This is a genomic window from Pelomonas sp. KK5, assembly GCF_001984095.1.
Classification (GTDB): Bacteria; Pseudomonadota; Gammaproteobacteria; order Burkholderiales; family Burkholderiaceae_C; genus KK5.
Genome location: NZ_LYVQ01000027.1, coordinates 1 through 41,860 on the forward strand (window position 1 = coordinate 1; position 41,860 = coordinate 41,860).

At 67.9% G+C, this 41,860-nt stretch carries 45 protein-coding genes; 17 read left to right on the forward strand and 28 right to left on the reverse strand.

Going from position 1 to position 41,860, the window contains the following annotated elements:
* The coding region (locus B0W88_RS06015) for a winged helix-turn-helix domain-containing protein (protein WP_198937784.1) at positions 1–475 on the reverse strand (475 nt) is incomplete at its 3' end.
* Between the two features lie 82 nt (positions 476–557).
* On the opposite strand from B0W88_RS06015, the gene B0W88_RS06020 reads away from it, so the two are divergent.
* Positions 558–2,435: a S41 family peptidase gene (locus tag B0W88_RS06020; protein ID WP_077033755.1), complete on the forward strand. Its 1,878-nt coding sequence runs from the start codon at positions 558–560 to the stop codon at positions 2,433–2,435.
* Between the two features lie 62 nt (positions 2,436–2,497).
* Positions 2,498–2,839, forward strand: a complete 342-nt coding sequence (locus tag B0W88_RS06025) for a YXWGXW repeat-containing protein (protein WP_077033756.1) — start codon at positions 2,498–2,500, stop codon at positions 2,837–2,839.
* Between the two features lie 3 nt (positions 2,840–2,842).
* Here B0W88_RS06025 and B0W88_RS06030 read toward each other — a convergent pair whose 3' ends face one another.
* The 17 genes from B0W88_RS06030 to B0W88_RS06110 all read right to left on the reverse strand — a co-directional run bounded on the left by B0W88_RS06030 (position 2,843) and on the right by B0W88_RS06110 (position 17,811).
* Positions 2,843–3,337 carry a spore coat U domain-containing protein gene (locus B0W88_RS06030; protein WP_077033757.1) on the reverse strand — a complete coding sequence of 165 codons (495 nt, stop codon included), beginning with the start codon at positions 3,335–3,337 and terminating at the stop codon, positions 2,843–2,845.
* A gap of 4 nt (positions 3,338–3,341) precedes the next feature.
* The gene (locus B0W88_RS06035) at positions 3,342–5,693 is read right to left on the reverse strand and encodes a fimbria/pilus outer membrane usher protein (protein ID WP_083748612.1); all 2,352 of its coding nucleotides are present in this window, start codon (positions 5,691–5,693) and stop codon (positions 3,342–3,344) included.
* Complete coding sequence (locus tag B0W88_RS06040) at positions 5,677–6,420, reverse strand: molecular chaperone (protein WP_158080806.1); 744 nt, start codon at positions 6,418–6,420, stop codon at positions 5,677–5,679. The genes B0W88_RS06035 and B0W88_RS06040 overlap by 17 nt, the downstream gene beginning before the upstream one ends.
* 32 nt (positions 6,421–6,452) lie before the next feature.
* Entirely contained in the window at positions 6,453–6,947 is a 495-nt protein-coding gene (locus tag B0W88_RS06045) for a spore coat U domain-containing protein (protein ID WP_077033760.1), read from the reverse strand.
* 31 nt (positions 6,948–6,978) lie between these two features.
* The gene (locus B0W88_RS06050; protein ID WP_077033761.1) at positions 6,979–7,824 is read right to left on the reverse strand and encodes a response regulator; all 846 of its coding nucleotides are present in this window, start codon (positions 7,822–7,824) and stop codon (positions 6,979–6,981) included.
* 116 nt (positions 7,825–7,940) lie between these two features.
* Positions 7,941–8,657: an ABC transporter ATP-binding protein gene (locus B0W88_RS06055; protein ID WP_077033762.1), complete on the reverse strand. Its 717-nt coding sequence runs from the start codon at positions 8,655–8,657 to the stop codon at positions 7,941–7,943.
* The gene (locus B0W88_RS06060) at positions 8,650–9,411 is read right to left on the reverse strand and encodes an ABC transporter ATP-binding protein (RefSeq protein ID WP_077033763.1); all 762 of its coding nucleotides are present in this window, start codon (positions 9,409–9,411) and stop codon (positions 8,650–8,652) included. The genes B0W88_RS06055 and B0W88_RS06060 overlap by 8 nt, the downstream gene beginning before the upstream one ends.
* Positions 9,408–10,349, reverse strand: coding sequence for a branched-chain amino acid ABC transporter permease (locus B0W88_RS06065; RefSeq protein WP_077033764.1), 942 nt, complete (start codon positions 10,347–10,349; stop codon positions 9,408–9,410). Before B0W88_RS06065 ends, B0W88_RS06060 begins: the two co-directional genes overlap by 4 nt.
* Complete coding sequence (locus B0W88_RS06070) at positions 10,346–11,218, reverse strand: branched-chain amino acid ABC transporter permease (RefSeq protein ID WP_077033765.1); 873 nt, start codon at positions 11,216–11,218, stop codon at positions 10,346–10,348. The genes B0W88_RS06065 and B0W88_RS06070 overlap by 4 nt, the downstream gene beginning before the upstream one ends.
* Before the next feature lie 34 nt (positions 11,219–11,252).
* Positions 11,253–12,236, reverse strand: a complete 984-nt coding sequence (locus B0W88_RS06075) for an aldo/keto reductase (protein WP_369973846.1) — start codon at positions 12,234–12,236, stop codon at positions 11,253–11,255.
* The gene (locus B0W88_RS06080) at positions 12,236–13,198 is read right to left on the reverse strand and encodes a Gfo/Idh/MocA family oxidoreductase (RefSeq protein ID WP_077033766.1); all 963 of its coding nucleotides are present in this window, start codon (positions 13,196–13,198) and stop codon (positions 12,236–12,238) included. Before B0W88_RS06080 ends, B0W88_RS06075 begins: the two co-directional genes overlap by 1 nt.
* 2 nt (positions 13,199–13,200) lie before the next feature.
* Positions 13,201–14,067: a class III extradiol dioxygenase subunit beta gene (locus B0W88_RS06085; RefSeq protein WP_077033767.1), complete on the reverse strand. Its 867-nt coding sequence runs from the start codon at positions 14,065–14,067 to the stop codon at positions 13,201–13,203.
* Between the two features lies 1 nt (position 14,068).
* The gene (gene ligA / locus B0W88_RS06090) at positions 14,069–14,497 is read right to left on the reverse strand and encodes a protocatechuate 4,5-dioxygenase subunit alpha (protein ID WP_077033768.1); all 429 of its coding nucleotides are present in this window, start codon (positions 14,495–14,497) and stop codon (positions 14,069–14,071) included.
* Positions 14,497–15,414 (reverse strand): amidohydrolase family protein, encoded by a 918-nt coding sequence (locus B0W88_RS06095; RefSeq protein ID WP_077033769.1) that lies wholly within the window; start codon positions 15,412–15,414, stop codon positions 14,497–14,499. The genes ligA and B0W88_RS06095 overlap by 1 nt, the downstream gene beginning before the upstream one ends.
* An 11-nt stretch (positions 15,415–15,425) precedes the next feature.
* Positions 15,426–16,109, reverse strand: a complete 684-nt coding sequence (gene ligK, locus B0W88_RS06100) for a 4-carboxy-4-hydroxy-2-oxoadipate aldolase/oxaloacetate decarboxylase (RefSeq protein ID WP_077033770.1) — start codon at positions 16,107–16,109, stop codon at positions 15,426–15,428.
* A gap of 5 nt (positions 16,110–16,114) precedes the next feature.
* Positions 16,115–17,134 (reverse strand): amidohydrolase family protein, encoded by a 1,020-nt coding sequence (locus tag B0W88_RS06105; RefSeq protein WP_077033771.1) that lies wholly within the window; start codon positions 17,132–17,134, stop codon positions 16,115–16,117.
* The gene (locus B0W88_RS06110) at positions 17,131–17,811 is read right to left on the reverse strand and encodes a substrate-binding domain-containing protein (protein ID WP_077033772.1); all 681 of its coding nucleotides are present in this window, start codon (positions 17,809–17,811) and stop codon (positions 17,131–17,133) included. The genes B0W88_RS06105 and B0W88_RS06110 overlap by 4 nt, the downstream gene beginning before the upstream one ends.
* Before the next feature lie 84 nt (positions 17,812–17,895).
* On the opposite strand from B0W88_RS06110, the gene B0W88_RS06115 reads away from it, so the two are divergent.
* Entirely contained in the window at positions 17,896–18,789 is an 894-nt protein-coding gene (locus B0W88_RS06115) for a LysR family transcriptional regulator (protein ID WP_077033773.1), read from the forward strand.
* On the opposite strand, the gene B0W88_RS06120 is transcribed toward B0W88_RS06115, so the two are convergent.
* Genes B0W88_RS06120 through B0W88_RS06130 form a run of 3 tightly spaced genes read right to left on the reverse strand, consistent with a single transcriptional unit; the run spans position 18,786 to position 22,149 of the window.
* On the reverse strand, positions 18,786–20,093 hold the full coding sequence (locus tag B0W88_RS06120; protein ID WP_077033774.1) for a cytochrome-c peroxidase: 1,308 nt from the start codon (positions 20,091–20,093) through the stop codon (positions 18,786–18,788). The two genes, B0W88_RS06115 and B0W88_RS06120, sit on opposite strands and share 4 nt — an antisense overlap.
* The gene (locus B0W88_RS06125) at positions 20,090–20,764 is read right to left on the reverse strand and encodes a PEP-CTERM sorting domain-containing protein (protein WP_077033775.1); all 675 of its coding nucleotides are present in this window, start codon (positions 20,762–20,764) and stop codon (positions 20,090–20,092) included. Before B0W88_RS06125 ends, B0W88_RS06120 begins: the two co-directional genes overlap by 4 nt.
* Positions 20,765–20,817: 53 nt before the next feature.
* Positions 20,818–22,149, reverse strand: coding sequence for a metallophosphoesterase (locus B0W88_RS06130; RefSeq protein WP_077033776.1), 1,332 nt, complete (start codon positions 22,147–22,149; stop codon positions 20,818–20,820).
* A 243-nt stretch (positions 22,150–22,392) separates the two neighbouring features.
* Here B0W88_RS06130 and B0W88_RS06135 point away from each other — a divergent pair, with 243 nt between their 5' ends.
* On the forward strand, positions 22,393–23,142 hold the full coding sequence (locus B0W88_RS06135; protein ID WP_077033777.1) for an SDR family oxidoreductase: 750 nt from the start codon (positions 22,393–22,395) through the stop codon (positions 23,140–23,142).
* Positions 23,143–23,204: 62 nt separating this feature from the next.
* The gene (locus B0W88_RS06140; protein WP_077033778.1) at positions 23,205–24,116 is read left to right on the forward strand and encodes an AraC family transcriptional regulator; all 912 of its coding nucleotides are present in this window, start codon (positions 23,205–23,207) and stop codon (positions 24,114–24,116) included.
* 418 nt (positions 24,117–24,534) lie between these two features.
* On the opposite strand, the gene B0W88_RS06145 is transcribed toward B0W88_RS06140, so the two are convergent.
* Positions 24,535–24,852, reverse strand: coding sequence for a hypothetical protein (locus B0W88_RS06145; RefSeq protein WP_077033779.1), 318 nt, complete (start codon positions 24,850–24,852; stop codon positions 24,535–24,537).
* A 128-nt stretch (positions 24,853–24,980) separates the two neighbouring features.
* On the opposite strand from B0W88_RS06145, the gene B0W88_RS06150 reads away from it, so the two are divergent.
* Entirely contained in the window at positions 24,981–25,223 is a 243-nt protein-coding gene (locus B0W88_RS06150; protein WP_077033780.1) for a glutaredoxin, read from the forward strand.
* A 5-nt stretch (positions 25,224–25,228) separates the two neighbouring features.
* Here B0W88_RS06150 and B0W88_RS06155 read toward each other — a convergent pair whose 3' ends face one another.
* Positions 25,229–25,612: a hypothetical protein gene (locus tag B0W88_RS06155; RefSeq protein ID WP_369973847.1), complete on the reverse strand. Its 384-nt coding sequence runs from the start codon at positions 25,610–25,612 to the stop codon at positions 25,229–25,231.
* Positions 25,613–25,719: 107 nt separating this feature from the next.
* Between B0W88_RS06155 and B0W88_RS06160 the strand changes: the two genes are divergently transcribed.
* From B0W88_RS06160 to B0W88_RS06205, 11 genes are all read left to right on the forward strand, one after another.
* The gene (locus tag B0W88_RS06160; protein ID WP_077033782.1) at positions 25,720–26,088 is read left to right on the forward strand and encodes a MerR family transcriptional regulator; all 369 of its coding nucleotides are present in this window, start codon (positions 25,720–25,722) and stop codon (positions 26,086–26,088) included.
* A 254-nt stretch (positions 26,089–26,342) separates the two neighbouring features.
* The gene (locus tag B0W88_RS06165) at positions 26,343–26,639 is read left to right on the forward strand and encodes a helix-turn-helix domain-containing protein (RefSeq protein WP_077033783.1); all 297 of its coding nucleotides are present in this window, start codon (positions 26,343–26,345) and stop codon (positions 26,637–26,639) included.
* Positions 26,636–28,018, forward strand: a complete 1,383-nt coding sequence (locus B0W88_RS06170; protein ID WP_077033784.1) for a HipA domain-containing protein — start codon at positions 26,636–26,638, stop codon at positions 28,016–28,018. Before B0W88_RS06165 ends, B0W88_RS06170 begins: the two co-directional genes overlap by 4 nt.
* 368 nt (positions 28,019–28,386) lie before the next feature.
* Positions 28,387–28,818 carry a hypothetical protein gene (locus B0W88_RS32890; protein WP_144006633.1) on the forward strand — a complete coding sequence of 144 codons (432 nt, stop codon included), beginning with the start codon at positions 28,387–28,389 and terminating at the stop codon, positions 28,816–28,818.
* A complete protein-coding gene (gene stbB / locus B0W88_RS33490; protein ID WP_077033785.1) occupies positions 28,815–29,561 on the forward strand; it encodes a StbB family protein in 747 nt (248 codons plus the stop codon). Before B0W88_RS32890 ends, stbB begins: the two co-directional genes overlap by 4 nt.
* A complete protein-coding gene (locus B0W88_RS06180) occupies positions 29,558–30,043 on the forward strand; it encodes a hypothetical protein (RefSeq protein WP_077033786.1) in 486 nt (161 codons plus the stop codon). Before stbB ends, B0W88_RS06180 begins: the two co-directional genes overlap by 4 nt.
* Positions 30,044–30,066: 23 nt before the next feature.
* Positions 30,067–30,288: an AlpA family transcriptional regulator gene (locus B0W88_RS06185; protein ID WP_077033787.1), complete on the forward strand. Its 222-nt coding sequence runs from the start codon at positions 30,067–30,069 to the stop codon at positions 30,286–30,288.
* Between the two features lie 457 nt (positions 30,289–30,745).
* Entirely contained in the window at positions 30,746–31,621 is an 876-nt protein-coding gene (locus B0W88_RS06190) for an RNA ligase family protein (protein WP_077033788.1), read from the forward strand.
* 21 nt (positions 31,622–31,642) lie between these two features.
* Complete coding sequence (locus tag B0W88_RS06195) at positions 31,643–32,809, forward strand: AAA family ATPase (RefSeq protein WP_077033789.1); 1,167 nt, start codon at positions 31,643–31,645, stop codon at positions 32,807–32,809.
* 315 nt (positions 32,810–33,124) lie between these two features.
* Entirely contained in the window at positions 33,125–33,835 is a 711-nt protein-coding gene (locus tag B0W88_RS06200; RefSeq protein WP_077033790.1) for a helix-turn-helix transcriptional regulator, read from the forward strand.
* Entirely contained in the window at positions 33,832–34,377 is a 546-nt protein-coding gene (locus tag B0W88_RS06205) for a DUF6036 family nucleotidyltransferase (RefSeq protein ID WP_077033791.1), read from the forward strand. Before B0W88_RS06200 ends, B0W88_RS06205 begins: the two co-directional genes overlap by 4 nt.
* A gap of 237 nt (positions 34,378–34,614) precedes the next feature.
* Here B0W88_RS06205 and B0W88_RS06210 read toward each other — a convergent pair whose 3' ends face one another.
* From B0W88_RS06210 to B0W88_RS06230, 5 genes are all read right to left on the reverse strand, one after another.
* Positions 34,615–36,042: a Fic family protein gene (locus B0W88_RS06210; protein ID WP_077033792.1), complete on the reverse strand. Its 1,428-nt coding sequence runs from the start codon at positions 36,040–36,042 to the stop codon at positions 34,615–34,617.
* A 384-nt stretch (positions 36,043–36,426) separates the two neighbouring features.
* Complete coding sequence (locus B0W88_RS35095; protein WP_304442572.1) at positions 36,427–38,025, reverse strand: methyl-accepting chemotaxis protein; 1,599 nt, start codon at positions 38,023–38,025, stop codon at positions 36,427–36,429.
* 22 nt (positions 38,026–38,047) lie between these two features.
* On the reverse strand, positions 38,048–38,554 hold the full coding sequence (locus B0W88_RS06220; RefSeq protein WP_077033794.1) for a spore coat U domain-containing protein: 507 nt from the start codon (positions 38,552–38,554) through the stop codon (positions 38,048–38,050).
* Between the two features lie 658 nt (positions 38,555–39,212).
* Positions 39,213–39,467: a hypothetical protein gene (locus tag B0W88_RS32900; RefSeq protein ID WP_077033795.1), complete on the reverse strand. Its 255-nt coding sequence runs from the start codon at positions 39,465–39,467 to the stop codon at positions 39,213–39,215.
* A 401-nt stretch (positions 39,468–39,868) separates the two neighbouring features.
* The coding region (locus B0W88_RS06230; protein WP_369973848.1) for a hypothetical protein at positions 39,869–41,860 on the reverse strand (1,992 nt) is incomplete at its 5' end.

Here is a 41,860-nt window from a genome sequence, read left to right on the forward strand (position 1 = left end):
GCACCGCGCGGGCCAGCGAGGTCTTGCCGACGCCGCCGCTGCCGATCACGCTGACCAGGCGCTCGCGGGCCAGCAGCTCGCCGACCGCCGCCTCGTCCAGCTCGCGGCCGATCAGCGCATGCAGGGAGGCGGCAACGCTGGGCGCCGGGGCCGGCGCCGCATCGTCGGCCAGGGCCTCGGCGCTGAGCTGGTAGCCCAGGCCCGCCACGGTGGCGATGGCGCCCGCGCCGAGCAGCTTGCGCAGCGCGGCGATCTGCACCGAGACGTTGTTCTCCTCCACCACCAGGCCCGGCCAGGCGGCATCGAGCAGCTGCTGCTTGGTGACCATCTGGCCACGCCGCTCGACCAGCGCCAGCAGCACCGCGAAGGCGCGGGCACCGACGGTGACCGCGGCGCCGCGCACGCGCAGGAGCCGTTCGTCGGGGCGGATTTCCCAATGGGCAAAGCGGATCGCGGCTCTGGATACGGCGGGCACTGCGGGGACCTCGGGTTGGATCGGGCCGAATGTACCGCTAACCTCCAGCCTCGACGCATCCCCACGACTGGGACAAATAACCATGACACCCGCCCCGCAGATCGGCCGCGCCGAACGCCTGCAGATCCTCGATGCCGTCGAGCTCGTGCTCGGCGAGCTCTATGCCCATTTGAGCCTCAAGCGGGCCCGCTACGGCGTCGATCCGCTGCAGCGCCTGCAGATCCTGCGCTCCGACGCGCGCGGCCGCCAGGACGCGGCGGCCTTCCATGCCGAGCTGTCGGCAATATTCACGCAGCTGCGCGACTACCACACCCGTTACATCTGGCATCGCGAGCGCACCGGCCAGGTCGCCGCCCTGCCCTTCCTGGCGGAGATGTACGGGCCGGACGATGCGCCGCGCTATCTCGTCACCAAGATCGGCCGGGCCTTGAGCGCCGGCAGCTTCCGGCCGGGCGTGGAGCTGCTGCGCTGGAACGGGGTGCCGATCGACCGCGCGGTGCTGCGCCATGCCGAGCAGGAGTGCGCCGGCCGGCCCGACGGGCTGCGCGCCGCCGCGATGTCCACGCTCACGCTGCGCTCGCTGCAGTTCGGGCCGCCGCCGGACGAGCAGTGGGTCGTGATCGGCTACCGCATCGCGGACGACGCGCCGGAACAGGAGATCCGCCTGGACTGGCGCATCATCGCCGCGCCGCAGGCCCGGCGGCTGCAGGGCGGCGCGCCCAACGGCACCGGCAACCCGCACCTGCGCGCCTTCAACCGCGCGGCCGGCGCGGTGCGCCACGCCAAGATGGCGCTGTTCGCGCCCGAGGCGCTGGAGGGTCAGGTCTTGCGCCAGGCCCGCTGGCAGGACCTCGGCGCGGGCGTGCGCACGCAGGCGCTGGACACCTCGCTGCCCGACCTGCTGCGGGTGCAGCTGCTGCAGGTCGACGACGGTCCGGCGAAATCGGCAACCGTGGGCTACCTGCGCATCTTCGGCTTCGACGTGGAGCCCGCCGTGCTGCTGGGCGAGCTGCTGCACCTGATCCCGCAGCTGCCGCGCGAGGGCCTGATCATCGACGTGCGCGGCAACCCCGGCGGCAACATCGCCGCGGCCGAGCGGGCGCTGCGCCTGTTCACGCCGCATCCCATCGTGCCGACCAGCTTCGCGCTGCGCGCCACGCCGCGCACCCGCGCGCTGGCCCAGCCGCAGCTGCAGGAGATCGGCGCGGCGCTGCGGCCCTGGCGCGAGTCGCTGGACACCGCGCTGCGCAACGGCGAGCTCTACACGCGCGCCCACCCGCTGACCGAGCTGCAGGCCTGCAACGCGATCGGCCAGCGCTACGGCGGCACCGTGCTGCTGGTGGCGGACACGTCCACCTACTCGGCCGGCGACCTGTTCACCGCCGGCTTCGTGGACAACGGCGTCGGCCCCTTCGTCTGCGTGGGCCAGGCCACCGGTGGCGGCGGCGCCAATGCCTGGGACTACGGCGAGATCCGCGAAGCGCTGGCCGAGGCCGGCGTGCAGCTGCCCGCGCTGCCGAGGGACGTGGGCATGTCCTTCGCGTTCCGCCGCGCGCTGCGCGCCGGGCCCAGCGAGGGCCTGCTGATCGAGGACCTGGGCATCCCCGCCGCCAGCCGCTACGCGATGAGCCGCGACGACCTGCTGCACGGCAACCGCGACCTGCTGCGCCACTGCATCGGCCGGCTGCGCGCGGCCGGGCCGGGCAGCGCGATGGAGCTGGACCTGGCGAGCGACGAACAGGGCGCGCCGGTCTTGGTCGTCGAGACCCGCGGGCTCGAGCTGGTGGACCTGTACGTGGACGAGCACCCCTTCGGCAGCTTCCCGGTGCAGCGGCGCGGCCAGCGGCTGGAGATCGCGCTGGGCGCGGACGCGCGGCGCGTCGAGGCGCAGGGCTTTGCCGGCGGGCGCCTGCGCCAGCAGCGCAAGGCAATGCTGGACGACCAGGTTTCCGCCCGGTAAAGCCTGTCGGCGGCGGCACGGCGGATGCCGTTCCTGGGGTGTATTCCCCTGGAGTCCGCATCATGTCCTACCGCCTTCCGCTGCTGGCCCTCGCGGCCATCTCCGCCGCCGTCTCGCTGAGCGGCTGCATCGTCGCCCCCGCCCGCGGGGCCTATGCCTACGACGGCGCCGTCGTCACCGTGGCGCCGCCGGCGCCGCAGGTCGAGTACTACGGCGCCCCGCCGACGCCCGGCTACATCTGGCTGGGCGGCTACTGGAACTGGGTCGGCGGCCGCCACGTCTGGGTCGGCGGCCACTGGGAGGCGCCGCGGGCGGGCTACCACTGGGTGCCGCACGCCTGGGTGCATGCCGGCAACGGCTGGCGCATGGAGCCGGGGCGCTGGGAGCGCCACCGTCACGATTGAGCGTCAGTAGTAGGTCAGCGTCACGTTGATCGTGTCGGCGTACACCCCCGGCACCGCCGCCAGCTGGCGGGCCGGGATGCGGCCGTAGACCCACACCGTCTGGGCCGGCGCGAGGCCCAGCACGTCCAGCAGCAGCGAGAGATTGGCCAGTTGCGTGGCGCCGCTGCCGTCGCCGAGGATGGTCGTGTAGGACGCATCGGTATAGAGGTTGTAGTCCAGCGTGTTGGCGCCGCTGCGCAGCTTGCGGGTGCCGTAGCTGCCGCTGCTGCCGGTGCTGATCGCCACGGTCATCGGGATCAGCAGCCCAGCCACGCCGCCGCAGCTGACGCTGACGCTGCCGGTGCTGTCCGTCGGGCTGAAGGACATCGGGTTGTAGCTGCCGAAGGCCACGTTGGCCGTGGTCAGCGTGCAGGTGCACAGCGGCAGCACGCACAGCGCCCGCGCCGGCAGCGCCGCGGACAGCAGCAGGAACAGCACGAGCAGCATCTTCTTGGTCATCGCATCACCGGCAGGTCAATGAGCCCAGGTCGGGCAGGTCGTCATGATCGCGCTCGGGCGGCAGCACGAGCTCGAATTCGCAGTGGGCGCTGCCGCCGGCCCAGGCGGCCGACACGGTGTTGCGCCCCTCGGCCAGGCCGGCCAGGTAGCTGCGGCCATCCAGCCCGACCGGGAAGCGGCGTGCGGCACCGGCCTGCAGCATCGCACCCGGCGGCAGCGGCTGGCCCGCCGCGTCGAGCACCCGCAGGCTGGCCGCGCGCCCGCGCGTGACCGGGAAGGCGATGGTGCTGGCGCTGCGGGCGGCCGGGGTCAGGCGGATCTCCAGCGCCTCGAGCTCCACGTCCATCGGCAGGTCGGCCGCCTCCACGCCGACGCGGTTGGACTCGTAGCCGCGCAGCTGCGTGACGAAGGCCCGGCCATTGCGGTCGGTACGGGCCACCACCTGGTTGTCCTGCAGCACCCGCACGCCCGGCTGGCCGCCGACGTCCACCAGCGCCATGCCGCCGTCGATGCGGCGGCCGGCGAACAGGCTGCCGTCCAGCAGCGCGAGGCCGCCGCTGGCGCTGGCGCGGGCCTCGGTGTTGCCGTTGCGCCGCGCGATGCCGGCGCCGAGCACCGCGTGGTCGCCCTGCCAGCTGCCCTGGGCGAGCTGGTGGCCGCCGCTTTCGGCGAGCAGTTGGTAGCCGTAGTCGGAGCCGAGGCCGGGATTGCGCTGCAGCTGCACCTGGACCGGATTCACGGAGGAGCCGGCCTGCCCGCCCGATTGGCGCTGCGTGCTGACGCCGCCGCTGTAGTGCTGGCCCAGCGAGAAGTTCCAGCTGAGCGCCACCATCGTGGAGCCGCCCGGCATCAGGTCGCGGAACAGGGCCAGGCCGACATAGCCGCTGCGCCCCAGGTCCACGCCGTAGTTCAGCTGCGCCAGCCGGCTCGGCGCGCTGCCGCCGCGCTGGTCCAGCCAGCTCATGCCCAGCGACTGGCCGCGCCAGGAGGTGCCCAGCGCCAGCGTCAGCACCTGGCGCGGCACGCTCACCGTGCCGAGCTGGCTGAAGCCCGGGCTGGCGCGCCGCCACTGCACGCTGCCGCTCCAGTCGCGGGCCTGGCGGTCCAGGCCGGCCACCAGCAGCCAGCCGCTGCCCTGCTCGTCCGAGCGGCTGGCCGCGGCCGACAGCAGGCCGGTGCCCAGCTCCGGCCACAGCATCCAGCCCGAGGCGCCCAGCGCCTGCTGGTGCGGGCTGGCTTCGCCGCGCAGCTCGGTGGTGAAGCGGTTGCTGATCCCGCGCCGCAGGGTGGCGCTGAGCAGGCCGGGGCCGTAGGCGTTGCTGCGCACGCCGTAGTCCTTGCGCTGAGCGCCGACTTCGAGGCTGTAGGCGCTGAGGCCCGGCTTGAGCAGCGCCGGGCTCACGTAGTAGGGCGTGACGACGACCTGCTCGCGCCCCAGCAGGTCCTTGACCACGGTGCGGATCTCGCCCTGCCCGGTCACGACCGGCAGCTCCGCGAGGTCGAAGGCGCCGGCCTGCACCCGGCTCTGCAGGCGCTGGCCGTTGTTGACGTAAACGTCCAGCGTGGACGGCAGCGAGGCCTCGCCGCGCACCGTCGGCAGCGGGAAGCTCAGGTAGCCGGGCTGCAGCGAGAAGTCGCTGCCCCATTGCAGGCCGCCGAAGCGCAGCGCGCGACCCCAGGCGCCGGGCTCGCTGATCGCATCGCCGAGGCGCAGCGTGCGCAGCTGGCCGGGGTCGTCGTTCTGCCAGCGGGTGTCCAGCCGCACGCCACGGCCCTCGCTGCGCGCCACGCCGGTGCTGCTGAAGGCTCCATGCGGGCTGAACAGGCCCAGTTCCCACAGCGCATCGGCCACGCTGGGGCTGCCCGGCACCGTCTGCCACTGGGCGTCGTAGTTCAGGTAAGGCGCCCAGATCGAGGGCTGGGTGACCCGCGCCGCGCCGGCCCCGAGCTCCAGGCGCTGGTCGTCGAAGGCCGAGGCCGGGGCGCGGATCTCGAGCGTCTGGCTGGCCTCGTCGATGTGCCAGTCGACCGCGCCGGTGGCCAGCAGCAGGTGGACCTCGCCGTCGATCATCCGGGGCGCGGCATTGGGCAGGCGCAGGTGCAACTCGCCCCAGACGGCCGTCGGGATCGCCAGCCCCTCGCTGAGCCGCACCGCGCGCACCATGCCGTCCTGCGGCACGCCGTTGATCGTCAGCGCCAGCAGCAGGGTCTCGCCCCACTGCGGCTTGGGCGGCGGGAAGCCCTGGGCCACCTGCGCCCGCACGCTGCCGCCCTGCAGGAGAAGCCCGGCGGCAAGGAGAGGAAGAGCGATCCGGAGCACCCGGCTGAAGCGCGCCGCTTCAGGGCTTCGGCGCATCGGCGTCGTTCAGCGCCACCATGCGGATGCCGTCCTCGGTCTGGACCTGCACCTGGGCGACCCGCGATTCCGCCGGCAGCTTGAACACGCGCTGCTCGCCCGGGAAGATCACCGAGGGCCCGCCCTTCTGCGCCACGGCGGCCAGCGCCTCGCCACCGGGGCCCTGCAGGCGCAGCTCGGCCACCTTCAGGTGCACGTTGCCGGCGTTGTTGACCTGGGCGAGCAGCGAGCCGTCCGGCGCGCGGGTGACCTGCCAGCGCTCGCTGCGCCTGACCTGGGCCGGCGCCACGTAGACCGGCACCCGCATCGTCACCAGCACGCGCACGCTGCCGGAAAGCTGCTGGAAGTCCGCCGCCTGCGGCATCGGCACCTCGCGCAGGATGATGCGGTAGGTGCCCTCCTGGGCCAGTTCCTGGCTGCGGCGCAGGCCCACGCGCAGAACCTGGGTGGCGCCGGGCTGCACGGTGAAGACCGGCGGGTTGATGATCAGGTCGGTGGTCGGGCCGTCGTGGTCCTGGCCGTTGACGCGGGTCCAGAGGATCGCCTCGGCCTGCATCAGCACCGGCTCCTGGCCGTTGTTGATGACCTGCACCGTGCTGCGGTCGTTGTTGCGGTCCAGCCGCACATTGACCGGCATCAGCGTGACGTCGGCGGCCTGGGCTGCGAGCGGCAGCGCCGCGGCGACGGAGAAAAGGACGGACAAGAGATATCGGATCGCTCGGTTCATCATGCTCGCCTCCCTGGCGGTTCGTTGTGAACTCAGTAGCTGACGGTGACGGTAACAGTGTCTGTGTACGTCCCCGGAACGACGTTGGCAAGAGAGGGCAGGCGGCCGTAGATGTTCAGCGTCTGCGCGCTGCCACTGCCGGTGCCGCTGTAGGTGGCGCTGCTGGCGGTGCCGTCGCCCCAGACGCTGGAGTGGCCGGTGTCCAGGTAGAGCTGGTAGGCCAGCGAGCGGGCACCGCTCTTCATCGCCCGGGCGCTGAAGTTGGAAGCGCCGCCGGCATTGCTGCCCGCGTTCAGCGCCACGGTGTAGGGCGTGGTGTTGGTGCACTGCACGCTCAGCGTGGAGGTGGCGTCCAGCGGGGTGGCCGTGGCCAGCGGGTCGATGCTGCCGCCGAAGTTCAGCGTGGTGCCGCTGACGGTGCAGGAGCTGACGACGGTGGCGGTGACCTGGAAGGTGTTGCCGGCCGTGCCCGCCCAGGACAGGCAAGGCGTCAGCAGGGCGGCGATCAGGATGCGCTTGGCGTTCATGGTGTATTTCTCCCCGGGATGAAGTGTCGTGTCAAAGGGCACCGAAGGCGCTGGCCTCGGCAAGGGTCAGCAGGCCGCCAGGCGAGACGGCATCGTTCGGAAACAGGGCCATGCCGATCTCCACGGCCAGGCGGATGTGCGCGTCGCCGTGCTGGATCGGCTCGGCGGCCAGTGCGCCCAGGCGGCGGGCATAGGCGGTGGCCAGGCCGGCGTCTTCCAGCCGGGTCAGCACCACGCAGAACTGCGAGGGCGAGGGCCGCGCGACGATGTCGGCCTCGGAGCAGGCCAGGCGCAGCCGCTCGGTGACCTGCAGCTCCACCTGCTCGGCCAGAGCGGCAGGCAGCGTCGCCAGGCCTTCGATGCGCAGCACGTAGACCGCCAGGTGGCAGCCGTCCTGGGTGGCCTGGCGGGAGGCCTGGTCCAGGCGCTCGTGCAGGACGGCGTCGCAGCACAGGCCGGTCAGGCCGGCGCGCAGCAGCAGCGCCGGCGGCTCATCGCCGGCGGCCGTGCCGCGGCCCATGGCCTCGGCCGTGGCAAGGTGGTCGAACAGGGTTTCCAGGCCGGTGCCCTTGTCGTAGAAGGCGTCGGCACCGGCCCGCAGGCAGATCGGGCGCCAGGCATCGGCATCCTGGCTGGTGAGCACCGCGATGTGGCCGTCGAAGCCGCCGCGGCGCAGCGCGGCAAGCAGCTTGATGCCCGAGCCTTCGGCCAGGGCCAGGTCCGTCAGCACGACGTCCGGGCGGGTCCACTGGATCATCGCCAGCGCCTGGGTTTCGCCCATCGCCTCGCCGACCACCCGCATGCCGGGCATCTGGTTGAGGCGGCGGACCAGCAGGCGGCGGATCGCGGGCGAATCCTCGACAAGAAAAACATTCATCTCTTTTGCTCCCTGACTTGTTGGATCTCAGTGTTCCAAAAGCAGGGAGCGCCCGGCAGCGGGCGTTGCCGGCAGCGCCGGTGCAGCGATGCTGCAATCCGGCGTAGGGAAGTTGCCTACACGCCCGTCGCGTGGCCGACGCCCAGCCAGGCATCCAGCGGGGCCGGGTCGGCCCGCAGCGCGGCGCTGCCGGCGCGCAGCACGATGCCGCCGCGGTCCAGCACCAGCGCCTGGTCCGTCACCGCCAGGATCATCTGCGGATGCTGCTCGACGACGATGGCCGACAGGCCCTCCTCGCGGGTGACGCGGCGGATCGCGTTCAGCAGGTCCTCGACGATGATGGGTGCCAGGCCTTCCAGCGGCTCGTCCAGCAGCAGCAGGCGCGGGTTGAGCATCAGCGCGCGGCCGAAGGCCAGCATCTGCTGCTCGCCGCCGGAGAGCTGGTTGCCGAGGTTGCGGCGGCGCTCTTCCAGACGGGGAAAGAGTTCATACACGCGCTGCTCGGTCCAGGGGCCGGGGCGGGCGACGGCCGTGAGGTTCTCGGCCACCGTCAGCGACTTGAAGATGTTGCGCTCCTGCGGCACCCAGCCGATGCCGGCGGCGGCGCGCTTGTGAGCGGGCAGCGGGGTCAGGTCCTGCCCGGCCAGCCGGATCGTGCCGGCGTGCCGGCGGGTGACGCCGACCAGCGTGTCGATCAGCGTGGTCTTGCCGCTGCCGTTGCGGCCCAGCAGGGCGAGGGACCGGCCGGCTTCGAGGGAGAAGCTGACGTCGCTGAGGACGACGGCCTCGCCGTGGCCGCAGGTGAGGCCCTGCACATCGAGCAGTTCAGCCATGGCGGATCTCCGTGCTGCCGAGGTAGACCTCGCGGACTTTCGGGTCGGCGGCGATCTCGGCCGGCGCGCCTTCGGTGAGCATCGCGCCGTTGACCAGGACCGTGATGCGGTCGGCAAAGGAGAAGACCAGGTCCATGTCATGCTCGATCAGCACCACCGCAACCTCGGCCGGCAGCGCGGCGACGGTGGCCAGGATGTCGCCTCGCTCGGCGGCCGGAACGCCCGCGGCCGGCTCGTCCAGCAGCAGCACGCGGGGCTGCATGGCCACGGCCAGCGCGATCTCCAGCAGGCGGCGCTTGCCGTAGGGCAGCTGGGCGGTGGGCTGGTCGGCGTGGGTGTCGAGGCGGAAGCGCTCGAGCAGGTCCTTGCATTCGGCCTGCACCGCTGAATCCGCGCCGAGAGGCCGCCACCAGCGGTGCGCCCGCCCCTGGCGACTGGTCACCGCCAGCGCCAGGCTCTGGCGCGGCGTCAGCGAGGCAAAGAGCTGGTTGATCTGGAAGGTGCGCACGAGGCCGAGGCCGGCGCGCTTGTGCGAGGCCAGCGTGGTGATATCGCTGCCCATCAGCTCCACGCGGCCGCTGGTGGGCGCGAGCACGCCGGTGAGCTGGTTGATCAGCGTGGTCTTGCCGGCGCCGTTGGGGCCGATCAGTGCATGCCGCGCGCCGGGGGCGATGGCGAGCGAGACGTCCTGCGTCGCCGTCAGGCCGCCGAACTTCTTGACCAGATGGAAGGTCTGGAGAACCGGCGCGCTCATCGGCCCTTCCTCCACCACGTCCACGGCCGCAGCAGCCGCTCGCGGCCCACCATCACGATCACCACCAGCACCAGGCCGATCCAGAAGGTCCAGTACTGCACGGTGATGGCGGAGATCAGGTCATGCAGCACCTTGAAGGCTACCGCGCCGATCAGGCCGCCCCACAGCCAGGCCGGGCCGCCGATGATCAGCGCCAGCATCACGTCGGCGCTGCGGTGGAAGTCGAACACGTCGAGCGAGGCGAAGCCGGTCGTCTGCGCCAGCAGCGCGCCCGCGGCGCCGGCCAGCGCGGCGCCCAGCGTGTAGACCGCCGCCAGCCGGCCCTGCACCGACATGCCCAGCGCGGCCAGTCGCACGCGGTTGTCGCGCAGCGCCTGCAGCGAGACACCGATCGGCGAATGCACGATGCGCCGCAGCGCGACGAAGGCGACGAACAGCACGGCCAGCGAATAGAAGCTCGCCACGCGGGCGCCGAGGTCGAACTCGAAGGCCCCCAGCAGCGGGCCCATCACCACGCCCTGCAGCCCGTCGGTGCCGCCGGTGAGTCCGTCGAACTTGTTGGCCAGCTCGTACAGCACCAGGGCTACGCCCATCGTGACCATCAGCCGCGTCAGGTCCGTGCCGCGCACGATCATCGGGCTGGTCAGCAGGCCCAGCAGGCCGGCCCCCACCGTGCCGACGACCAGGCCCACCAGCGGATCGGGCATCACATGCTTGGCGAACAGCGCCGCGCCGTAGGCGCCCACGCCGAAGAAGGCCGCATGCCCCAGCGAGACGATGCCCGCATAGCCCAGCACCAGGTCCAGCGACAGCGCGAACAGCGCCAGGATCGCGATCTCGTTGATCAGCGCCGCATGCGAAGCGAACACCACCGGCGCCGCCCACAGCAGCACCCAGGCGGCGATCTCCCAGGCCCTCCAGCGGTGGGCGTGGTTCATTTGCCGCCCTCCCGGGTGAACAGCCCCTGTGGCCGCCACAGCAGGATCGCGATCATCAGCACGTAGACGATGAAGCTGCCCAGCTTGGGCGCGTAGTACTTGCCCATCACGTCGGCGATGCCGAGCACCAGCGCGGCGATCAGCGGGCCGGTGATCGACTGCGTGCCGCCGACCGCGCAGACGATCAGGAAATAGACCATGAACTTCAGCGGGAAGTTCGGATCGAGCCCGAGGATGTCGGCGCCCAGGGCCCCACCCAGGCCGGCAAGACCTGACCCCACGGCGAAGGTGACAAGGAACACCCGGTCGACCGGGATGCCCAGGCCCACCGCCGCCCGCGGGTCATCGACCGCCGCCCGCAGCCGGCTGCCGAAGCGCGTGCGCGCCAGCAGCGCCTGCAGGCCCACCGCCAGCGCCACGCAGACGCCGATGATGAAGATCCGGTACGCCCCCATGCCCAGCATCCACTTGCCGCTGCCGAACTCGAAGCGCTGGCGCAGGAAGTCGGGCAGCTGGATGTTCTGCTGCGAGGAGCCGATCAGGTAGTCCACCGCCGCCACTGCCATGAAGGTCAGGCCGATCGAGAACAGCACTTGGTCGAGGTGGGGCCTGCGATACATGTGGCGGTAGAGCAGGCGCTCCATCACTGCACCGAGCGCGGCGGTGACAACGAAGGCCGCCGGCAGGCAGGCCAGGAAGGGCCAGCCGGCGCGCTGCATCAGCAGCACCAGCGTGTAGCCGCCGGCCATCGCGAAGGCGCCGTGCGCGAGGTTGATGAAGTTCATCAGGCCCATCGTCACGGCCAGGCCGAGCGCGAGGATGAACAGCAGCATGCCGTAGGCGATGCCGTCGAAGAGCAGCGTGGGCACCCGGGTCTCCTCTCGCCTTTTGCTTTCTTTCTTGTCAGTCTGAATCGATCTCCGCCACGGTCGCGGGCGCGTAGCGGTGGCCGAGTATCGGTGCCAGCGCGGCTTCCGCGCGGCGGCGCTGCTCGGGTGAAAGCCGGATGGCGCTGGCGGCCACATTGCTCTCCAGATGGCCGACCTGCGTGGTGCCCGGGATGGCCAGGACCTGCTCGCCGTAGCCCAGCACCCAGGCCAGGCCGAGTTGGGCGGTCGTGCAGCCCACCTCGCCGGCCAGTTCGCGCAGCGCCACCAAGCAGCCCTTGTTGTGGGCCCAGACCTCGGGCTGGAAGCGCGGCATCGCGCGGCGCAGATCCTTGGGCTCGAAGCCCGACGGCTCGCCCAGCTCGCCGCCGAGGAAGCCGCGCGCCACCGGGCTGAAGGCGACGAAGGCCGTGCCCAGCTCGGCGCAGGTGGGCAGCATCTGCGCCTCCACGTCGCGGCTCCACAGCGAATACTCGGATTGCACCGCGGCGATCGGGTGCACCGCATGTGCGCGGCGCAGCGTGGCGCTCGACACTTCCGAGAGGCCGATCGCCCGCACCTTGCCCTCGCGCACCAGCTCGGCCAGCGCGCCGACGCTGTCCTCGATCGGCACCTTGTGCTTGTCCCAGCGGTGCAGGTAGAACAGGTCGATCACCTCGGTGCGCAGCCGGCGCAGCGAGTCCTCGCAGCTCTTCTTCAAGGTCTCGGGCCGGCCGTCGATCACGCGCACGCCGTCCACGCCCTGGATGCCGCACTTGCTGGCCAGCATGAAGCGATCACGATGAGGAGCCAGCACCTCGCCGACCAGTGTCTCGTTGGCGCCGAAACCGTAGAGCGCCGCGGTGTCGAAGAAGTCGACGCCGATCTCCAGCGCCCGCTCCAGCAGCGCCTTCGCCGCCTCGCGCGGCGGCGGCGTGCCGTAGGCATGGCTCAGGTTCATGCAGCCCAGGCCGATGGGCTGCACCTCGAACGGGCCGATGCGGCGCTTCATCGCGCTCATCAGGACTTGAGCTGCTGTTCCAGCTTGTGCAGCACCTGGTAGCAGGGCAACACCTGCGCCACGCTGGCGTTCGGCTCGCGGCCCTCGCGGATCGCGGCGATGAACTCGCGGTCCTGCAGCTCGATGCCGTTCATCGACACGTCGACCTTGGACACGTCGATCTTCTCCTCCTTGCCGTTGACCAGGTCGTCGTAGCGGGCGATGTAGGTGCCCGTGTCGCCGATGTAGCGGAAGAAGGTGCCCAGCGGGCCGTCATTGTTGAAGGACAGGCTCAGCGTGCAGATGGCGCCGTTCTGCGCCTGCAGCTGGATGCTCATGTCCATCGCGATGCCCAGCGTCGGATGGATCGGGCCCTGGATGGCGTTGGCCTTCACGATCGGGCTGCCGGCCTGGTAGGCGAACAGGTCCACCGTGTGGGCGGCGTGGTGCCACAGCAGGTGGTCGGTCCAGCTGCGCGCCTGGCCCAGCGCGTTCATGTTCGTGCGGCGGAAGAAGTAGGTCTGAACATCCATCTGCTGGATGTTGAACTCGCCGGCGGTGATCTTCTTGTGCACCCACTGGTGGCTGGGGTTGAAGCGGCGGGTGTGGCCGCACATCGCCACCAGGCCGCTAGCCTGCTGCGCGGCGACGACCTGCTCGCCGTCGGCCAGCAGGTCGCACAGCGGGATCTCCACCTGCACGTGCTTGCCGGCCTTCAGGCAGGCCAGCGTCTGGGACGCGTGCATCTGCGTGGGCGTGGCGAGGATCACAGCGTCCACGTCGGCGCGGGCCAGCGTCTCGTCCAGCTCGGTGGTCACGTGGCCGATGCCGTACTTGGCCGCCACCTCCTGGGTCTTGTCCAGCTCGCGGCCGACGACCGAGGTCACCGTGACGCCGTCGATCAGCTTCAGCGCATCCAGGTGCTTGATGCCGAAGGCGCCGGCGCCGGCGAGGGCGACGCGGATGGGTTTGTTGGTGCTCATGGTCAGTTGTTTTCCAGGATCAGATGGCCGACCGCCGTGTTGGAGGCTGGCACGTGATAGAAGCGGTGGCGCAAAGTCGGGGCGGGGCCGCCGGCGACATCGGACATCGCGCCGCGCGCGATCAGCCACATCACCAGCTCGATGCCCTCGGAGCCGGCCTCGCGGACGTAGTCGATATGGGGCTTCTCGGACAGGCCGGCCGGGTCGGCGATCAGCTGGTCCAGGAAGCGGTTATCCCACTCGCGGTTGATCAGCCCGGCGCGCGGGCCCTGCAGCTGGTGGCTCATGCCGCCGGTGCCCCAGATCTGCACGTTGAGGTCACCGTCGAAGCTCTCGACCGCGCGGCGAATCGCCTGGCCGATCTGGAAGCAGCGCCGGCCCGAGGGCACCGGGTAGTGCACGACGTTGACCGCGAAGGGGATCACCGCGAAGGGCCAGGCGCTGTCGGCCGGCTCTTTCTCCCCGCACATCAGCGAGAGCGGCACGGTGAGGCCGTGGTCCACGTCCATCTTGTTGACGATGGTGAGGTCGAAGTCCTCCTGGATCACCGACTGCGAGATGTGCGCCGCCAGTTCCGGGTGGCCCTGCACGACCGGCACCGGGCGCGCGCCCCAGCCCTCGTCGGCCGGCTTGAAGCTGGCCGCGGTGCCGATGGCGAAGGTCGGGATCAGATCCAGGCTGAAGGCGGTGGCGTGGTCGTTGTAGACCAGGAAGACGACGTCGGGCTTGTTCTCGCGCAGCCAGGCCTTGGAGGGCTCGTAGCCGGCGAACAGCGGGCGCCAGTAGTCGTCGCCGTCGCGCTTCATGTCGAGCGCGGCGCCGATGGCGGGCACGTGGGAGGTGTAGACGGAGGCGGTGATGCGGGCCACTTCAGATGTCCTTCTTGCTGCTGTCTTGCTTCGGCTGGGCATCGCCGTGCTCGCCGAGGCGGCGGTTGCCCTCCGCCGAGCGGCCGCCGGCCAGCATCATCGCGCGGTACTGTTCCTCGCTCATGCCGGTCATGCTGCCGGCCATCTGCTGGAAGCTGCGGCCGTCGGTGGCGCCGAGCTTGGCGAGGAAGTAGATGTTGCCGCCCAGGCGGATGCACTCGTTCAGGTCGCGGGCCATCACCGCGGCCTTCTGCGCCTCGGTCATCGGCCACTCGGCCAGGTAGGCCACCTCGTCGGCCTTGAAGCGCTCGCGGTTCTCGGCCTTCATCAAGGACATGCAGAACTGGTTGAGCCAATAGCCTTTGCGTGCCATGTCCGCGTCGAAGATGGTCGTGCCGGGGATGTCGAGGTACGGTTTGTTCAATGACATCAGCGTTGCTCCTCGGGCCAGTACAGCCGCATCGGGTTGTCGACGAGGAGTTTGCGCTGAAGTTCGGCGTTAGGCGCGATGTGCGGGATGAAGTCCACCAGCAGGCCGTCGTCGGGCATGTGGTCCTTCAGGTTCGGGTGCGGCCAGTCGGTGCCCCACAGCACGCGGTCGGGGAACTCCTCGACGATGCGCCTGGCGAAGGGCACGACGTCGCGGTAGGCGGCCTGCTCGCCGTTCAAGGCCGGCGGACCACTGTGGGACAGGCGCTCCGGGCAGCTCACCTTGCTCCAGACGTTCGGATGCTCGCGCATGAACTTCAGGAACAACGCGAACTCGGGGCCGTCGATGGGCTTGCTCACATCCGGGCGGCCCATGTGGTCCACGACCACCGTCGTCGGCAGCGTGGTGAAGAAGTCCCACAGCTCCGGCAGGTCGACCGCTTCGAAATAGATCACCACATGCCAGCCCAGGCGCTGGATGCGGCCGGCGATCTCCATCAGCTCGTCCTTGGGTGTGAAGTCCACCAGGCGCTTGACGAAGTTGAAGCGCACGCCGCGCACGCCGGCGGCATGCAGCGCTTCGAGCTCTTCATCGGTGATCGAACGGCGCACGGTGGCGACGCCGCGGGCGCGGCCTTCGCTCGCGATGCAGGCATCGACCAGCGCGCGGTTGTCGGCGCCGTGGCAGGTGGCCTGCACGATCACGTTGCGCGCGAAGCCGAGATGGTCGCGCAGCGCGAACAGCTGGGCCTTGCTGGCGTCGCAAGGCGTGTACTTGCGCTCGGGGGCGAAGGGGAACTCGTCGCCGGGACCGAAGACGTGGCAGTGCGCGTCCACGCTGCCGGGCGGCAGCTGGAAGCGGGGCTTGCTCGGGCCGGCGTACCAGTCGAGCCAGCCGGGGGTCTTGTCGAAGCTCATGGCGCTCCCGATCAGTCGATATAGCGCAAGCCGGCCTTGGCCAGCGGCTCGCGCATCTTGTACATGTCCAGGCCCAGCACACCGGACGCGAGCTGCTCGCGCTTGGCGCCCTCGTTGGCCTCGCGGGCCTGCGCGGCGGCCAGCACCTCGGCGACCTTCTCGCGCGGCACGCAGACGATGCCGTCGTCATCGGCCACCACCGCGTCACCGGGCCGCACCCACATGCCGGCGCAGACCACCGGCACGTTGACCGATCCGGGCGTGGCCTTGACCGTGCCCTTGGCGCTGATCGCCTTGCTCCAGACCGGGAAGCCCATCTCCTGCAGCGTCTTCACGTCGCGCACGCCGGCATCGATGATCAGGCCGCGCGCGCCGCGCGCCTGGAAGCTGGTGGCCAGCAGGTCGCCGAAGTAGCCGTCGGTGCACTCGGCGGTGACGGCGGCGACGACGATGTCGCCCGGCTGGATCTGCTCGGCCGCGACGTGCAGCATCCAGTTGTCGCCCGGTTGCAGCAGCACGGTCACCGCCGTGCCGCTGACCTGCGCGCCGCGGTAGATCGGCCGCATATAGGGCTGCAACAGGCCGACGCGGCCTTGCGCCTCATGGACGGTGGCGCTGCCCAGGGCAGCGAGGGCATCGGTGGCCGCGCGGTCCGCGCGGGTGATGTTGCGGTAGCAGACGCCGAGTTCGTACATGGTGTTCAGAGCCCCTTGGCCTTCAGTTGGGTGTCGAGACGCGCGAAGACGCGGCGGGCGTTGCCCTCGAAGATCGCCAGGCGGTTTTCGTTGCTGAGCGCGGCGGCCTCGATATAGCGCTTGGTGTCGTCGTAGTAGTGGCCGGTCTCCGGGTCGATGCCGCGCACGGCGCCGATCATCTCGGAGGCGAACAGCACGTTCTTGACCGGGATCACCTTCGTCAGCAGGTCGATGCCCGGCTGGTGGTAGACGCAGGTGTCGAAGAAGATGTTGTTCAGCAGGTGATCGCTCAGCAGCGGCTTCTTCATCTCCTGCGCCAGGCCGCGGAAGCGGCCCCAGTGGTAGGGCACCGCGCCGCCGCCGTGCGGGATCAGGAACTTGAGCGTCGGGAAGTCCTTGAACAGGTCGCCCTGCAGGCACTGCATGAAGGCCGTCGTGTCGGCGTTCAGGTAGTGGGCGCCGGTCGTGTGGAAGCAGGCGTTGCAGCTGGTGCTGACGTGGATCATCGCCGGGATGTCGTACTCGACCATCTTCTCGTAGATCGGGTACCACGAGCGGTCCGTCAGCGGCGGGCTGGTCCAGTGGCCGCCGGAGGGATCCGGGTTCAGGTTGAGGCCGACATTGCCGTACTGCTCCACGCACTTGACCAGCTCGGGGATGCAGGTGGCCGGGTCGACGCCGGGGCTCTGCGGCAGCATCGCGGCGGGCACGAAGTGGTCGGGGAAGAGCTGGCTCACGCGGAAGCACAGCTCGTTGCAGATCGCGGCCCAGGTGGACGAGGTCTCGAAGTCGCCGATGTGGTGGGCCATGAAGCTGGCGCGCGGGCTGAAGATGGTCAGGTCGCTGCCGCGCTCCTGCATCTTCTTCAGCTGGTTGGTCTCGATGGACTCGCGCAGCTCGTCGTCGCTGATCTTCAGCGCCGAGGCCGAGGGGCCGCGGCCGGGCAAGGCGGCGACCTGCTGGTCGCGCCAGGCGCCGAGGGCGGCGGGGGCTGTGGTGTAGTGACCGTGGACGTCGATGATCATGGTGTGGGTGGGGCCATGCCGTGGCCCAGCTTGAGGTCAGCCGCCGAGGCGGCACAGAAGAATTCGAGCAGGGCTTGCGCGCCTTCGGATGCGTCGGCACCGAGCGCGGCGCTGAAGCGCGTTCGGATGGCGACGGCCTCGGGCAGCGCGCCGAGCAAGGTGATGCCGGGGGCGCCCTGCAGTTCGGAGCGTTGCTGGAAGCCGAGGTCCACCTCGCCGCGCGCCAGCAGCGTGGCGACGGGGATGCCGGTGGGGGCTTGCATGAGTCGCGGCTTCAGCGTTTCCGTCAGGCCCCAGGCCTCGAAGCGCTGCAGCAGGGAGGTGCCGCTGGGACCGGTCGAGTAGCCGATGGTTTTCGCGGTCAGCACCGCATCGCGCAGTGCGGTCTCGTTGCTGATGTCCGGCGCCGCGCGACCCTCGGGCACTGCGACGACCACTTCCGAATCGGCGAAGGAATGCACCGCCTGGACGAAGCCCTCGGCAGCCAGCTTCTGCAAGGCGTCCTCGGCCAGCAGCACGAGGTCGAAGCGCTCGCCGGCCCGGATGCGCCTGGCTACGTCGACGCCGCCGCCGGATTGGAGATCGACGGGCCGCCCGTGCGCCTCTGCGAAGCGGGCCGCGAGGTCCGCCGCCAGCGCGCGGGTGGCCATGGAGGTGATGCCGGTGAGGGTCTGCATGGGAGCCGATTGTGTTCAGCCCAGCCCTATCGGCCTAGTTCTGGCTCCGGCTAGCTGGTATATCAATCTGGCATAGTCAAAGCCATGACGCTCACGCAGATCGAAGCCTTCGTCCTCGTCGCCGAGCACGGCAGTTTCAGCCGCGCCGCGCTCGTCGCCGGCATGGCGCAGCCGCTCTTGAGCCGGCAGGTGCGCGCGCTGGAGACCGAGCTGCGCGAGACCCTGCTGCTGCGCCACGGCCGCGGCGTGCGCCTGACCGACGCCGGCCAGCGCCTGCTGGAGCACGGGCAGGACATCCTGCAACTGGTCGGGCAGGCCCGCGCCGACCTGCAGGCGCTGCGCAACGAGCCGGTGGGCCGCATCACGCTGGCGATGCCGCCGACGCAGGCGCGGCTGCTCACGCTGCCGCTGGTCCAGCATTTCAAGACCGCGTTCCCGCGCGGCGAGCTGGCCATCATGGAAGGCTTCTCGGTGCACCTCACCGAATGGCTGCTGACCGGCCGCTGCGACCTGGCGATGATCTACAACCCCGAGCCGCTGCCGGCACTGGACATCCTGCCGCTGCGCCGCGACGAGCTGTGCCTGTTCAGCGCCGCCGACCAGGCGCCGAAGAAGGGGCCACTGTCGCTGGAGGCCCTGGCCAAGCTGCCGCTGGTGCTGCCGCAACGGGGTCAGATCTTTCGCAGCCTGCTGGAAGCGGCCGCCGCGCAGGCCGGCGTGCAGCTGAACGTGGCCTGGGAGGTCTCCAGCGTGCCGGCCATCATGGATCTGGTCGCCGCCGGCATCGGCCACGCGGCGCTGGACGAGAACGCGCTGCAGGCCTACGGGCAACCGGGGCGCATCAAGCTGACGCGCTTCAGCGACGCGAGCCTGCTGAGCAGCACGCTGTGCCTGGTGACGCCCGCAAGCCGGCGCGCCACGCCCTTGATGCGGCAGCTCGCAGCGGTGCTGGTGCAGATGGTGAAGTCGCCGGGCTAGCGGCCGGCGGCGGCGGCGGCCACGATCGGCTTCGGCACATAGGCCGTGTACCCATCGGACAAGGTGGACAGGAAGGCCACGATGTCGTCGATCTCGCGCGCGTTCAGGCGCGGCTGGCCGTTCTTCAGCGGCTTGAAGGGCACATCGGCATTGACATTGCCCCAGTAGCGCTCGGGCAGGTCGTCGTAGCGGCGCGGCTTGCCGGCGGCATCGCGGCCGTACCACTTGGCCGGGTTGGTGTCGCGGGTGGCATAGAACTCGACCACATCGCGCAGTGAATGCATCGCGCCGTTGTGGAAGAAGCTCTTCTTGCGGGCCACGTTGCGCAGCGTCGGCGTGCGGAAGGCGCCGCAGTATTCCGGATGGCTGGCCAGGTCGCTGCGTAGCGGGCCGCACAGGCCCAGGTCGAAGAAGGCCGGGTCGCGGTTCGCGGGCAGGCCGGCATTGCGCGGCACCGCCAGCGCGACGTGGCCGAAGTCGCTGAAGATCGGCAGGTGGCTGCCCGGGTTCTTGTGGCTGCTGGTGTGGCAGCTCGCGCAATTGCCCTTCTTCATGTCGTTGAACAGCGCCAGCCCGCGCAGCTCGGCCGGTTTCAGCTCCGCCTCGTCGCGCAGGTAGGCGTCGTACTTGCTTGTGAAGGCGTGGAACTCGGCCGGCGAGCCCTCGTAGGCTTCCAGCGCGACGGTGACCCAGGCGATGCTGGCCTTCAGGTCGTCGAACACGTTCTCGCCGGGCGCGCTCAGCAGGGCCTTGAACTCGTCGGCGTAGGGTGCCTTCATCAGCCGCTGCAGCACTTCACGATGATCCTTGTTGCCCATCTCGTTCGGGTCGAGCAGCGGCATCAGCGCCTGGTCGTGGCCGGTGTTGACGCGGCCGTCCCAGGTGCGGCCGCCGGTCGGGCCTTCGTCGTCGCCGCCGCTGCCGTTGGGCTCCGACTCGTAGAAGTGCTCGGTGAAGGCGATCGGCGAATGCAGATAGGTCAGCGAGGGCGTGCTGCGGAAGCCCAGCCGGTCCAGCTTCGGACCGCCGGGCTGCACGGCCAGCGCGTTGGGCGGGCCGAAGGCGCTCTTCGGGTCATGGCAGCTCGCGCAGGACTGCCGACCCGAGGCCGACAGGCTCGGGTCGAAGAAGATCTTGCGGCCCAGCGCCTGCAGGTCCTCGACCTTGGGCCGGTCGCCATAGACGCCGGGGTGGTACAGCTCGGTGCCGATCTCGGGCAGGGCCTCGCCGGAGCAGGCCCAGGCGATGGCGATCGGCAGCGCCAGCGCGCCGGCCGTCAGGGCGGCAACGAGCCCGGACTTCAAGACCGGTCGTTATTGCTACGACGGCGGCCGGCAGCGGCAGCGACGCCGGCCATGCCCAGCAGCATCAGCGCCATCGACGCCGGCTCCGGCACGGCGGACACCGCGGTGACGCGCAGGCCGAAGGCGTCGGCAGCCACCGACGGATCGGCGTCATAGCCCGAGCCGCCGGTGTAGTAGGCGACGGCGCCAGGCAGCCGGCTCAGGCCACCGGTCGGCAGCACCAGGCCCTGCACGCCATTGCCATCGGTCTCGACGGCGATGAAGTAGGTGCCGGCGTCCAGCGTCCAGTTCAGGCCCGACTGGCCGATCCAGCCGCCGTTGCCGGTGAAGGTGGCGCTGAACTGCTGCAGCTGGCCCTGCTGGTCGGCGAAGAAATTGATGGCCGGCACCAGGGCGCCGCCCTTGCTGGTGGCGGCGTACAGCGCCACGGTGAAGCCCTGGCCCTCGTCGAAAGCGGTCGACTGCACGTAGGTCAGGACGCTGTCGATCGTCGTCTTCGAACTCAGCGTGAAGCTCTCGGCCATCCAGTCCACGGCGTCGATGCTGAGGGCGCCGACAACGCCGCCACTGGGCTTACCGGTGTCGAGGACGGTGGTCGTGGCCGCGTTTGCCTGAGAGGCGAAGCAGGCCGCCGCGACAAGGGCCAGCGCGGCGCGGTTGAAGGTGTTCATGGGTCGAGGGCTCCGGAGCTTCTTCGTTGTCGTTCGGGTGTCGTCGCCGGCCATCACTGCACCGGCGCGATCGTCGCCTGGCCGATCAGCTTGGTCGGGCCGTAGGCCGAGGTGAAGCCGTAGACGTTGAGCACGACGTTGCCGCTCTGCAGGATGTTGACGACGGCGTAGACGTAGTCGCGGTCGGTCGGCGCCAGGCCCGAGGCGCTGGCCTTCGGGTCGAAGGGCGAGCCGCCGGCGCCCACGATCACCTGCCACGAGGGCGGCAGCAGGCTGCCGCTCGGCGCTGCCTTGGGCTGGCCCATGCTGAAGGTGTGCTGATGGCCGCTGAAGTAGGTGGCGCCGTAGGTCTGGATCACGTTCCAGAAGGCGTCGCGGTTGGCGGTGGTGTAGGCGTTGGCATCGAGGCCGGCCAGCTTGCCGCCGTTGCCGGCGTAGTTGTAGGTGTAGGCCGGCTTGTGGCCGAAGACGAAGAAGCCCCGGGCACCGCGCAGCTTGGCGGCCTGCAGATCCTGGTTGAGCCAGTTGACCGGCGCGGTGTTGTCGTTGCCGCCGGAGACGTCGTTGTTGATGACGACGAAGTGGCTGCTGCCGACGTCGAAGCTGTAGGAGAGCTGGTTCTGCGGCGCGGCGGCCAGCACCTTGGCATTGCCGGCCACGAAGGGATAGTCCATGGCCGCGTGGTCGGCCAGGTCGACGTGCGACAGCGCCTGGCCGTTCGGCAGCATCGCGGCCAGGCGGGCCTGGTCGAGGATCAGGTCGCCCATATTGGCGCGGAAGGCATCCTCGTTCTGCGGGATCGCATTCTTGCCGCCATTGACGCTGCCCAGCGAATCCCCGCCGCCCGCCAGCGCGGTGCCGCAGATCGTCTGCGGCACGTAGGCGCCGGTTGTCGCGTTGATCGACGGCGCCGCGGTGGCCGTACGGCACTGCGTCTCATGGTTGCCGGGCACCGGCACGACGTAGGTGCCGGCCTCCATCAGCGTGGCGGCCATGCCGCGCCAGTAGGCGTACTGCGTGTAGAAGCGCACCAGGTCGGAGTTGACGACCGAGTTCACGTCCGTCACGGCGGTGGACGGGCTGGCGTTGCCGTAGCCCAGCACCATGTCGCCATTGAAGAACAGCAGGTTGGCCTTCTTCGCCGCGATCTCGCGCAGGATGCGGCCGAAGGCCTTGGTGTTCTGCATCCACATCACGTCCTGCCCGCTGAGCGGCAGTTGCGACGTGTCGGGCGCCACGTTGTCCTGGCGGGAATCGCCGACGGTGGCGAAGGACAGCACGACCGGATCGCTGGCGCTCTGCGCCTGCGCGCCGGCGCAGGCCAGCGCGGCGGCGGTCGTGAGGAGGGTCATCGCCCAGGCGGCGAAAGGCTTCTTGTTCTGCATGTGCACCTCGGCTGGCTCGTTCGTTTGTTCGTTCGTGGGACGGCCGTCATGCAGCCGCGGGGCGGGAGCATGTCAAGGAACGATGACGGGATGAAGTCAGCGTGGGTTGCGCTGGGATCAGCTGCGCTCGGAACGCCCACAGCCTGGACTATCGCAAAACAAATCAGGACGGGAGCCCGTAGATCATCCTGTTGCCGCGGCCTATCGTGATGTCACCGCAACCCTCCATGAACTGGAACCACCATGAAGACTGTTCTCATCACCGGCTGCTCCTCCGGCTACGGCCTCGCCACCGCCCACCACTTCCACGCGATGGGCTGGAACGTCATCGCCACCATGCGCAAGCCGCGCCCCGAGCTGCTGCCTCGGTCTGAGCGGATGCGCGTGATCGCGCTGGACGTGACCGATTCCGACAGCGTCGCGTCGGCCCTTCTCGCCGCCGGGCCCATCGACGCCCTCGTCAACAACGCCGGTATCGGCCTGGTCGGCGCCTTCGAAGCCACGCCGCTGGGCGTCGCCCGCGAAGTCTTCGAGACCAACACCTTCGGCGTCATGGCGATGATGCAAGCCGTGATTCCGCAGTTCCGTGAACGCAGGGCGGGCGTCATCGTCAACGTCACGTCCAGTTGCACGCTCGCGGCCTTCCCGCTTGCAGGCGTCTACACGGCGAGCAAGACGGCGGTCGAGGGTCTGACCGGTTCGGTCGCCCACGAACTCGATGCATTCAACATCCGCGTCAAGCTGGTCGAGCCCGGCTACGGCCCGAGCACACGCTTCACCGAGAACGGCGGTCAGCGCATGCAAGGCCTGATTCCGGAAGCCTACCGGTCCTTCGCCGATCCGATCTTCACGGCCTTTGCCAATCCGGGTGCGGTCACGCACGAATCGGAGGTGGCCGAAGGGGTCTGGCAGGCCGTCCACGACATGACGAAGCGCCTGCACTTCGCCGCCGGAGCGGATGCCTTGGCCCTTGCCGACGCCAGGGCGCATTGACCGGTATCTCTGTTCCGCATCCTTCAGAATCGCCCGCTGTGCAGCCATCATCCAGGACCCTGATGACCAGTGACCCGCTGACCGAGGTCGTCAAGCTTCTCAGGCCGCGCGCCGTCTTCGCCAATCCCATCAGCGGCAAGGGCGACTGGGCGGTGCGGTTCTCGGCCTACGGACGACCCAGCTTCTGCATCATGCTCGCGGGCAAGTGCAAGCTCGCTGTCGATGGCCAGGAGGCCATCGCCTTGACTGCGGGCGATTTCGTCCTTCTGCCGACGACGCCCGCCTTCACCATTTCGAGCTTCTCCCCGGCGCCACCGGTGCACCTCGACCCGAACACCATCGGTGGAGAGGGCGAGGTCCGCTACGGTGACCCGAACGGCGAAGCGGACATGCAGTCGCTCGGAGGTGCCTTCCTGTTCGAAGCTTCCGATCCCAAGCTGCTGGCTTCCCTACTGCCGCTGGTGGTTCACGTGCGCGGCTCGACCCGGCTCGCCCAGTTGGTCAGGATGGTCGGCGAGGAGTACGTGGATCGCAAGCCGGGCCACGAGCTCATGCTGTCCCAGCTCGTCGGGATGATGCTGATCGAGGCGATGCGATCGACCAGTTCGGGCAAGGCGCCGCCAGGTCTGCTCAGGGGATTGGGCGACGAACGGCTGGCACCTGCCCTGAAGCAGATGCATGCGCAGGTCGACCATCCGTGGACCGTGGCGCATCTCGCGGGCGCGGCGGCTCTGTCCCGCTCCGCGTTCTTCGAGCGCTTCACCCGCACGGTCGGCGTGGCGCCCATGGAATACCTGCTCTCGTGGCGCATGGAGATCGCCAAGGATCTGCTGCGGCGCGAGGGCCTGGGCATTGCCGAGGTCGCCGAGCGGATCGGCTATGCATCCACCAGCACATTCAGCACCGCATTCAGCCGGCACGTCGGGCAAGCTCCGAGAGAGTTCCAGCGTTCGCCGCAAGTGCCGACTGCCTGACTCCTCCTTCGCTGCCGGCGCGATTCAAGCCGACACGAGGGCCGGCGAACCCAGCTGATCCACGATGCAGAGGTCTCCAGCGATGGAGATGAAATGAGATGAGCTGAGCGCCTGGCTGATTCAGGACGATGACGGCAACCGAACCTCGGCGTGCAGGCCGGCAGCGAATGAGCAAAGCCAGAAAGACAAAAGCCCGTCGCGATGGACGGGCTTCTGAATGATCTTGGTGGCTGGGGCGGAATCGAAAGATTTTCCCTATGGCGCGTCACTCTAATCTTTGCCATTTAGCCGTTGTACCGGGTACACGCTGGGTACACCAAACTGGTCTGCAGCCCCCGCCAAAATCGCACCAGCGAAGCGAGAACTGCGACGTCATTATGGCCCATCCGGAACCGAATACGCCAGTGATCTCAAGCCCTCAGGCATCGCCCCCCGGCACCAGCATCGAAGCGTTGATCACGGCGCACTCAGACTCTTCATCTTCGAAGACGACGAGGAACCAGAACGATTGTTCGGGCGCTCCGAGCACGTCCCTCAGGTCAGCTGCGGGTCGTGAGAACTTCAGCCGAATGTCCAGGGCGAGGTCTTGGGCATCGGCGAGCCCCTGCCTCGGCAGGGCCTGTAGTTCGGGCACCTCATCCCTGAGGTCGAGCACGACCACGAGGTCGTTGGTCTTGAAATGGCGCTGGGCCGCTTGAGCGAAGTTGAAGACTCGCTCATCCAGGATGTCCCGCATCCGTTCTGGGGTGGTAGCGCTCGATGAGTCCATGGAAGTTCAGTCGGAGATGGCTAGGGCTAAGGGAGTGGACCACAACCCTTGCCCGGCACCCGGCAGGGTTCCCGGCGCAGACATAGACTGCCCGCATGCAACTCAACATCGTCGTCTATTCCAAGTCCGCCTGCCCGCAGTGCGACACCGTCAAGAGCATCCTGAAGTCCAAGAGCCTGGAATTCCAGGAGGTGAAGATCGACGACGAGGACCAGCGCAAGGCGTTCTACGAGAAGTGCGGGCCGTCGGTGCGGTCGATGCCGCAGGTGTTCTTCAATGACCAGCGCCTTGGCGGCGTGGCCGGGCTGCAAGCGGCGCTGGCGCAGTTGAAGCTGTAAGCCACTCAGCTCTGCTCTCGCGCCTCGTCCTCCATCGGCAAGAACTGCAGCGCCCCGAACAACATTTCGATCACGGTGAACGCCAGCACGATGGCGCTGCCCCCGCTCATCACCGCATGGATTTGCCACGCGGCAAAGAGCCAACGCGCCACGCCGTCGAGGCGCCCCAGGCGAACGCTCGGCGACAGGATTCGCGCCAGCGACCACACCAACACGACGGATCCCATCAGGTTCGCGAACAGCGTGTTTGTCGCATCCCGGGGCGGCAGTTCGCCCGGCAATCCCAGCCCCTGGGACATCGAGCCCAGCACGCCGTAGAGCAGCGCAAAGGTCCACGGCGTCGCGAAGGGCCACGTGATGGCCAGGTCGTACCAGGCGCTGGTCTTCACGACGGTGATGAATCGAGCTTGCTTCACTGGGGCCATCCGAGAAGTTGATCTGGACGTCAGTCTCAAGCCTCGACCTCACTCAAAGGTCAAGCACAATCTCCCGCACCATGCGCATCGGCCACCTTGCAGCTGCAACCGGCGTCAGCCGCGACACTCTCAGGTTCTACGAGGATCAGGGACTCATCCGTTCCCGGCGGCTGGAGAACGGTTACCGCGACTACCCCGACGAGGCCCGCTTGCTGGTCGACTACATCCGCACGGCCCAGAAGCTCGGCTTCACCTTGGCCGAGATCGGCAACAGGCTGCCCGCTGTCTGGCATGCGGCGGAGCCTGGCCCCGCGATCAGGCAGTTGCTCACCGAAAAGCTGCATGACATCGACGCACGCATCGACGGACTGCGCGCCCTGCGAGAGCAGCTTGCGCTTCGGGTGAAGCTGGACTGCCCGCTGGTCAACGGCACGCTCGCCCCGTCCTGAGCGATTTGCGCGGGGTCGCTTAGCGAGCAAGTGGCCGGTCGTATCGGCCTTAGTAACAGGAGCACCAGCCTCAATCGGCAGACTCCGCGAGTTTCGGAATTTCAGTGCTGACGTGCGCAGCGAACTTCGGCCAGGCCTTGTTTCGGAGTTCAAGGAATTTCTTGCCGCGGCGCATCGACAGCAGTACAGTTTCGGAATTACAGAAATTGTCTGTCAACTCGCCTTGGTGGCGCTGAAATTCCTGGAATTCCGAAATGACGCCCGCAACCGCTTCCAACAATCTCCTGCGCATCAACTCCCCCGCGGATCTCGGCCCGGTCATCCGTGCTCGCCGTCGGGAGCAATCACTCAGGATTGATGACGCTGCTTCGCTGAGTGGCGTCTCCGTCGACCTGCTGTCGCGTCTGGAAAATGGCAAGGGCTCCGTACGGGTAGACAAGCTGCTGACCGTCCTGGACAGCTTGGGCCTCGCGCTGATGCTCGGCCCCAAGAGTCATCCAATGATGCAGGCCGCGCGGCAGCCTGGTGGTGAGCCGCCCGAACAGCCATGAGTGAATTCGGCCTCCCAACCGCCATAACTCCCTACGCACTGACCCTTTGGGCGGAAGGCCGGAAGGTGGCCACGCTGGGCCATGCGCCCATGAACGACCAATGGTCGCTGGACTACGACCCAGGATGGGCGGCCCAGGCTGAGTCGTTTCCGCTGTCGCCCGCCCTTCCCTTCCGCCCTCCGGCCAATGGCTATGCCGTCGGTGCCGTGAAGCGCTTCGTGGAGAACCTGCTGCCCGAGGGACGCGCGCTCGACATTACCGCCTCGACCTTCCACGTGTCGAAGTCGAACATTTACGCGCTCATCAGCGCCCTCGGCGCGGAGACCACCGGCGCTTTCCGGTTCTGGCCCATGGACCAAACCCCTCCTGCCGTCGTGACAACACCGCCGCGCGAGGTGACCCGCGATGAACTCGACACGCGGCTCGCCGAGCGCGACCAGATGCCGCTGGCCGTTTGGGATGGCAAGGTCCGCATGTCCATCGCGGGCGTCCAGGACAAGGTGATGGTCTACCTCGACCGCCCGCTGGATGAGGGTGGTCGCTTCTTTCTCGTCGAACCACCGCTGGCCTCGACACATATCCTCAAACCCGACCCCGGACGGGAACTGACGCCGCATCTCGTCGTCAATGAGCACTACTGCATGACGCTGGCACGGCGGATGAAGTTGCCGGTGGCGGATGTCGCCATCTACAGGACGCCGCGGCCCGTATTGCTGGTCCGGCGCTTCGACCGCATCGCCTTGCAGGGAGGGACTGGCCCTGTCGTCCAGCGCCGGCACATCATCGACGCCTGCCAGGCGTCGGACCTGCCCGCGACCTACAAGTACGAACGGCATCTCGGCAGCGGCGAACATGTGCGCCACATCCGCGACGGCGTGAGCTTCGAGGTCCTGTTCGACCGGGTGGAGCAGACGGTGAACAAGGCCGCAGCCCGCATGACCTTGTTGCGATGGGCGCTGTTCCAGTTCCTGATTGGCAACAGCGACGCCCATGGCAAGAACTTCTCGTTCTTCGTCCATCGCGAGGGCCTGGAGCCGGCCCCTTGGTACGACCTTGTCAGCGTCGTGCAATACCCCGGCATCGACCATCAGTTGGCCATGGCCTGGGGCGACGCGTTTTCGCTGGAAGAGGTGACAGCCTTTGCGTTGGCGGATTTTGCGCAGCGGTGCCGTGTCGACCGGCAACTGCTCAAGCGCGAGGCCAGGCGGATGGCCAAGCTCGCGACGGAGCACGCATCGCTGCAGGCACAGGCCGCCGACTACATCGACGAGGCCGAGCAAGCCTTCGCGGGGCTGCTCCGGGATTTCATCGTGGGACAGGCCACTCGGCTTACCGAGTTGGCTGATGAAGCCGCGAAGATAAAAGGCAAGTTCCTGTGAAAAGCCGCGCCACACCTTTCTCGGCATCCAAATGCTGGCGGCCAGCCTATCCTGCACTAACGCATTGAGACTTCGTTTCGACCGAAACAGCCCTCGATGGCTTGCCCATTCGAGGCGAGTTTCGCCGCCGGTCCCATGACCGCGGACCAACCGCGGACCGTAGCCGAATCAAACCCGGACCACCCGTCCGAAGCAAGCCCAGGCAGCCTCGCGCTTGCTGGTCTCTGGGGTTAAAGGCGGACCAAACGCGGACCACGCTGCTGAGTGAAGTCCCATGCCGTCCCGCTGCTGAATTTGAGTCCAAATCCAGCGCGCTCCTCGCCTCCTCCCGGTCGCACACTACATGCGTGACCCATACGGCGAAGTCGATGTTCCTCAGCCCCACGCACCCACCCGGCCGACGTGATCGCAAGGCGCTGGCGTTCAGCACCGAGATCCATCGCCTGCGCGCAGCCGGCTACACCTTCGAGGCGATCCGCCTGGCGCTGCTTGATGCGGGCGTCGTCGTGGGGCGCACCACGATCAAGCGTGAGGCGGCCCGTCCACCGGCTGTCGTCCCCTGCCCTCCTGCGGCTGGCATTTCCTCGCCGTCCGGCCAAGCCTTGCCGCGAGCCGATGGCCCTGTGCCGGCGTCCGCCCCGCGCCGCCAAGCTCCTGCGATCCCCTCGCCTGCCGGCGCGGCCCATCCGACCGGCTTCTCCGGCGACACGCGCAGCGGCAAGGACATCGCCGACCAGTTCTGGGAGACCCACTGCCCCAACTCGCTGCTAAGCCTGCTTGAAGGAAAGGACCCACCATGAAAGTCGCTGTACTGAGCTTCTCCGGGAACGTAGGCAAGTCCACGATCGCCCGCCACCTCCTGGCGCCCCGCCTGCCAGGCTCCCGCGTCATTGCCATCGAGAGCGTGAACGCCGGCGAGGACGAGGACCACGTCATCCGCGGACGCCAGTTCGCCGAGCTGCAGGAGTTCATGCAACTCGTCGACAACGTGATCGTGGACATCGGCGCGAGCAACGTGGAAGACCTGCTGGGCTTGATGCGCCGCTACCGGGGCAGCCATGAGGACTTCGACGTCTTCATCGTGCCGGCGGTGGCCGCCCGCAAGCAGCAGCGGGACACGATGGCCACGCTGGCCGAGCTGTCCCGCCTGGGCGTTCCCGCGGACAAGGTCCGCGTGGTCTTCAACATGGTCGATGAGCGCGCGGAGCTGAAGCAGGCGTTTGGGCCCCTGCTGTCCTTCCTGCAGGAAGCGCCGCTGGCGCGCTGCTCGCTGGACGCCTGCCTGGAGCTGAATGAGGTGTACGCCCTCATGAACGGCTCGGGCACCGACCTGAGGACCGTCGCGGCGGACCCCACCGACTACAAGGCCGAGATCGTCGCGGCGCCGGATACCGCCACGCGCGTGTCGCTGGCGCGGCGGCTCGCCCGGCGCCGCCTGGCGCTCGGCGTCCTCCCCGCGCTCGACGACTGCTTCGCGGCGCTGGACCTGCAAGGCGTTGAAGTCCCGCAGGCGATGCCCTCGGCCGTCGGCGCCGCGTCATGAGGTCCGAGACCTCCGCGCGCGAAGCCCTGATCGCTGAATTGATCGGCGACCTGAGCCAGGTGCTGGCACTGGCCCAGACGCTGATTCCTGCAATGGCGGCGTCACGGAAGGACCTCATGCGGGTCCATGCGGAGCTGACGGCTCGACTCGCCGCCGAGCTGACGTCCTTCGATGCGCGGATGCTGGCGATGACGGAACGGGCCCGGCGACAGACGGCCGCCGCTATCGCGGAGAGCGTCGGGAAGACGACGCAGCGGACCGTGGAGGCGCAGAAGCTAGAGATCCGCGAGACTGCACAGGCCGTGTTCGGTGACCAGGCGAACCTGACGTTGCAGCGTCTGGCGGCGGCGACGCAACGCCTGGCCGAACAGAGGCGGTCACTTCGAGACCAATGGCTGTGGCATCTGGTCACCGCGTCGGTGACGTTCGCGCTATCGGGGCCGCTTGCCATTTGGATGTGGTGGCGTTGGACTTCGCCCTGACCCACTACAGGAGGACCCATCCCATGCAATTGCGCCCATATCCGGACACCGTCGCAGAGCCGTCGCCCAATGACATCTTGAGATTGCCTGCCGTGCGCCGCACGACAGGGCTTGGCAGATCGACGATCTACCGTTTGATGGATAAGGAACTTTTCCCGCGCCAGATCCGCATAGGTGAGCGTGCCGTCGGATGGCGGCGCTCCGACATCGATTCCTGGAACGCTACTCGGCCCAATGCCCACTAGGCGTCGTCAGCCGGTGTCGGCCATTTCCAGTCGTCAGTGAACGACAGCAGTCGGAACATAGACCTGATCTCGCGCACTCATCGACCTGGCGCGCCGTTCGCTGCTCTCACCGGTGACGCGCAAGTCCGCGCAGTCGCCCGCACCCAGAGTGGCGGTGGTGGCGATGTTCGACGTTGTCAACGTCGCTGGACCGACACACGACTTGCGCGCTTGGCGCCGCCTCACTAGACTCCGCACCCTTCCCAACCCTGTTGCCGCCACGGAGCTTCAAGTGTCCTGCCTCATAGCCGCCCTCTAAGCCGTCGACCGCTCTCCCGATCATGCCTGCCATGAGCCGGGCCGCTGCAGCCACTCTCTGTGCCCTCCCTGCCTACGCCATGCCGGCGGGACGCACCTAGCCCGCCAAGCATCGCGCACGCCACGTCGTCGGTTCGTTCACTCGAACCAGGAAACGACTATGTCTGCGCATCACGGGTCGACGAGTTCCGTCGCCCAACCCATCCAATCCCTTGCGATCCTGAAGTACCCCAGGACGCCGCACCTCGAAGGCTCGCGCCTGCAACCCGGCGACGAAGGGCACGAGCAAGTGCCACTCGCGTCGTTGCGAGGTCAGCACGCCGTCGTCGAGGAGAAGCTCGACGGGGCCAACGTCGGGATCTCGTTCACCGAGGGCGGCGAGCTGCTGCTGCAGTCGCGCGGCCACTACCTGGGTGGCGGCCGCGAGCGTCACTTCGCGCTGTTCAAGCAATGGGCCTCGGCGCACGAGGCTCGCTTGTTGCAACTGCTGGAGGATCGCTACGTGATGTACGGCGAGTGGCTGCACGCGAAGCACTCTGTCAGCTACGACGTCCTGCCACATTGGTTCTGCGAGTTCGACGTCTACGACCGGCGCGATGGCGTGTTCCTGAGCACGCCGAGGCGCCAGATGCTGTTGGCCGGCTCGCCGGTGCTCAGCGTGCCCGTCGTGCACGAGGGCGAGCTGCCGGTCAGCGTGAAGGCCTTGCGTGCGCTGGTCCGGCCCTCGCTGGCCAAGAGCGGGCGCTGGAGGCAGGCGTTCGAGGAGAGCGTCGAGCGCCAGGGCCTGGACCTCGCGCTGGCCTGGAGGCAGACGGACAAGTCGGTGCTGTCCGAGGGGCTGTATGTCAAGGTCGAGAACGAGCGCGAGGTGCTGGGTCGCTACAAGTGGGTGCGTCCGGACTTCGTCCAGACCATCCTCGACTCGGGCTCGCACCACAGTACGAGACCGCTGATCCCGAACGGGCTGGCCGCGGGCGCCGACATTTACGCGCCGCTGCCCACCGCCCACTGGGGCACGATTGACGCGAGCATCTGAGCGCGCGCCAAGGAGATAAACATGGACTATCAAGACATCCGCGCGCTGTGTCCCATCGGGCCGGGCCGCGGCTACGACTGGACCGCCTGCTGCGAGGTCTTCCCGCGCCTGCGAGCGCTGGAGACCACTCCGCAGAGCCCGCGTTACCACGCCGAGGGCAACGTTGGCATTCACACGCGCATGGTGCTGGACGCGCTGCTGGCGTCGTCCGAGTTCCAGTCGGCCCATGGCGAGCGACGCGAGCTGCTGTTCCTCGCGGCCCTGCTGCACGACTTGTGCAAGCCCGAGACGACTGTCGTCGACACGGTGACCGGCGACATCGGCCAGCCGGGCCATTCGCGCCGTGGCGCGGTGGACGTGCGCGCGCTGTTGTGGCGCGCTGGCGCACCCTTCGCCCTGCGCGAGGCGGTCTGCCGCATCGTCGCGGCCCACCAGGTGCCGTTCTTCGCGTTTGACTCGCGCCGTGGCGAGACGCCCGAGTTCATCGCCCGCCGCTTGTCATGGGGTGTGGACGTACACGACCTCGTATGCGTGGCGCGCGCCGATATGCAGGGTCGCATTTGCGTCGACCAGTCGGCCCGGCTCGACGACATCGCCCTATTCGAGCAACTCGCGCGGGAGGACGGCTGCTGGGATCGCCCGCGCGCATCCGCGTCCGCACACACTCGATTGGCGTATGCGCGCGGCGCCGCAGTGCACCTGGACTCGCCGTTGTTCCAGCCACCCGGCTCTGCCGTGACGGTGCTCAGCGGCCTGCCGGCCTCGGGCAAGGACACCTGGGTGGCGCGCCACGCACAAGGCCTGCCGGTGGTCTCGTTCGACGACGCGAAGGCCGAGCTAGGCCTGCGGCATGGCGAGAACGATGGCATGGCCGCGCATCACGCGGTCGACAAGGCCAAGGCTCTGCTTCGTCGCCACGAGCCCTTCGTCTGGAACGCGACGCACCTCAGCGACCAGATGCGCAGCAAGACCTTGGACCTGCTGTTCGCCTACGACGCCCACGTGACACTGGTCTACCTGGAAGTCCCGGCGGCGCAGCTCTTCCAGCGCAATGCGAAGCGCCACACCACGCTGCGGCAGAAAGACCTGGAGCGCATGCTGCACCGCTGGGAGGTGCCGCTGCCGTGGGAGGCGCATGAGGTGCGCTACGAAGTTATAGAAGGCGAGGTCAGCGCTCGCCACGTTTGAAAGCAGCGGGTGTGCCGGTCCGAAGCTCCCGCGGGTCAGCGACAACCGCATGCTGCTTTTCGGGGCCTGCTCGGGGGCTATTTGCGAGCGTCAAGGTCCGGCCATGTCCGGTCGTCCGTGATAGTCCGTTGTGCAGCGGCTCGAATTGTTGGCGGGCTGCCGCCGAGCGAACCGAGGTTTTCGCCCCCTCCGAGGTGTGTTCCCATTCAACGCCGTGAACTGCCGTTTGAGACCCAGGCAACCAGGCCGTGAGCCGAACAGAAACTGTCCACAATATTTGACAAACGTCTTTTATTTGACTAGTATTATGGACAAATGTCGGTCAGCCATTCGACTCCTATCTCCCCGCTGGAGCGGCAGATCCTCCTCCAGTTAGGCGACCGTCTGCGGGCGTTGCGCAAATCGCTGCGCATGGGCACCGTTGAGATGGCTGAGAAGGCGGGTATATCCCGCATGACGCTGAGCGCCATCGAGTCGGGAAGCCCGTCGCCCAGTATGGGCAATTACGTTCGGGTCATGTCAGTGTTGGGCGTCTCGGGCGAGCTCGCGATGCTGGCCAGCGACACGCTGCAGCCAGCACCGGCCGGCACTGCCGCCGCGCGCTCTACGCACGAGCGGCCTGAAGTGACGATCAAGATTCAGGCCAAGTCTAGGCTGCACCAAGCGCAAGACCTGCAAAGCCTCGCGCTGCATGAAGCCGCGGTGTCGAAGATCGAGAAGCACCCCGAGGCTCTGCAGAAAGTCGTTCGCACGCTCGAGGCATGGCGAGAAGCCAATCCCGACTCGCGCTCTATGTCGCTCTGGGAGGAGTGGGGAGACATCTTGCGTACGCAGGCTTGGAGAAAGGCGCTCGGCCCCACCCAGCGCGCCAAGCAGCTTCGGCAGGCTTCGCCACTGGCTTTCGTTTTGTCGGAAGAAGAACGCAGACGAATCATTGCGCAGGTCAATGCCCTGAAGCACGGTGTAACGCTGGGTGGTGCAGACGCCCACGCCGACACGCTGATCGATCCTGAGGATGCGTCGTGACCTACGAGCAACTGGCTCACTTAATCAAGGTCTGCTGCGAACACGCGGACGTCTACGAAATCGTCGTGTTCGGCAGTCAATCCGTGCTGGGTGCCAAACCCAACCCTGGCCCTGCTTTCACCGCATCGATGGAAGCCGATGTGTTCGTGCTCGGTGATCCGGAAAAGACGAACGCTATCGACGTCAATCTCGGCGAGGGCTCGCCGTTCCACGAGAAGCACGGCTACTACGCACAAGGCATCGGGCCTGAGACCGCTTACTTACCGGCAGGCTGGGAAGATCGAACGGTGAAGGTCGGGTCGCCGTTCATCACGGACGGGCGCATTGGCCACTGCCTCAGCCTTCCCGACCTTTTCCTATCAAAGGCAACTGCTGGTCGGGACAAGGACAAGCCGTTTTGCCAAGCCATGCTCACTCACGGCTTCGTGGCGGCGGATGAGATGTTGACTTGGGTCCCCAAGATGCCCATTGACGGATCCGCACAGAACCTATTAACACGCCGCATCCGGCGTTGGGCGAAAGAAGTAGGCATCATCGTTTGACATCACTTTGAATCGCCCAGACCCGGGGCGATTCACTTTGATGCGCGAGCACTCGGCGAGTCTTGCTGTCCCTATCGGCCATGAGCCGCCGCTCGCCGGCACCTGCTGTGCTGCCGTCAAATCGTTGCGGCCATGACCTATCAGGGGATCATCGACCGCTTGCTTACGCTGACATTGCTGACCGAATCACTGGAGAAGCTGCGGTCGGGGCTCTAGACCAACTGTCGCGGCAGGTCGCTAGGCCTTCCTATGCATTTTGAGCCAGGCGTCGAACTCAAGCGAACGCAATCCGAATCGGATTGCGCTGTCAGGATTCGTCGCGGCGATCTCGTCAGCAACCATGCATTGAAACCGCGCGCGATCTTCGGCTGGAACGTCCTCGGGCACGTGCCGTGCGATGGACTCAACATCCGCCGGCAGATCAGCTTGCACCACACCCTTGATGGCTGCTCCGATCTGGCGACGGTAGCGATTGCGGAATGGGTCGGGTGGCCGAAGCGATTGCTTGGCGGCCGTGTAGTGCTGGCACGATCGCTCGTACGCGAAAAGGAACACGTCGCGAAGCAAGTCGACGCGATTCAGCTCGTACACCCCGAGCGTCGCATCGACATAAGCGTTGATCGGGACGTCAATGAACGAAAGCGGGCACAGGTTGGCCTGCACGAGCGGAATGTTGGCTGCCAAGCGTGAGACGCGCTTGTTCACGTCCATGAACGGCTGCAGGTACGGCAACTGCACCATCAGGAACAGCGCTTGTTCAAAGGGATCGAGGATGGCTGCCGCCTTCTCGACCAGCATTCCAAATTCGGCTTCGATCGCCAGGCCCGAGGCTAGCGGCTTGTAGACGCTTCCTGCAATCTCCACGCCGCGATCGCGCAACCTTCCGACGTCTGCGTCGTTGTGCATCAGGCCATCCGAGAGGAGCGCATGCAGGCTCTTGATCGCGCTTGGATTGACCGTAGTGCAAGACGCATCGTGCACAAGGAATTCGATCGCCTCCTTGTGGTTCAGGATCATCTGGGTCTCGATGGCTGCCTTGCCCTCCGCGGCTTGGCCTTTCTCGAGCAGCTGCATCGTGTCTAGCCGACTGTAGGTGTTGCCTTCCAAGTGCGACGACGCGTAGGACAGGTCGATCAGCAGGCGATCGAGAATATCGTTTGCGAATGTGCCAGCAGCCGGCACAGTGTCTGCGGGGGGGCTGCCCATCGCCAGCAGCCCCTGGCGCAGTTTTTGACTCAGGTAGTACGTGACGTTGGGCTCGTAGTTGTCAAGAAGTCCTCTCTCGTGACCGACTGGCTTGCGCAAATGCGCCGGCAGCCGCACTGCGTCGCGGATGCCGGCGCCGGCCTCGGACACGCGGCTGTATGGCTCGGTGACTTGCAGTCCCAGGCGCTGGGTTCCAGGGCGAGAGCCTGGTGCTAGCTTCAGCGCATACCGCGCGCCACGCTTTTCGCCGTGGCGTTCGACCAACTGATGCGCGGTGAGCTCGTTCAGCCAGCGCTGCAACGTTCGGCGGGCAGGTGGAGGAATCAGCAGCCGCTCAATGGCGTCGATCGCCACAGCCGGGAGAGGCGGTGCGGGGATCACGGCAAGAAGGCGCTGCTGCCGTGGATCGGCCAGTACGGCTTCTTGCGAACGAGAGAGAGAGGTGGGAGAGATCGGCATTGAAATCACGAGTGCTTCTTGCGCCAGTTAGCGCCACTCTGAGCGCCACATATTGGTCGCGCCGTCGCCTATTATGCGCCAAATAGCGCCATTCTGAGCGCCTAGCAGCGTAAGCATCCAGGCAAGTCATGTTGATCTGCTGAGCTCTGCCTAAGATGCTCGTGTCCACCAAGGGGCAACCCGGAATCTCGATGGCCGCTGTCGCAATGGCCCATGGCATCAATGCCAACCTGCTGCAGCGCTGGGTTCACGCGGCAGCTCAGCCACTTGCCGGGACGGCGCCCGACTCTGCCTTGCCCGGTGCCGCCCAGGCTGGCCCGGACTCGCCAATTGCGGTCCCAGACTCCGTCGAAGCGATGCGCGGCGGCACCGCCGGGAGAACGGCTAGCCTGCGGGCACGGCGTCCAAGGTCTGGAATACCGCGATCACGTTCATCAGCGACTCGGCCTGATTGCTAAGGCTCTCAGCAGCCGCTGCGCTCTGCTCGACCAGTGCGGCATTCTGCTGGGTGCCACGATCGATGGCGGCGACCGCCTGGTTCACCTGGCCGATGCCGCTGCTCTGCTCGCCGGCGGACGCATTGATCTCGCCCATCAGGTCGCTCATGCGGCGCACCTGGCCGACGATGTCCGTCATCGTACTGCCGGCCTCGCCGACCAGGGCACTGCCGGCTCGCACGCGTGTCGTGCTGGCCTGGACTAGTGCGCGGATCTCTTTCGACGCCTCGGCGCTGCGCTGGGCCAACGTCCGCACCTCGCCTGCCACGATCGCAAAGCCCCTCCCCTGCTCACCCGCGCGGGCGGCCTCGACGGCAGCATTCAATGCCAGGATGTTGGTCTGGAAGGCGATGCCATCGATCACACCAACGATGTCGGCGATCCGCTCGCTGGAGGCCGCGATGTCGTCCATGGTGCTGACGACGCGTTGGACGACGGCGCCGCCACGACCCGCAACTTCCGCGGCCGAACGAGCCAGATCGTTGGCCTGGCGCGAGTTGTCGGCAGCCTGCTGGACGGTGCCGGTCATCTGCTGCATCGAGGCTGCCGTCTGCTGTAGCGCCGACGCCTGCTGCTCCGTGCGGCTTGACAGATCTTGGTTGCCGCTGGCGATCTCCCTGGACGCGTTGGCGATGCCATTCGCCGAGTCCCGTACCTGACCGACCATCGTGGCCAAGCTATCGTTCATGCCCTTGAGCGCTTCCAGCAACTGGCCCGTCTCGTCCCTGCGGTCGATCTCGATCTTCGAGCGCAGGTCCCCCGAGGCCACGGCGCGGGCGAGCTGTACCGCTCGATTCAGTGGTTTCGTCACTGCATTGCTCAGCAACCAACCCATGCTCAAGGCCGCCAGCACTGCGGCGCCGCTCGTCATCAGCATCGTCACCCGATCCTGCCCATAGGCTTCGGCGGCAGCCGCGGCCCGCGCCGCCGCCTGTTGGTCCTCGTAATCAATGAAGGCGGCGGTCGCGGCCATGAGCGCAGCGAGCAACGGCCGGCACTCGGCGTTCATCTTGGCCACTGCCTCCTCCTGGCGGCCGGCCAGCACCTTGCCGACGATGTCGAGCGCCACGGGCCCATACAGCCCCTCGACGCGCTCGATCTCGGCGACCAGTGCGCGCTCGCGATCGCCCAGGTCTGCGGCTCGGGCGAGGGTCTTGTGGAGCCGGACCAGGCCATCCTGGACGTCCCTGTGGGCTTGCGTGACCAGAGCCTTCTCCGCCTCGCGCTCGCTGCCCTCGGTGACCAGCACCAGGTTGCGGGCGGCGATCGCACGCCGTTGCGCCGCTGCGCGGATATCCACGGCCAGGTGCTCGCGCTGCCCCACACCCTGCAGGTAATCCGCAAAGCGTGCGTTCGAGCGGCCCAGTGACTGCAGCGACAGCAGCGAGACTGCCAGCACCACGGCGGCCAGCAGCGTGAAGGCAAGCATCAGCTTGGCGCGCATGCGCAGGTTGCGAAAGCTCGGTATCGATGTTGTGGTGCCCACGTCCCTGTTCCTCTGCGTTGTTTCAATAGCTGATGCTGACGGCGACGGTATCGGTGTAGGTGCCCGGCACGGCGTTGGCAAGGGAGAGTAGGCGACCGTAGATGTTCAGCGTCTGCGCGCCACCAGTACCTGTGCCTGTTACGGTTGAGCTGCCGGCCGTGCCATCGCCCCAGACGGTTACCCGGCCGGCGTCTTTGTAGAGCTGGTAGGCCAGCGTGCGCGAGCCGCTTTTCATCGTCCGGGCCGCGAAGTTCGAGCCGCCACCGGCGTTGCTGCCCGCGCTCAAGGCCACGGTATAGGGCGTCGTGTTGGAGCACGTCAGCGTCAGCGTGGAAGTTGCGTCGATCGGCGCTGTCGTACCCAAGGGATCGATGGAGCTACTGAAGTTCAACGTGGTGCCCGAGATGGTGCACGAAGCCACGACAGAAGCGACCACCTGAAAGCTGTCGCCCGCAATACCGGCCACGGCGAGGCTGGGCGACGACAGCAGTACAGCAATCGGCGAGAGGCGCCTGGCATCAATCATCATCTGTGCTACTTTCCTTTGCCTGAGCCAAGTGCCGAGGGCACCTTGTCGGTTGTGCGGGCGAGTCGTTGCAGTGATCGTGATATTTGCGCAATGCGCGGCTGGCGAACAGCAGCCCAGCACCGCTGGAGGCCGCTGACGTTGCAGGCAATTGACGTAGGGAACTTACCTACAACGGCCACAGGTAGGTGATGAGCGTCACAGAATGCGGACGCTCACCGGTTTGATCAAGGCACAGGCCGCCACGTGATGGGCTGAACGCCTTGCGGCAGAGGCTGACCGACGATACGAGGCGCCGAGCGCCGCGGTCGCCGTCGTGCATGATCTGGCCGACCGAGGAATCCGTAGCGCCCGACAGCCGCGCCCACGCGCGAACGAGGCCTTACGATCCCGGTTCGCTAGATGAGAACCTCCACAGGTTTGGAAGTCCTCGAACCCAGGCAGCAGGACTTCCGTTGATGGAACGTCCCCGTTTCTGAAATCCAAAGATTGCGGGCACCGCCTTGAACAGGTATCGGCTGTGCCGATCCGAAGCGGATACGGCGGGCAAGGCCTCACGGCCCGACGCGCGGCAACTCTGCAATCGCGACTACCGCCGCGCAACCCTCCGCGAGCGCAGCCGGCAAGCCAGGCGTGACTGGATCCGTCGGCACCCCGCAGGTCAGTGAGAAGGCTCGATCAGTTCCACCGCCGCGGCCAACACCTGGATCGCCTCGAAGCCATCGAGATCCGCCGCGCGGACCACGTCCTGCGCCGCGTCCAGCGCCCCGGTGCGCCGGCCCGCGGCCACCTTGGCCACCATCGCGCCGAGCTCCTTCATCCGGGCCGGATAGCCTGCGCCCAGCAGCATCCGTGCGGTATTGCGGGTTTCGTAGAACTTGGGCGCCAGGCCGGCTGCCGAACTCGTTGCGCTCATCTGTTGGCTCCCGATACACATCTCGCCACCCCCGTCAAAAAGAGACCCGGACACCTCACGGCGCCGGGCGAGTCCTCTGGGCCGGGGAGGGACGAAGAAAGAAAAGGCACCAGAGGCAAACTGACTTTAGATTCGCTTGCGACGGGCCGCCGTAGGACAAGACCGCATTCCGGCATGACCCGCAGCCCGCGAGGCGAAACGCGAGACCAGCTAGGCGCGGCACGGCTTCGGGCGCGGTGAAGGTCGCAGGGGCGCTGCGCGCGCCACCGCTCGCAACCTGTGCGCCGCGTCGGTCATGACGCGGCTACGAAGTTGCCTGAGTTCGGCACCTCGCCCATGTGACATCGGCAAAACGAAAGTGCCCCCGCAAGGGGGCATTTTCATTGGGATAGAAGCCGCGGTCAGGGCTTGGGCAGTGCCCGCCCAGTCGTGATCTGGTTGCCCAGAACCTGCGTGGCGACGCTGATCCAGCCGTTGGCCACCATGCCGGTCGGCTTGTCCAGCGCGCCGGAGTTCAGCTTGGCCGTGGTGAACGTGCACTGCGTCTCTGCGCCCACGGCGTTGGCCTCGGCACGCAGCAGCGTGGCGCCGGTGGCATCGACCAGGCTGATGTCGCAGTTGTCCGCCTTGGAACCGTAGGCGCCGCCCTGGGTGTAGCTGATGCTGAAGACACCGTCGAGCACCGAGGCGCTGGCACCACCAATGGCCGTGTTCACGGCCGCGACCGAGGCCGGCGTGACGGTCGTGATGGTGGCGAACAGGTTGCTGGCATTGGCCTGCGCGAAGGGCTTGGACAGCGGCACGGCATTGACTTCGTAGAAGAAGGCCTTGACCACCTGTCCGTTGCTGGCCGCCTTGAGCGCCCAGGCGTAGATGCTGCCGGGCTTGACCTGCGACTCGTCGATGCACGGCGTGCCTGTGGGCGCATTGGCCGCAGCCACGTCAACGCAACTTTGCAGTGCCTCGCTGGTGCCGTAGAAGCCCGTGCCGGTGCCGATCACGTAGGTGTTCTGGAAGGGATCGGACGAGCGGTTCAGCGTCAGCTTGACGGACGCGCCGACCGGCGAACTCGCGTTGCCGGAGTAGGCCACGATGCCGGGGCCGCGCACATCGACCGTGCCCACATCGACCATGAAGCCGGCCGCCACTTCGTCGGCGACGGCGCCGCGCTCGATGTGGAAGGCGCGTTCGCGCGTCAGCGTCGAGGCCGTCTCGTTGCGGGCCACGCGGGCCATCATGTGCATGTCCAGATGCTGGGCACCGGCCCAGCGCCAGCCACCGGGGCAGCCGGTGTAGGCCGCACCCTTGACGAAGCTCTGCGGCTCGCCGGACATGCCGCTGCTGCTCACCTCCATCAGCACCCAGGCGCTGGTCGGGTTGCCCGAGCTGTCCACGATCACCGGCGAGCCGCCATTCGCGCGGGCATTCAGGATCGTGCTGACCTTGTTGGTCGTGGTCGAGTCCGTGAGGATGGCGATCTCGCTGCTGCTGAGCAGGCCCAGATTGCGGCGCGCCAGGTCGTTGGCCTTGACCTGCAGACCGGCGTTGAACGGCGCATCACCGCTGGTCAACAGCGCGACGACGTCCGCCTTGGCCGCGCTGAAGCTGTTGAAGTTGGGATCGATGAAGGGCGAGACCTGGTCGGCCGTGGGCTTGGTGAAGCCCGTGCTCGGGTACAGCGCCGAGAGCGAGGCCAGGCAGGCGTTGATCTCCGGCAGCACGGTGGCGACCTTGTCGGCGGCCGTGACCTGCGCCGTGGTCGGCGCGGTGACGGTCAGCGTGCCGCTGCTGCTGATCTGGCCGATGGTGTCGTGCGTGGCCACGAGCGTGACCGTGGCCTGGCCGGCGGCGTCGGGTGCGACGAGGATGCGGTCGAGCACGCCGTCCATGCCCGTGCCGTTGGCGGCGAAGACGCCGTTCAGTGGGTCGGTGCCGGCCGCGTTCAGCGGCGCAATCATGGCGGCGACCTGCGTTGCCGCGTCCTTGAGCTTGGTGCCGGTGGTGGCGGCCTTGAGCGCGTCCGTGCAGGCGGTAGGGGCCGTCGTGCTGCCGCTGGCCACCGTGCAGGCGTCGACCAGCGTGCTGCCCGTCATCGAGCCGGAGGCGGCGGCCACGATCAGGTCGGTCAGCGGGGTCAGGTTGACGGTCTGACCGGCGGCCGTGGCCACTGAGGTGAGCGAGACCAGTCGGCCGCCGGAATTGCCGGTGATGGTGAGCAGGTAGGGCGCGGTCAAGCTGCTCACGTCAACCGTGTAAGCGCCAGTGGCGCTATTGGTCGTGGCGGCGGTCGAGACCTTGCCGTTGACATCGATCGCGACCACCGTTCCCTGGATGGCGGCGCCAGTGGCGGCCGTGCCGGTAACGGTCGTCGGTGCGGGCGGTGTCGGAGCGGG

What these genes read in the sequence shown, in the direction of transcription:
- B0W88_RS06075 (WP_369973846.1), bottom strand. Translation starts at nt 12,236, where the DNA reads ATGAGCGCGATGAAGCGCCGCATCGGCCCGTTCGAGGTGCAGCCCATC.
- B0W88_RS06110 (WP_077033772.1), bottom strand. Translation starts at nt 17,811, where the DNA reads ATGCAGACCCTCACCGGCATCACCTCCATGGCCACCCGCGCGCTGGCG.
- B0W88_RS06065 (WP_077033764.1), bottom strand. Translation starts at nt 10,349, where the DNA reads ATGAACCACGCCCACCGCTGGAGGGCCTGGGAGATCGCCGCCTGGGTG.
- B0W88_RS06140 (WP_077033778.1), top strand. Translation starts at nt 23,205, where the DNA reads ATGACCAGTGACCCGCTGACCGAGGTCGTCAAGCTTCTCAGGCCGCGC.
- B0W88_RS06210 (WP_077033792.1), bottom strand. Translation starts at nt 36,042, where the DNA reads ATGCCGATCTCTCCCACCTCTCTCTCTCGTTCGCAAGAAGCCGTACTG.
- B0W88_RS06195 (WP_077033789.1), top strand. Translation starts at nt 31,643, where the DNA reads ATGGACTATCAAGACATCCGCGCGCTGTGTCCCATCGGGCCGGGCCGC.
- B0W88_RS06025 (WP_077033756.1), top strand. Translation starts at nt 2,498, where the DNA reads ATGTCCTACCGCCTTCCGCTGCTGGCCCTCGCGGCCATCTCCGCCGCC.
- B0W88_RS06105 (WP_077033771.1), bottom strand. Translation starts at nt 17,134, where the DNA reads ATGATCATCGACGTCCACGGTCACTACACCACAGCCCCCGCCGCCCTC.
- stbB (WP_077033785.1), top strand. Translation starts at nt 28,815, where the DNA reads ATGAAAGTCGCTGTACTGAGCTTCTCCGGGAACGTAGGCAAGTCCACG.
- ligA (WP_077033768.1), bottom strand. Translation starts at nt 14,497, where the DNA reads ATGTCATTGAACAAACCGTACCTCGACATCCCCGGCACGACCATCTTC.
- B0W88_RS06220 (WP_077033794.1), bottom strand. Translation starts at nt 38,554, where the DNA reads ATGATGATTGATGCCAGGCGCCTCTCGCCGATTGCTGTACTGCTGTCG.
- B0W88_RS06030 (WP_077033757.1), bottom strand. Translation starts at nt 3,337, where the DNA reads ATGACCAAGAAGATGCTGCTCGTGCTGTTCCTGCTGCTGTCCGCGGCG.
- B0W88_RS06060 (WP_077033763.1), bottom strand. Translation starts at nt 9,411, where the DNA reads ATGAGCGCGCCGGTTCTCCAGACCTTCCATCTGGTCAAGAAGTTCGGC.
- B0W88_RS06130 (WP_077033776.1), bottom strand. Translation starts at nt 22,149, where the DNA reads ATGCAGAACAAGAAGCCTTTCGCCGCCTGGGCGATGACCCTCCTCACG.
- B0W88_RS06165 (WP_077033783.1), top strand. Translation starts at nt 26,343, where the DNA reads ATGACGCCCGCAACCGCTTCCAACAATCTCCTGCGCATCAACTCCCCC.
- B0W88_RS06055 (WP_077033762.1), bottom strand. Translation starts at nt 8,657, where the DNA reads ATGGCTGAACTGCTCGATGTGCAGGGCCTCACCTGCGGCCACGGCGAG.
- B0W88_RS06145 (WP_077033779.1), bottom strand. Translation starts at nt 24,852, where the DNA reads ATGCGGGACATCCTGGATGAGCGAGTCTTCAACTTCGCTCAAGCGGCC.
- B0W88_RS32890 (WP_144006633.1), top strand. Translation starts at nt 28,387, where the DNA reads ATGTTCCTCAGCCCCACGCACCCACCCGGCCGACGTGATCGCAAGGCG.
- B0W88_RS06170 (WP_077033784.1), top strand. Translation starts at nt 26,636, where the DNA reads ATGAGTGAATTCGGCCTCCCAACCGCCATAACTCCCTACGCACTGACC.
- B0W88_RS06045 (WP_077033760.1), bottom strand. Translation starts at nt 6,947, where the DNA reads ATGAACGCCAAGCGCATCCTGATCGCCGCCCTGCTGACGCCTTGCCTG.
- B0W88_RS06035 (WP_083748612.1), bottom strand. Translation starts at nt 5,693, where the DNA reads ATGCGCCGAAGCCCTGAAGCGGCGCGCTTCAGCCGGGTGCTCCGGATC.
- ligK (WP_077033770.1), bottom strand. Translation starts at nt 16,109, where the DNA reads ATGTACGAACTCGGCGTCTGCTACCGCAACATCACCCGCGCGGACCGC.
- B0W88_RS06180 (WP_077033786.1), top strand. Translation starts at nt 29,558, where the DNA reads ATGAGGTCCGAGACCTCCGCGCGCGAAGCCCTGATCGCTGAATTGATC.
- B0W88_RS06040 (WP_158080806.1), bottom strand. Translation starts at nt 6,420, where the DNA reads ATGAACCGAGCGATCCGATATCTCTTGTCCGTCCTTTTCTCCGTCGCC.
- B0W88_RS06190 (WP_077033788.1), top strand. Translation starts at nt 30,746, where the DNA reads ATGTCTGCGCATCACGGGTCGACGAGTTCCGTCGCCCAACCCATCCAA.
- B0W88_RS06115 (WP_077033773.1), top strand. Translation starts at nt 17,896, where the DNA reads ATGACGCTCACGCAGATCGAAGCCTTCGTCCTCGTCGCCGAGCACGGC.
- B0W88_RS32900 (WP_077033795.1), bottom strand. Translation starts at nt 39,467, where the DNA reads ATGAGCGCAACGAGTTCGGCAGCCGGCCTGGCGCCCAAGTTCTACGAA.
- B0W88_RS06080 (WP_077033766.1), bottom strand. Translation starts at nt 13,198, where the DNA reads ATGAGCACCAACAAACCCATCCGCGTCGCCCTCGCCGGCGCCGGCGCC.
- B0W88_RS06200 (WP_077033790.1), top strand. Translation starts at nt 33,125, where the DNA reads ATGTCGGTCAGCCATTCGACTCCTATCTCCCCGCTGGAGCGGCAGATC.
- B0W88_RS06125 (WP_077033775.1), bottom strand. Translation starts at nt 20,764, where the DNA reads ATGAACACCTTCAACCGCGCCGCGCTGGCCCTTGTCGCGGCGGCCTGC.
- B0W88_RS06150 (WP_077033780.1), top strand. Translation starts at nt 24,981, where the DNA reads ATGCAACTCAACATCGTCGTCTATTCCAAGTCCGCCTGCCCGCAGTGC.
- B0W88_RS06020 (WP_077033755.1), top strand. Translation starts at nt 558, where the DNA reads ATGACACCCGCCCCGCAGATCGGCCGCGCCGAACGCCTGCAGATCCTC.
- B0W88_RS06160 (WP_077033782.1), top strand. Translation starts at nt 25,720, where the DNA reads ATGCGCATCGGCCACCTTGCAGCTGCAACCGGCGTCAGCCGCGACACT.
- B0W88_RS06095 (WP_077033769.1), bottom strand. Translation starts at nt 15,414, where the DNA reads ATGAGCTTCGACAAGACCCCCGGCTGGCTCGACTGGTACGCCGGCCCG.
- B0W88_RS06135 (WP_077033777.1), top strand. Translation starts at nt 22,393, where the DNA reads ATGAAGACTGTTCTCATCACCGGCTGCTCCTCCGGCTACGGCCTCGCC.
- B0W88_RS06185 (WP_077033787.1), top strand. Translation starts at nt 30,067, where the DNA reads ATGCAATTGCGCCCATATCCGGACACCGTCGCAGAGCCGTCGCCCAAT.
- B0W88_RS06050 (WP_077033761.1), bottom strand. Translation starts at nt 7,824, where the DNA reads ATGAATGTTTTTCTTGTCGAGGATTCGCCCGCGATCCGCCGCCTGCTG.